Source organism: Zobellella iuensis (genome assembly GCF_016746085.1).
Classification (GTDB): domain Bacteria; phylum Pseudomonadota; class Gammaproteobacteria; order Enterobacterales; family Aeromonadaceae; genus Oceanimonas; species Oceanimonas iuensis.
This window is the reverse complement of sequence record NZ_JAERTZ010000032.1, coordinates 112,345-167,225: the sequence shown is the minus strand read 5'-3', so window position 1 is coordinate 167,225 and position 54,881 is coordinate 112,345. Positions and strand designations below refer to the sequence as shown.

Below are 54,881 nucleotides of genomic sequence, written 5' to 3'. Positions count from 1 at the left end.
CTCGGAAGCATGGCGGGCGGCCAGGAAGGCGGCGGTGCCTTCCAGCACCTCCCGCATCGCATACAGCTCGTTGATCATGGCGTGGTCCAGTTCGGTCACTATCATGCCCCGGCTGGGATCATTGGCCACCAGGCCTTCCATCAACAAGCGGTTCAGCGCCTCTCGTACCGGCGTCCGGCTCAGGCCGGTACGGGTGGCCAGATCCGCCTCCCTCACCCGGGTACCGGGCGCCAGGGTGCCCTCCTTGATGGCATCGAGAATAAAGCGATAGGCGAGTTCGCTACGGGATTCGCCCCGCTCGCTGGTGGCGTCGTCCAGGGGTTTGGGTGTTTTTTTGGCTGTGGACATAAGCGTCGGATCACAAATTGAACATGTCGGGATAATACCAAGTGATACCGCTGTTGTCATTTTGTGTACCAATGTATACATTTGCATTCATCAGTATTCAAAGAGGAACCCAAGATGATGCAAGAGACCCATCAGGCAACGGCGGACTGGCTCAAGGCCAGCCATGACGTGCTGGTTATCGGCGGCGGCAATGCCGCCCTGTGCGCCGCTCTGTCGGCCCGCGAGCAGGGGGCCCGCGTGCTGCTGCTGGAAAGCGCGCCCAAAGCCTGGCGCGGCGGCAACAGCAGCCATACCCGCAACCTGCGCTGCATGCACAAGGCCCCGACCGCGGTGTTGAACGACGCCTACCTGGAAGAGGAGTTTTTCGAGGACGTCTGGCGCGTGACCGGCGGACAGACCGACGAAGCGCTGGCCCGCTTTGTCATCCGGGCCTCGGAAAACTGCACCGACTGGATGAGCGGCTACGGGGTCCGCTTCCAGCCGTCCCTGGGCGGCACCCTGCACCTGGGCCGCACCAACGCCTTCTTCCTCGGCGGCGGCAAGGCCCTGGTCAATACCTACTACAAGGCGGCGGAGCGGATGGGGGTGACCATCGTCTATGAAGCCGAGGCGCTGGAGCTGGCCTTTCAGGGCAACCGTTTCGAGCATGCGGTCGTCCACTGGCAGGGCAACCATCACAAGGTGAGCGCCCGTTCCCTGGTGGTGGCTTCCGGCGGCTTCGAATCCAACCGGGAGTGGCTGGAACAGGCCTGGGGCCCGGTGGCCAGGAATTTCCGCATTCGCGGCACCCGCTTCAACCAGGGCAAGATGCTGCGCGCCCTGCTCGACAACGACGCCCTCACCATCGGCGATCCCACCCAGGGCCACGCGGTCGCAATCGACGCCCGCTCTCCCGAATACGACGGCGGTATCGTGACCCGGGTCGACTGTGTCTCCTTAGGCATAGTGGTCAACAACCAGGGCAAGCGCTTCTACGACGAGGGCGAGGATTTCTGGCCCAAGCGCTATGCCATCTGGGGTCGGCTGGTCGCCGGCCAGCCCGACCAGATTGCCTATTCCATCACCGACGCCAAGGCGGTGGGCCGCTTTATGCCCTCGGTCTTTCCCCCGGAGCAGGCCAATACCCTCGAGGAACTGGCGAGGAAGCTGAATATTCCGGTGCATCCCCTGCTCAATACCGTGAAGAAATACAACACGGCGGTACAGCCCGGTGACTTCGATCACAGCGTGCTCGACAACTGCCGCACCCAGGGAGCCATCCCCGAGAAAACCCACTGGGCGCAGACCATCGACAGCCCGCCTTTCTTCGGCTACCCGCTGCGCACCGGCATCACCTTCACCTACCTGGGCGTGCAGGTGGACAAGACCGCGAGGATGAAAATGAACAGCGGCGACATGGCGGACAACGTGTTCGCCGCCGGCGAGGTGATGGCCGGCAATATTCTCGGCAAGGGTTATGTCGCCGGTTTCGGCATGACCATAGGCACTGTATTTGGACGTATAGCCGGCGCGGAGGCCGCTCGACATGCAAAAAATTGATGTACTGATCCAGGAAGCGGACAAGAACCTGACCATCTGTAACGCCTGTCGCTACTGCGAAGGCTTTTGCCCGGTGTTTCCGGCCATGGAGCGGCGGCAAAGCTTCGGGGCCGCCGATATCAACTACCTGGCCAACCTCTGCCACAACTGCAGCGAGTGCTACTACGCCTGCCAGTACGCACCGCCCCACGAGTTCGGGGTCAATATCCCCCAGTCGCTGGCCAAGATAAGAAAAGCCTCGTACCAGCACTATGCCTGGCCCGGCCCCTTCGCCCGCCTGTTCAATAAAAACGGCCTGGTCGCCTCCCTTGCCCTGGGCCTGGGCGCCAGCTTTATCCTGCTGCTGTTTATCGCCCTGAACGGCGGCCTGGGGCAGCTGTTCTCCGGCCATCATGGCGGGGATTTCTACGTCTTCTTCCCCCACAACACCCTGGTGCTGGCCTTCGGCAGCGTGTTCCTGTTCGCCATGCTGGCACTGCTGATGGGCTTCCTCAACTTCTGGCGCGACAGCGGGGAAAAACTGCGGGACCTGGGCCATCTCTCCGCCTGGCGGCAGGCCTGGTCCGACGCCCTCAGCCTGCGCCACCTGCATGGCCAGGAAGACCGGGGTTGCACCTATCCGGACGACAACCATTCCCATTGGCGCCGGTATTTCCACCATTTCACCGCCTATGGCTTCATGCTGTGCTTCGCCGCCACCGCCACCGGCACCCTGTTTCACTATGTGCTGGGCTGGAGCGCCCCCTACGGCTTCTTCACCCTGCCCAAGCTGCTCGGCACCCTGGGCGGCCTCGGCCTGCTGATCGGCCCCGCCGGCCTGCTGTATCTGAAGCGCAAGCGGGATCCCAATACCGCCGATCTGGAGCAGACCGGCATGGACATCGCCTTTATCGCCCTGCTCTGGCTCACCGCCTTTACCGGCCTGCTGCTGATGGTGCTGCGGGAAACCGGCCTGCTCGGGCTGATGCTGGTGATCCACCTCGGTTTCGTGATGTCGCTGTTCCTCACCCTGCCCTACGGCAAGTTCGTGCACGGCCTCTACCGCCTCGGTGCCCTGCTGAAAAATGCCCTGGAACAACGCCGGGAAGAGCAGGGGGCGGCCCTGGTCAGCCAGCCGCGCGAGAGCGGCGTCAAGTTTTACCAGTCCATAAAAGACAATAAATAACAGGAAGTTACCAAACCAACCATGGAGGCAATAACATGACTATTTTTTCCGGCATACTGAAAAAACGGACCTCGGCCGGTCTGCTGGCGGCCCTGCTGCTGCCCGGCGCGGCCCTGGCGGCCGAGCCCGCCTGGCAACCGGGCAGGGCCATCGAATATATCGCGCCGGCCAACCCCGGCGGCGGCTGGGACACCCTGGCCAGAACCACGGCCCGGGTGATCATGCAGGAACGGCTCAGCCCCCAGAGCTTCGCCACCATCAACGTGCCCGGGGGTGGCGGTGCCGTGGCCTGGGCCCAGATAGCCCGGGATAGCAAGAATTCCCACAAGCTGTTCGTGACCAGCCCGCCCCTGATCCTGGTGCCGCTGGCGGGGATGTCCCGCTACGACCATGAGGATTTTACCCCCATCGCCCGGCTGATCACCGACTCGGCGACGGTGCTGGTGCGCAAGGACTCGCCCTACCGGACCCTGAATGACCTGCTGGATGCGCTGCGTGAAAACCCTCGGCTCAGCATCGGCGGCGGCAGCGCGCCCGGCTCATTGCACCACGTTTCCTTCGCCGGCCTGGCCATGGCCGCCGGGCTGAACGCCCGGGAGGTGAACTACGTTTCCTATTCCGGCGGCGGTGAGGCCATCATCAGCCTGCTGGGCGGGCACATAGAGGCGGTCAGCGCCGGCATCGGCGAGTCCTCGGGGCAGATTGCCGAATCCGGCCAGCTGCGCGCCCTGGGCATCGCCGCCGAGGAGCGGCTGCCGGGCACCCTGGCGGATATCCCCACCTACAAGGAGCAGGGGGTGGATTACACCTTCGATATCTGGCGCGGTGTCATGGGTCCCAAGGAGATGCCGGCCGAGGCCGTGGCCTACTACCAGGACCTCTATGTACGCATGCTCAACAGCGACAGCTGGCAACAGGCCCGGGATCAGTTGTCCTGGACCGACGCCTACCTCGACAGCCAGCAATTCGGCATCTTCCTGGACCAGCAGAAGAAACAGTTCGGCCGGGTACTGGCCGAGCTGGGGCTCCTCAAACAATAAGCGGATGCGCATGGGCGGGGCTCCGACGGGAGCTTCGCCATCCCCAAACATGGCGGAATAAGGCAATGAAACACCTTAATAGCAACAGAATCATCGGCTTCATCATGGGGCTGGTGTCCCTGGGTTACCTGTGGCTGGCCTTTCGGATCCCCGCGTTTCCGATGCCAAGACCCATCGACTCCGACTGGTTCCCCACACTGCTGGGCGCAGCCCTGCTGCTGCTGTCCATACTGTTGTGCCTGGAAAAACAGGCCACCCCAGTCAAACGAGAAAAGGCCGCGCAAAAGGACCCCAAGGCCAGGGAGCAGACCAGCCAGTTGCTGATCACCTTGCTCGCCATCGCCGGCTATGCCTTCGGCCTGGAATGGCTGGGCTTTGTCCTGGCATCCAGCCTGTTCGGCATCGGCCTGAGCCACTGCTACGGCTACCGGCGCCACCTCATCAGTGTCGTGGCGACGCTGGCGGTGGTGCTGTCGCTCTACCTCATCATGACCCGACTGCTCGAGGTGCATTTGCCTCGGGGCCTGTTACCGTTTTAACCACCACAACGAGAACTTCGCAATGGACGCACTCCATGGTGTGCTCACCGGCTTTAGTGTCGCCTTTGAGCCAATGAACCTGCTTTATGTTTTCATCGGGGTCTTCGCCGGCACAATTATCGGCATGCTGCCGGGCCTGGGGCCCATCAGCGCCCTGGCCCTGATGATCCCCATGACCTTCGGCATGGAGCCCTCCTCGGCCCTGATCCTGATGGCCGGGGTCTATTACGGCGCCATCTTCGGCGGTTCCACCTCTTCCATCCTGCTCAACGCCCCCGGCGTCGCCAGCACCGTCGCCACCTCCTTCGACGGTTATCCCCTAGCCCGCCAGGGCATGGCCGGCAAGGCCATGGCCATCGCCGCCTATTCCTCCTTTGTCGGCGGCACCCTGTCGGCCGTGGCCCTGATGCTGGTGGCGCCCCTGTTGGCGAAAGTGGCGGTCAGCTTCGGCCCGGCCGAATATTTCGCCCTGATGCTGCTCGGCCTGACCGCCGTGGTCAGCCTGTCCGGCAAGTCCCTGGTCAAGGGCCTGATGGCAGCGGTGCTCGGCATGATGATCTCCATCGTCGGTATCGATCTGCAGACCGGCACCGAGCGCTACACCTTCGGCAGCCTGCACCTACTCAGCGGCGTCGAATTCCTGGTGGTCGCGCTCGGCATCTTCGCCCTGGCGGAGGTGTTCAGCATGTTGCTGCAGCACAAGGGTAATCAGCCATCGGACAGCACCGCCAATATCGGCTCGCTCCGGCTGTCACGCCGCGAGGTCAAAGACATTGCCGTTCCCGCCGGACGCAGCTCCCTGCTGGGTTTCTTTGTCGGCATACTGCCGGGCGCCGGCGCCACAGTCGCGTCCTTCCTCGGCTACATCATGGAAAAACGCCTGGCCAAGGACGGCCACAGCTTCGGCCAGGGCAACCTCAAGGGCGTTGCCGCGCCCGAGGCGGCCAACAATGCCGCCTGCACCGGCTCCTTCGTGCCGCTGCTGACCCTGGGGGTGCCCGGCTCGGGCACCACGGCCGTGCTGCTCGGCGCCCTGCTGGTCATGGGCATCACGCCGGGCCCCACCATGATGGAGCAAAGGCCGGATGTGTTCTGGGGGGTTATCGCCAGCATGTATGTGGGCAACCTCTTCCTGCTGGTGCTGAACCTGCCGCTTATTCCCTATATCGCCCGGCTGCTCGACCTGCCCCGGCCACTGTTGCTGTCGCTCATCCTGATCTTCTGCATGGTCGGCATCTACGGCACCACCTTCGCCATCGCCGATCTGCTGCTGTTGCTGGGATTCGGCCTGCTGGGGCTCGGCATGAAACGCTTTGGCTTTCCGACGGCACCGCTCATCCTCGCCTTGATCCTGGGCAGCATGATGGAGGAATCCCTGCGCCGGGCGCTGCAGATTTCCGATGGCAGCTGGCTGACCTTCATCGACAAGCCAATCGCCCTCTGGCTGCTGGTGCTCACCGCGGTATCGCTGCTCTTCCCGTTATTGAAACACGGCTTGGACCTGCTGCGGCCCAAACCGGCAGCCGCCTGAACATATGCCTTGCAGTGGGCTCCGGTCGGACGGAGCCCACACCAGAAGCGGGCGTCCGCCCGCCCATGGGCCTTGACCAGCGTATATCTGCCCGGTAATGCCATGACTCCCGAGCGATAACCTCTTGCCGTCTACGCCTCTACAAACCAATCAATATCCAATCATTTTAAATAAACATGAAAACTTTCATCCAAAACAGCCATCTCTCATCACGCCATAAACCAAGGCAATGCAGCATAAAATGACGATTTCGTGATCAATAGCAACAAAATAAAAATTCCAAAACACAAAGTTAATGGTATGTTAACTCCAATCCCGTACGGCAGGATCATTCTCACGGACACGGATGCGTCCAAACCCTGTCGATACCGACCCCCAGGCACCGGCTCCGGCCGGTACGGCGGATACCCACTTTGTTAATGGATGAAAAAGTGATACTTAGCAGAATCAGCCTTATCGGCACGGCTCACCCCCGTCGCCTCGCACCGTTTTCGACCACACCCCGCTCACCGGAAAGGATGATGACCCGGCACAGGTCGTCAGGCCCGGAATAGCGCTTATCGATGGCGCAGGCGTCTGAACCGGATGCCCCGGCGGAAACGCCCCTGACCGTCCGGGTTTATCCCCCCATGTAATGACATAAACGGATTCAATCTAATCCGAAGCTGTTGCCGCCTGTTTTCCGGCCCCGGAAGGCCCGCTTTCGCCTACTGTCGGGCCCGAAGGCGAGGACCGGAAACCAAGCGCAGCGGCGGCGGATACCATCGCAACCTGAGAAGGAGTAAGTAATGACAAGGAAACCTCTGCTGGTAGCACTGCTGGTCGCAGGAACAGCCACCTCCGCCATGGCGGAAATCAGCTGGGAAGGCAGCAAGGGCCGCCTGAGCCTGGGCGGCGACGTGGAGTTCGACGTCAACGCCGCCAACAAGCAGGAAGACAGCAACCTCTATCGTAACGACGGTCGCAACGACCGTTGGGACCAGACCGGCCGGCTGCTGCTCGACGTCTCCGGGGAGCGGGTCGCCGACTCCGGCGCCTACGCCAGGGTCAAGGCCCAGCCCACCCTGGCCACCAACGGCGGTGTGGGCTCGGACGACGCCTGGTTCGCCTTCGGCCGCGACGATGTGGGCGAGATGAAGATCGGCCGCTTCGAGGCGCTGGATCTCTTCCCCCTGGGCCAGGACGTGTTCGTGGAGCACTCCGGTGACACCTCTTCCGGCCTCTACACCGACGGCTCCGCCTACCTGTACATGGCCAAGGAAGCCCGCGGCCGCGCCGGCGACGCGGGTCATGTGATGGTCAGCCGCCAGTTGGGCGATCTTTACCTGGAGCTGGCCACCCTGTTCGGCGATCGCAGCGACCTGTTCAATGTGGTCGACGGTGCCCGCCGCTACCACGGCCATGAGCTGACCAAGGACAAGGACTCCATAGTGGTGCGGCCGGCACTGCGCTGGCAGCTGGGCGACTTCAGCTGGGCGCTGGGTGCCGAGCACAACCTGGTGGAAGACGCCATCATCGACGCCGAAGGCCGCAAGGTGGCTCGCCGCACCGGTTACGGCACCACCTTCGGCTGGCAGTCCGGCGTCATCAAGGCCAACCTCAACGCCGCCTACCTGGATGCGCTGAACGAAGAGAACCTGACCCTGGGCGCCAACGTGCTGTTCAACCAGTTCGGCCTGGGCTATATCTACGGCCGCAACAAGATAGACGAGGCCGCCGCCGGCTACGAGTACCTGGAAGGCGTCCAGAAGAGCAACACCCTTTATACCTCCTACCGGTTCGACAACGTGCTGGATCTGGACAACTTCAATATCCTGCTCGGTGCCTACTGGTCCGATTTCGATGTGGCCGAGTCCACCACCGCCACCGATCGCTACGGCGCCCGGGTGCGCTTCAAATACCATTTCTAAGCCAAAAGCAGGGGGACAACCCCTGCTTTTTTATGCCCAATCCCGCTTTTCTGTTATCATCCCGCCATTGCAAGCCATTTTTGCCTCATCCGTCCGTCAGGACCCCTATTACCCCCGGAGTTTCATGTCTTTTGCTTCCCTGGGCCTGAACGCACAACTCGTTCAAGCCATCAATGAATGTGGTTACACCGAGCCTACCCCCATCCAGCGCCAGGCCATTCCGCTGGTGCTGAAAGGCGGCGACCTGCTCGCCGGCGCCCAGACCGGCACCGGCAAAACCGCCGGTTTCGGCCTGCCCATGCTGCAGCGCCTGAGCGAAACCAGGCCTAAGCCCCTGGCCAACGGCCGGGCGCCGGTGCGCGCCCTGGTGCTCACCCCTACCCGCGAGCTGGCCGCCCAGGTGGAAGAAAACCTGCGTGCCTACGCCAAACACACCGACCTGCGCACCCTGGCCATGTTCGGCGGCGTCAGCATCAACCCGCAGATGAAGGCCCTGGGCCGCAAAATCGACGTGGTGGTGGCCACCCCGGGCCGGCTGCTGGACCATGTGTCCCAGCGCTCCATCGATCTGTCCCGGGTCGAAATGCTGGTGCTGGATGAAGCCGACCGCATGCTGGACATGGGCTTTATCCGCGATATCCGCCGTATCCTGGCCGTGTTGCCGAAGCAGCGGCAGAACCTGCTGTTCTCCGCCACCTTCTCCGACGAGATCAAGGCGCTGGCGGAAGATCTGCTGCATCAGCCCGAGCACATCGAGGTGGCGGTGCGCAACGCCACCGCCGAGACCATAGCCCAGCGTTTCTACGGGGTGGACAAGGGCCGCAAGCGCGCCCTGCTCAGCTACCTGATAGGCCACAACAACTGGCGCCAGGTGCTGGTGTTTACCCGCACCAAGCACGGCGCCAACCGGCTGGCGATGCAGCTCGACAAGGACGGCCTGCCCGCCATGGCCATCCACGGCGACAAGAGCCAGGGTGCGCGCACCCGGGCCCTGAGCCAGTTCAAGGACGGCCAGCTGCGGGTGCTGGTGGCCACCGATATCGCCGCCCGCGGCATCGACATCAGCGAGCTGCCCCATGTGGTAAACTTCGAGCTGCCCCATGTGGCGGAAGACTATGTGCACCGCATCGGCCGCACCGGCCGGGCCGGAAGCACCGGCGAGGCCCTGTCGCTGATCTGCCACGAAGAAAAACCGCTGCTCAAGGCCATCGAGAAGCTGATCAAGCAAAGCGCCGAGCTGGAAATCCTGCCCGGTTTCGAGCCCGGCCCGGAAGAGGCCCAGCCCGCCACCAAGCCGCCGGCCAACAACCGGGGCCGGGGCAACGGCGGTGGCCGGGGTCGCGGTGCCGGCGCCGCCACCAACCGGCCGCCGCGCAGCAACAAACCCAACCGGCCCCAGCGCCACGGCCGCCACGACGGCTAACCCCCACAACCCCGGCACCCGCCGGGGTTGTTGTTATTGCCGCCGGCGGTTGAGCCAGTGCACCCCGCCGCCGATCACCAGGCCCCAGAAGGCGCTGCCGATGCCGAACAGGGCCAGGCCCGAGGCGGTGATCATAAAGGTGAGCAGGGCGGCGTCCCGCTCCTGCTCGTTGGCCAGGGCTACCGTCAGGCTGGTGCCGATGGTGCCGAGCAGCGCCAGGCCGGCGATGGCCATCACCAGCTCCCCCGGCAGGGCGGCGAACAGCCCCACCACGGTGGCGCCGAACAGCCCCATCAGCAGGTAGAAGACCCCGGCCCACACCGCCGCCTTGTAGCGCTGCTTGGGATCCGGGTCCACCTCCTTGCCCATGCACACCGCCGCGCTGATCGCCGCCAGGTTGAAGGCGAAGCCGCCGAAAGGCGCCAGCAGCAGGCCGGTGAAGCCGGTCCAGCCGACCAGCGGCGAGGCCGGGGTGTGGTAGCCGTGGGCCCGCAGCACGGCGATGCCGGGCACGTTCTGGGAGGCCATGGTCACCATAAACAGGGGGATGCCGACGCCGAGCAGGCTGGTGAGGGAAAACTCGGGCGTCATCAGCACCGGCCGGGCCAACTGCCACTCGAAACCGTCGAAACGCAGCAGGCCGTCACCGCCGGCGACCAGCAGCCCGGCCAGCAGGCTGAGCGGGATCACGTAGCGCGGCAGCCGCCGGCGCAGGGCCAGGTAAGTCGCCAGCATGGCCGCCACCAGCAGCGGCTGGGTCTGGGCCGAGGCGAACAAGTCCAGGCCGAACTTCAGCAGCACCCCGCCCAGCATGGCCGCCGCCAGCCCCGCCGGCACCAGCCGCATGATCTTGTCGAACCAGCCGGTCAGGCCGCACAGCAGGATCAGCGCCGAGCTGAACAGGAAGACGCCGATGGCCTCGCTCATGGGCACCCCGGCCAGCGCCGTCACCAGCAGCGCCGCCCCCGGGGTCGACCAGGCGGTGAGCACCGGCTCCCGGTAGCGCAGGGAAAAGCCGATGCAGGTCAGCCCCATGCCGATGCCCAAGGCCCACATCCAGGAGCCGGTCTCGGCCTGGCTGGCCCCGGCGGCGGCCGCGGCCTGGAAGATGATGGCCGCCGAGCTGGTGTAACCGACCAGCACGGCGATAAAACCGGCGGAAAGATGGGACAAGCTGAACATGGCGGGCTCCTGATTGTGCGTTATAACGCATAAGAAAGCCATGCTAGCAAATGTATGCTATAACGCACAACAGCGAGCCAAGCAGGAAAAGCGGGAAACTGTGATGAAAGAGCCGAACCAATACCTGGCGGACACCCTCAAGGCCCTGCGCCGGGAGCGGGGCTGGAGCCTGGACGCCTGTGCCCGGGAAACCGGGGTCAGCAAGGCGATGCTGGGTCAGATAGAGCGGGGCGAGTCCAGCCCCACCGTCGCCACCCTGTGGAAAATCGCCGGCGGCTTCCACACCTCCCTGTCCACCTTCCTGGAGCCGGTGCCCGAGCCGCATCCGGGCCCCCTCTACCGGCAGACGGACGCCCTGCGCCGGCAGCCGGCCGGCGACGGCATGCTGGTGGCGCCGCTGTTTCCCTTCGAGGCCCGCTTCGGCTTCGAGATGTTCGAGCTGACCCTGCTGCCGGGCCATGAGCAGTTATCGGATCCGCACGACCGCGGGGTGATCGAGCACGTGATAGTGCAGAACGGAGAGATGGAGCTGCTGCTGGACGGGGAATGGCAGCGGCTGGGGCCGGGCGCGGCGGTGCGCTTCCACGCCGACCGGCCCCACGGCTATCGCAACCCGGGCAGGGAGCCCGCCGTGTTTTACAACCTGATCCATTACCCGGCTTGAGGCTGGCAGCTGGAGGCGGAAGGACGTGAACTTCAGTTCCTGTCTTCCGGCTTCCTGTAGGGTCCACTTCAGTGGACCACCCAGCCCCGGCGCTGTGGTTTGGTCGACTGAAGTCGACCCTACTTTCAGCTTCCGGCTTCAGGCTTCTAGCTTCCCGCCCTTTCCTTCAGCAGTTCGGCGCACAGGCGCACGAAGTCGGAAGAGGTGACCATGCCCTGCAGCCGCCCTTCGTCGTCCACCACCGTCAGGCAACCGTGCTTGTTGCTGAGGAAGAAGGGCACCACCTCGGTCAGCGGCGCCTTGGCGTCCACGCTCTCGAAGTCCGAGTCGATGATGTCCATCACCCGGATCTGGCGCTCGCGCCGCTCCAGGGCGCTGACGCCGTAGTCCGCCAGCAGGCTCATGACGGTGGCGATCATCCGCTTCTGGGTCAGCACCCCGAGCAGTTGGCCGCTGTCCTTGTTCACCACCGGGATATGGCGGATGCTCTTTTCCCGCATCAGATCGTGGGCGTCCTTCAGGCTGGCATCCTGGGCCAGGGTCAGCAACTGGCGGGCCATGATGTCGCCAACAGATTCTATAGCCATGCTTTGTCCTTTTTGTCTGGGGCCGGAACCTCATCATAGTATGCACCATGTTGTGACACAGAGGCCGGGGGGGTGCAAACAAAAATGACAAAAAAGCCCGTGGAATTCAGTCACTTCCCGGGCTTTCAACGGATCAGGCGTTTTCCGCCAGCGGCTTGTGCCCCTCGCTCAGGTGCAGCAGGTCCACCAGGTCGTCACCGCTCACCGCGAAGGCCTGGCCGAAGCCCTTGACGAAGAGCCCCTGCTGCGGCACCAGCCGGAACAGGTGGAAATCCCCCAGCCCGCTCAGGCCGGTAACGGTATCGCCGAAGCGCGTCTCTAGGGCACGGATGCCGGCTTGCCATTCGGGCGAGTCCCGCGCCACCCGCTCGGGGCGGGCATCGAAGGTCAGCCGCTTGCGGGCGAACAGCTGGCGGCTGTCCTGCTCGTCCTCGATCATCATCAACGACACCTTGGGATTGGCCAGCAGGTTGCGGGTATGGCGGGCGATTTCGCTGATCAGGATATAGTAGCCGTCCTCCCGCAGGGCGAAGGGGGCATAGCTGACATTGGGATTGCCCTCCCCGTCCACCGTGGCCAGCACCAGGGTCCGGGCCCGGTCGCGGAATTCACGGATTTCGGGTTCCAGCCGACCCTGCAGCCGGGCTTGTTTCTCAGTCATTGGCCAACTCCTTCAGTGCGTTGAATGCCCGGACCTGCTCGGGGAACAGTTCACCCCGTTCATCACGGCCCAGGTAAATTTTGAAAATACAGTGCCCTTCGGCATCGTAGAACACCATGGCGTGGGCCTCCTTGCCCCGGTGGGGCTTGCTCAGCAGGGCCACATGGGCCATGGCCTCCAGCTTGAGATGGCCATGCAACTGCCCCGGCTGGCCGAACAGGTTGAAATAGCCGTGACCCAAGCGTCCCCTGGGCAGGGCGGCCTTGACCTCGAACACCGAGCCGGCCACTTCCACAATAGTGGTCACCGGCCCCCATTCGGCCACCTGCTCCAGTATGGTGCGGACATGTTCGCCCGCCAGCCCGCGGCACAGCTCGGCCGGCAGCCGGCTGACCAGCTGCCATTCGCTGATCCCGAGCAGGGCCGCCATTTCCACCGTCCTGAGTCCCGGCTGCTCTTCCAGCAGCCGGGTGATCTTCTGGGTTAATTCCGACATTTTCATACCCTGTTAGACAGATTAAAAGCGATAGAGGGCGCTGAGCTTGATATTGCGCCCGGGTTCATAGAGCTGCTCGAAAGCCCGACGATAGTAGCGGTCGGTCAGGTTGTCCGCCACCAGCCCGAGCTCCAGCCCCTCCAGGCTGCCCCGTCCGTACCAGTTGGCGCCCAGATCCAGCAGGGTATAGTTGTCGTAGTCCTGACCATGTTCCGCCGGTACCCGCCGTTGGCCGTGGGCATGGGTCAGGCGCGTGCCCAGCCTGAGCTGGCGATCGAGCAGCCAGTAGCCGGCACTGGCCACCCACTTGTCGGCGGGGATCCCTTCCAGGGCGCCGCCGTCGGACTTGTCCTTGCCCCGGGTACGGCCGTAGGACAGGCCCAGCTCCAGCTCCCGCCAATCGTAGTCGAGCGCCAGCTCACCGCCTTTCAGTTCGGCGTTCTGCACATTCCGGTAGCGGGTTTCGAACACCCGGTTGACGAAGTCCATGGTCACCTGCTGCTCGATAAAGTCCTCGACATCGTTGTCGAACAGGCTGGCACTGAGCCTCAGGCGGTCGTTCGCGGCCAGCACCCCGCCGAAGTCGGCCCGGGCGATCAGCTCCTTCTGCGCCGCCTTTTCCGGGCGCAGCTCCGGGTTGGGCACGAACAGGTTGCTGCCCATGGGCCCCAGGCTGAAGTGGGTACCTGTGGTGTACAGCTCCTCGCTGGTGGGCGCCCGGAAGGCTTCATCGTAGCGGGCGATAAGCTCCAGCCAGTCGGTGGCCTGCCAGCTCAGGGCCAGGGACTTGGACCACTCGCTCTCATCCCGCTGGGAACCCTCGATATTCCGGGCTTCGGTGTCGAAGCGGTCGTAGCGCAGGGCCGGACTCAGGGTCCAGCCTTCGGCCAGGGGCAGGTCTGCCTGCACGAAGCCGCCGATCACCTCGGTGCGGCCGTCGGCCGGCACCGGCCGGTTGGCACCGCTGCGCACCCCTTCACTCTTGTCGTTAAACCAGTCCACCCCGTAGGTCAGCCCGGCCCAGGGCAATTGCGAGCGGTTGACCAGGTTCAGGCCATGGGTGCGGTAGTCGGTACTGTCCTGCTGCTGCTGGGCAAGGCGCCATTCCTCCACCCGGGTGTCGTTGCGATACAGGGTGACATCCAGATCCACCAGGGGCGAGGCGGGGTCGAACCGATAGCCGAGCACCGTATTGTCGTCCTGCAGCGACCGCTCAATAAGGGGACTGCTGGTGCCGACCTCGGCCGACGGGTTGCTCGGCACGGCGCCGTCCAGCTCGTGGCGGCGGTGGGACAGGGTCAGCCGCTGGTGTTCATCCAACTGCCAGCCCAGCTTCAGCATACCGCCCTTGCCCCGCTCCGCCGAGTCGGCCAGCTCCCGGCCATCGCCCAGGCGGATATCGTCGTTCTCCCGATAATAACCGTTCACCAGCACATCCAGCCCTTCGCCCAGCTGGCCGTAGAGGGCCGCGCTGCTCTTGTCATTATCGGCGGCGGTGCCGTGGCTTTGCTTGACGTAGCCGCCGAACAACTGGCCGGGCTTGAGCAGATCCCGGCCATCCCGGCTGGTCTGGGCCACCACGCCGCCGATGGCGCCGCTGCCCCAGAGGCTGCTGGCCGGCCCCTTGATCACATCGATCTGCTCCAGCAGCTCGGGATCCATCTGGTAGGTCCCCCTGTGGCCAGCATTGAAGTTCTGGCGGGCACCGTCCACCAGCTGCAGCACCCGGTTGCCGGACAGGCCGCGGATCACCGGTGACTGGATATTGCCCCGGGGCCCGCCCGCGATCTCGATATTGGGCTCGTACTTCAGCGCCTGTGCCACCGTATCGGGCTGGCGTTCGTCCAGTTGCTGACGGCTCACCACGGCCACGCTGCGCTTGCTTTGTGCTACCGTGCTGTTGCTGCGGCTGGCCTGGACCAGCACCTCGTCCGCCAGGCGGACTTCATCGGCCTGGGCCGGCAAGGCCAGGCCGATGGCGACCGCCAGGACGGACAAGGAGCCCCTGGGGGCCTGTATGGTATTGCGCACTCTTCACCTCTCCCCTGAAAAACAGTGGGCGCAGGCTAATTCAATAACCAATCAAATGCAATTCCTTCTCATTATCATTCATCATAGCAATAGACATCGTTTTAAAAATGCGTATTCTATTGCCCCAGAATGTCACCACCATCTTGATCCGGGGATTTACCTTGAGTTTTCGTCGCTACGCCCTGTTTGCGCTGGCTTCCGTTATTCTGCATGGGCTGCTGGTGCAGGCCATGGAGCGCCAGGAGCTGGAAATCGCCCTGGCGCCCGACAGCAACCCGGGCCCGATCAGCGTACAGATGCTGCCCACCCTGGCCCAGCCCGAACCGACACCGCCGCCACCGGAACCCCTGCCGGAGCCCAAGCCCGAACCCAAACCCGAGCCCAAACCGGTACCCAAACCCGAGCCCAAGCCCGAGCCCAAACCCGAGCCCAAGCCGGTACCCAAGCCCGAGCCCAAACCGGTGCCCAAGCCGATGCCCAAGCCCGAGCCGGTGCCCAAACCGCAGCCGGCACCCATGCCCGAGCCACCGGCCAAGGTCGACCCCAAGCCGCAACCCCAGGTGGCCCAAAACAGCGCCCCCAAACGGATTGAAACCCCCAGTTTCAAGACCCGGCCATCCCCCATTTCCTATCCGTCCCAGGCCCGCCGCCGGGGGCTGGAAGGCACAGTGGTGGTGGAAGTCTGGCTGGATGAAGAGGGCCAGCAGATCAAGCGGCGGCTGGCCAGATCGTCCGGCGTCAATGTGCTCGACCAAACGGCACTGAAGGGCATCGCCAAGTGGCGTTTCTCCGCTCATGTGGAAAACGGCCGTGCCATGGCCCACCGTGTACAAATTCCCGTTCGTTTCAAATTGGATTAAATCATGTCGTTTCTGAACCAACTGCATCAACAACTGGGCCTGATGAGCTGGCCCCTGATCCTCTGCTCGGTGATCACCCTGGCGCTCTGGCTGGAGCGAGCCCTGTCTTTGCTGTGGACCAGCCTGCGCGGCGAGCAGGAAAAACGACACCTGCGTCTGCATGGCAATGCCTACCCGGATACCGAAATGGCAACCCCCAAGTCGCTGATCCTGCAGGGCTGCTCCCTGCTGGTCCGGCACCGGGAATGCGACAAGTCCACCCGCGAGGATCTGGCTTCGGTCTGGCTGCAGCAACAGCGCCGCCGGCTGCATGCCGGTTTGCGGGTGCTGACCCTGGTGGGCGTGATCAGCCCGCTGCTGGGTCTGCTCGGTACCGTGCTGGGGCTTATCGAAATGTTCAAGAGCATCAGCCAGAGCCAGGATCCGGTGACGCCGTCGCTGCTGGCGGACGGCCTGGGGCTGGCCATGAGCACCACCGCCGCCGGCCTGCTGATCGCCCTGCCGGCCATCGCCGGCGCCCAGTTGTTCGGGCTCTGGGCCGATCGCCTGCTCGACAAGCTCACCCATGAGCTGAACCAGTGCAACCTCTACCTGGAAGGCGTGGAGCTGGGAGGCAAGGCATGATAGGCCGCCCCGAGCCCGCCCAGTCCGGCTGGCGGGCGCTCACCCCCGACATCACCCCCCTGCTCGACATCATCTTTATCGTGCTGGTGTTTTTGATGCTCACCGCCAATATCCCGCTGATGTCGCTGGAGGTGGACTTGCCCAAGACCGACAGCGACGCCCTGAGCAGCGTGCAGGACAACAAGGCCATGACCATCAACCTGCTGGCGGGGGATCCCGCCTGGGCCCTGCAGGGGGAAAGCTACCCCGACTGGGAAAGCTTCAAGCCGGTGCTACTCGAACGCCTGCCCGCGCTCAAGGAAGCCGAGCTGGTGCTGGCTTCCGACCGGGAGGTGACGGTGGACAGCATGATGAAGCTGCTCGCCTTCCTGCAGGAGCACGAGATCCAGGCCACCCAGATCCTGATGGAGGAGGGGCAATGAAGCCCCTCTGGCTCACCTCCCTGCTGCTGGTGACCGCGGCGGCCTGGGCCGACTCGCCACGCCTGCTCAGCGCCGGCAGCGGCCTGACCGAGCTGGTACTGGCGCTGGACGCGGGCGACCACCTGGTGGCGGTGGACAGCACCAGCGAGCTGCCGGCCGGGCTGCCCCTGCCCCGCCTCGGCTACCATCGCCAGCTCAGCGCCGAGGGCATGCTGGCCCAGCAGCCGAGCCTGGTGATCGGCAGCGAGGAAATGGGGCCGGAGCAGGCGCTCGCCCTGGTGCGCCGGGCCGGCGTGCAGGTGGAGCAGTTGCCCGAGGCCCTGAGCGTCGAGCAGTTGCAGCACAATATTTATCGCCTGGGCGAGCTGCTGGGCAAGGGAGAGGCCGCCACGGCCCTGCAGTTGAGGGTGGACGAGCAGGCCCGGGCCCTGGCCGCCGGTCCCGTCGGCAAGAAGGTGGTGTTCCTGCTGCTGGGCGACGGCCGCTCGGTGCAGGTGGCCGGCCACCACACCCTGGCCGACAGCCTGATCCGCCTGGCCGGGGGCGACAACCCCGCCGCCGCGATGGAAGGCTACAAGCCGGTAGCCATGGAAGCCCTGGTGGCCATGGCACCCGACATCATCCTGGTCAGCCGCCGCCACCTTGAGCAGCAGGGCGACCCGTCCGAGCTGTTGCGCCAGTTCCCACTGCTGCGCCGCACCCCGGCCGCCGCCGCCGGCGCCATAGTACCGATCAACGGCAAGGCGCTGATCGGCGGCCTGGGGCTGTCCACCCTGGCGGAAGCCGAGCGCCTGCACCAGGACTGGCTCCGCCGGCCATGAGTCGCCACCCCACCCTGTTACCACTGCTGCTGGCCCTGCTGCTGGCCACCGGCCTGGTGTCATTGGCCACGGGTCCCATGGCGCTGGAGTGGGGCAAGTTGCTGAGCCCGTCCCGGCTCGACGCCACCGAAAGCCTGGTACTGCTGCATATCCGCCTGCCCCGCACCCTGCTCTGCCTGGCGGTAGGCGCCATTCTGGCCCTGTGTGGCGCCGTGCTGCAGGGCCTGTTCCGCAATCCCCTGGCCGATCCGGGCATTATCGGCGTGTCCAGCGGCGCCGCCCTGGGGGCGGCCCTGTCCATGGTGCTGCTGGCCCCGGTCGCCGCCGGGCTGCCGGCCTGGCTGGGCACCGGACTCACCTCCCTGATGGCCTTCGGCGGCGGCCTGCTCACCACCCTGGCGGTCTACCGCCTGGCCCGTACGCCCCAGGGCACCTCGGTCAGCGTGCTGCTGCTCGCCGGGGTGGCCATCGCCGCCCTGGCCGGCGGTGTGCTCGGCCTGCTCAACTACCTGGCCGACGATCAGACCCTGCGGGATCTCAGCCTCTGGCAGATGGGCTCCCTGGCCCAGGGCAGCCTGCCGCAACTGGTGCTGGTCTGCCTCACCGCCCTGGGCCTGACGATGCTGCTGAGCCGCCAGGCCACGGCCCTCAACGCCCTGGCCCTGGGCGAGGCGGAAGCGGGCCATCTCGGCATCGATGTGCAACGGCTCAAGCGCCGGCTGGTGCTGCTGTCGGCCCTGGCGGTGGGGGTCTGCGTGGCGGCGGTGGGCATCATCGGCTTCGTCGGCCTGGTGGTCCCCCACCTGGTGCGGCTATTGACCGGGCCCGATCACCGGGGGCTGCTGCCCCTTTCCGCCCTCACCGGCGCCTGGCTGCTGCTGCTGGCCGACATGCTGGCCCGCACCCTGGCGGCGCCCGCGGAGATGCCGGTGGGCATCGTCACCGCCCTGCTGGGCGCGCCCTTCTTCCTCTGGCTGCTGCTCAAACAGAAAAGGGGCATAGGACTGGCATGAAACCCACGGTACTCGAACTGCGTCATCTCTCCCTGCGATTGCAGGGCAAGCCGTTGCTGACCGACATTCACCTCCGGCTGCACCCGGGCCGGGTGACGGTGCTGCTGGGCCCCAACGGCGCCGGCAAGAGCACCCTGTTCAAGTGCATCGCCGGCGACCTGGCGGCGGACGGCGGCATCGAACTGTTCGGTCGCCCGCGCCCGCTCTGGCCGCGCCGGGAGCTGGCCCGCCGCCTGGCGGTGCTGCCCCAGCAATCGGGCCTACAGTTTCCCTTCCTGGCGCGGGAGGTGGTGGCCATGGGCCGCATCCCCCACGACAGCCGGCAACAGCAGAACGACCACATAGTGGAGGCGGCCATGGACCGGGCCCGGGTCTGGCACCTGCGGGATGCCCCCTACCCCCGGTTGTCCGGCGGCGAGCGGCAACGGGTGCATTTCGCCCGGGTGCTGGCCCAGTTGCAGGGGGAAGACATACCCAAACTGCTGCTGCTGGACGAGCCCACCTCGGCCCTGGATCTGGGCCAGCAGCACCTGCTGCTGCAGGAGGGCCGCCGCCTGGCCGCCGAAGGCTGCGCCGTGCTGGTGATAGTGCATGATCTGAACCTGGCCGCCCGCTATGGCGACCACCTGGTACTGATGCGGGAAGGCCGCATCAGCTGCGAGGGCGGAGCCGAGCGGGTGCTCACCCCGGACAACGTGGAACACCATTTCGGCTACCGGGCACAATGGCTGCAAAGCCCCCAGGGCCACCGGGTGCTGGTGTGAGTCAGATTTCGAAGAAACGGTACAGGCTGTCGACCCGGGTCGGGCAATCCGCCACCTGGTGCACCTTGTCTTCCGCCGCCCGGGGGCTCTCGTAACTGACCCGGCAGCCCAGGGTATCGGTCAGCTCATAGAGGTTGCCCTCGTCATCGTAAAAGGTCACCAGCCAGCCCATGCTCAGGGTGTCGTGGCACACCCGGGCCGAGCGCAGTTTCCCCGCCTGATACAGCTCGCGCAATTCGCTTGTGGTCATGATGTTTCCCTCCCCGCCGGTCACTACAAGTATAGCGGCGGGCCTTCTGACCAGCCTTCAGGCCGGGGCGCTGTAGCGCCCGGGCTTGTGGTTGAAGGCCAGCACCTGGTTGAGCAGCACGGCCCCCAGCACCGACAGCAGCAACAGCCAGGGCGGCACCACGGTGAAGGACACCAGCACGATGAGGGAATCCACCGCCATCTGCAGCTTGCCGGCACTGATGCCGAAGCGGCCCTGCAGGTAGAGCGCCAGTATGCCGATGCCGCCCAGGCTGGCCTGGTGGCGGAACAGGATCAGCATGCCCACCCCGATCAGCAGGCCGCCCATCAGGGCGGCGAAGGGCGGCGACACCGAGGCCACCGCCAGCAAGCGGGGCAGTTGCTCGCTGAACAGGGACACCAGCGACACGCTGACAAAGGTCTTGAAGGTAAAGACCGGCCCCATCCGCAGCCAGGCCAGGGCATAGAAGGGTAAATTGATCAGGAAGAACCAGACCCCGAAGCCGGTGCCGCTGAAATGGGCGAGCAGCAGGGCGATGCCGGCGGTGCCGCCGGTAAGCAGGCCGGCCTGCTTGAGCAGGAACACCCCCAGGGCCACCAGCAGGGTACCGGACAGGAGGGCGATAATATCTTCGGATAAGGGATGACGGCTGTTCATGGCGGCGACGGCTGCAACACAAGGGGGCGAGATCCTAAGGCCGATGCAGGCGGCCGCCAAGAGGGCCGCCCCCTGCCGCCGCACCCCGGCCGTCACGCTTTCATGACGGCCGTTGTCAGGATTTCATGACAGTGCCGGGGTGTACCCCGGCAAAGTCAGCCGGCTCAGAAATGCCATTCCATGTTCAGGGTGGGGGCGTCGGTGTCGACCCCCGGCTTACCGTGGTTGCCGTACTTGTTGCGCCAGTACTCGTAACCCACCCCGACCCAGAAGGTGTTCTTCTTGTTGAAGGCCAGCTGGCCTACATCCAGCATCAGCGAGGTGCGCAGCAGGTGCTCGGGCTTGGTCTCGTTGTTGAAGTAATCCTTGCCCTTGGCGCCGTTGTAATTGGTGAAGCCCTGGAACTTCAGCGGCAGGCCGGCGGCCTCGAACGGCAGGCCCCAGGCCAGATTGATCTGGTAGTAGGGATCGAAGCTCAGATCCTTGTGGGTGCAGAACGCCAGGCCGCAGTGGTTGCTCTCGTAGGCATAGAACAGGCTCAGGTCGAGAAAACCGGGCACGTCGAACTTCAGGGTCGGCCCCACCGCCAGGAAGCGCTTGCGCGGTGCAAAGGCGGAGTTCTTGGTGTTGAGATCGAAGCCGGCGGTCAACGCCACCTCCTTCACCGGGCCGAAGCCGAGATCGGTGTCGAACAGCTTGCCCAGGTGCAGCTGGTGACGATAGGCCAGGTAGAACTCGGTGGCGCCGTCGCTGCTACCGCTGGCCGGATCCTCGCTGCCGGACTTGAGCGCGTCCAGGTTGAAGTAGTTCTGGCCCAGGGCATAGCCGCTGACGTGGGTCAGCTGCACTATGTTCTTGCTCACCTTCTCGGGGTTGTTCGGCTCGGTAAAATCCGAGCCGTAGCGGTAGCCGATAAAGGTATCGGACCAGGTGGCCGCCTGCAGCGGGGCGGACAGGGCGAGAACGGTGGTGACGGCGCTGGCCAGTTTGTGCAATTTCATCTGTTACTTACTCCGTTAAATACCGGCCCGGATGGCCGGAATACTCCTGAAAAAACCGGCGGCGCCCTGTGCAGGGACAAAGGCCGCCCGCCCGGGCCGGCGGGGCCCGGGGCTGGATAGGGATGCTTGGGGTTAGGAAACCTGGGGGTCGGCCAGGGGCTTGGGCTCGCGGATAAGCCTGCGCAGCGCGCCCCAGGCCGCCCAGGACAGCAGGGCGACGCAGAGTAACAAGAGCCCGGCGCTCAGCGGCCGCTCGACGAAGGTCATGGGATCGCCGCGGGACAACAGCAGGGCCCGGCGCAGGTTTTCCTCCAGCATGGGCCCCAGCACGAAGCCAAGCAGCAGCGGCGCCGGGTTGAAGCCCAGCTTGGCCAGCAGGTAGCCGGCCGCCCCCACCAGGGCCACCACATAGATGTCGAACACATTGTTGTTGACGCTGTAGACCCCGAGGCAGATAAACACCAGTATCGCCGGGTAGAGCATGCTGAAGGGGATCCTGACCAGCGACACCCAGATGCCGATCAGCGGCAGGTTCAGCACCAGCAGCATCAGGTTGCCGATGCCGAAGCTGACGATCAGCCCCCAGAACATGGCCGGGTTTTCCGACACCATCAGCGGCCCGGGCTGGATGCCGTGGATCATCATGGCGCCCAGCATCAGCGCCATCACCACGTCGCCGGGAATGCCCAGGGTCAGGGTGGGAATAAAGGCGGTCATGGCGCCGGCGTTGTTGGCCGCCTCGGGCCCGGCCACGCCTTCCACCGCTCCCTGGCCGAAACGCTCCGGCTCCCGGGACACCTTCTTCTCCACCGCGTAGGAAATAAAGGAGGCGATGGCCGCCCCGGTGCCCGGCATGGCGCCGAAGAAGCTGCCGATGGCGGTGCCGCGCAGCATGGGGCACACCGAACGCCGGGCCTCGTCCCGCCCGGGCAGCATGGAACGCAGGCTGAAGCGGGCGTTGACGCTGCCCGCGCCCCCCGCCCTGATGCTGGTGATCACCTCGGAGATACCGAACAGCCCCATGGCCAGGGCCACCAGGTTGATGCCGTCCATCAGCTCCGGCACCCCGAAGGTGAAGCGCGGCAGGCCGGTGTTCACGTCGGTGCCCACCACCCCCAGCAACAGCCCCAGCACCACCATGGCCAGGCTCTTGGCCGGCGAGCCGGAGCCCACCGCCGAGGCGGCGATCAGCCCCAGCAGCATCAGCGCAAAGTACTCCGCCGGGCCGAAGGCCAGCCCGGCCCGGGACAGGGCGGAGCCGAAGCCGATCAGCAGCAGCAGGCCCAGCATGGAGCCCACGAAGGAGCCGGTCATGGCGGTAAAGAGCGCCACTCCCGCCTTGCCCTGTTTCGCCAGGGGGTAGCCGTCCAGGCTGGTCACCGCCGACGAGGGGGTGCCCGGCAGGTTGAGCAGTATGGAGGCGATGGAGCCACCGTACTGGGAGCCGTAGAACACCCCGGCCAGCATGGCGATGGCGGCGGTGGAAGGAATGTAGTAGGTGATGGGCAGCAGCAGCGAGATCGCCGCCATGGCGCCCACCCCGGGCAAGACCCCGACCAGGGTGCCCAGAAACACGCCGATGAAGCAATACAGCAGCATGGTCGGCTGGATAGCGGCCTGCAGCCCCAGCCATAGTCCGTCAATGATATCCATTGTCTGTTCCGATTTATCCTCAGGTTTCGAACCGGCCGGCGCAGCTGCCCAGGCAGGTGCCGGCCACGACGGTCAACGGGCGGGCTCAGCCGCTCCAGGGCCAGGTCTTGATCGCCATGCCCAGCCCCAGGGAGAAGATCGAATAGGTAATAAGGGCGATCCCCAGCGCTACCTTGCACTTGGTGCCCCAGCCCAGCTTGCGGTCGGGCACCAGGGCCAGCAGCACCGCGACCAGGGTGGCCACCACCAGGCCGGCCAGGGCCAGCAGGCCGCCGAACACCGCTATGCTGAGGATGACGAAACCGGCGCTGCCCCACTCGGTGCTCACCGGCGCGCCGGCACGGAACCAGGCCGGTATGGCGATAAGGGCGCCCAGCAGCGCCAGCACGCCGCCCAGGATCACCGGCAGGAAGCCGGGCCCCATGTTGTGAACGCCGCCGAACTCATAATTCACCTGGCCGTACCAGGCGGCGAAAAGGCCGACGACGGCAAGGCCGGCCCCCCCGAGAATGCCTTTGATGTCTCGCTTCAACATGGCAAAACCCTCCTCCTTGTTTCGCCATCCCCTGGCGGGGATTTTATCCCCGCCAGGGAACTCCTCTCTCGCCGGCGGCGGGGCCCAGGCCCCGCCGGCCAGCTTTAGCTGCCCCGGATGTCGAGCTGCTCGATCAGGGCCGACAGCCGGGCATGATCGTCCGCGTTGATGGCGCCCAGGGCTTGTGGCTCGCCGCCCACCGGCACGGCGCCGAAGCTCGCCAGCTGCTCCGCCACCTCGGGCAGTTGCAGTATCTCGTTCAGGTGCTGGTTGAGCAGGCGGATCACCTCGTCGGGAGTGCCTTTCGGCGCCATCAGCCCGTGCCAGGCGCCGAGCCGCACCTGGTCGTAGCCCTGTTCGGCCACGGTGGCCAGCTCCGGCAACACCGGCGAGCGTTCCGGATCGGTCACCGCCACCGGCACCAGCTGGCCCGACTCGATCAGCTGGGCCACGGGGCCGTAGACCACGTAACCCAGGTCCACATGGCCGGCGAGCAGATCCGGGATGATGGGCCCGATGCCCCGGTAGGGGATGTGCAGCACCTTGATGTCGGCGGCGCTGTTGAGCCACTCGGCGGCGATATGCATGGGCGAGCCGGCACCGGGGCTGGCGTAGTTGAGGCGCTTGCCGTCGCGGGACTGGCTGACCAGGTCGGCCACGCTGCTGATGCCGGACTTGGGATTGGCCACCAGCAGCACCGACTGCTTGCTGGCCAGGATCACCGGCTCGAAGCCGTTGAGTATGTCGTAGCGGGATTCCTTGGGCAGGGCCATCACCAGGGGCGCCGTGGTGAAGGTGTTGGGGGTGAACAGCAGGGTGTGGCCGTCGGCCCTGGCCCGGCTGACATAGCTGTTGCCGATGGTGCCCGCCGCCCCGGGGCGGTTCTCCACGATCACCGGCTGCCCCAGGCGGCCGGTGAGCTTGTCGGCGAACAGCCGCGCGATGGCGTCCACGTCGCCGCCGGGCGGGTAGGACACCACGATGGACACCGGCTTGCTGGGATAGCCGTCGGCCTGCACGCCCCCGGCCAGCAGGGCGGCGGCGGCCATGGCCGCACCGATAAAGCGTCTGCGAGTCAATTCCATTTTGCTCTCCTTGGCACCCTGAAAAGTGCCGTTGAATCCGAGGACACCGGGTGCCAACGGCCCCCGGCATAATGTTTTACATACAAAACAATGTTTCTTATGTGACAAGGCGAACTCTAAAACGCTTTGTTTCCCCCTGTCAAATCAAAATTGAAACAATTTTTTAACACCCATTCGACCGGATCCCGGCCCTGCGCAAGCGGTAAAAAGCAAGCCGGCCGGCAACGCCAGAACGGCGGGCACGACGGGGCCGCAGCGTGCCCAGGCACCTGTTTATGAAGGTTGCAAAGCCTGGCCGTTACGATCCGGTGAAGAGGCGGCAGTGTCGTCTGATGCGTTACCTTCAGACGGCGTCAATGCTTGGCAGGGGCAACGGGGATTACCTCCACCGACCGTCACATGCCATGGACGGCATGTGCGAGCCTACATGGATGTACTTGCAGCGTGTCGGTGGAGGTGGCCCTGTTGCCTCTTCGCCGGGTGGTAACAGCCAACACCCGCAAAGATCGTGCTCAGCTTCCAGAGACGCTTTCCACAGACTGGAGCCGACGCAATGCTTCCCCGGCTCCGTTTCCTCCCCGGTCGGCCCCGGCTCCCGCTCAGTACAGCTTCTTCTGGGGCGGGCCGGCGAAGTTGAGCGGGCCTATGCCGTTCATCTCCACTTCCACCAGGGCCGGGCCCTGCACCGCCATGGCCCCGCCGATGGCCTGCTCGAATTCGGCCAGGCTGGCCGCCTTCCAGCTGGCCAGGCCCACGGCCTCGCCCATGGCCTTGAAGTCGGGAGTGTGCAGCTGGTTGAAGTACTGGCGGCCGCCGAAGTACTGGTTCTGGATGCCGCGCATCACCCCGTAACCGCCGTCGTTCATCACCAGCAGCACCAGGTTGGTCTGCTCCTGCACCATGGTCGCCAGCTCGCCCACCCCCAGCATCAGGCCGCCGTCGCCCACCAGGCCCACCACCTTGCGCTCCGGGTTGGCCACGGCGGCGCCGATGGCCATGGCCAGGCCCATGCCGATGGCGCCGGCCAGGGAGTGGATATTGGTGTTGGGCGCCTGGATGGGGAACAGCCGGCTGCCCCAGGTGCTGCCGGACATGGTGATGTCGCGCACCAGGATGCCGTCATCGGGCAGCGCCGCCCGCAGCTGGCCGCAGAGGGTGGCATAGGGGCCGAGCTGCTCGGTGAGCGCCGCCACCGCCGCCGCTTTCGCCTCGGTGATGGCCCGGTCGAACTCGGGGTTGGCCTTGGCCTGCCCCTGCAGCGCCGCCACCAGGGCGGCCAGCACCGCCTTGGCGTCGCCGCACACGAAATGGTCCACCGGGTAGTTGCGCTGGGCCGCCGCCGGGTTGGCGTCCACCTGGTACAGGGGGCGCGGCAGGACCAGGGAATAGGTGCGGGTCTCGTTGCTGCGCAGGCGCGAGCCCACCACCAGCGCCAGGTCGCACTCGGCCATCAGCGCCTCGACCGCCGCCGAGTTGTGGAAGGCGCCCAGGCTGCGCGGGTGGGCATCGGGCAGGATGCCGCGGCCATGGGTGGAGGAGATCACCGCCACCCCCAGATCCGCCAGCGCCGCCACTTCCTCGCTGCAGTGCAGGGCGCCGCCGCCCACCCACAGCAGCGGGCGCCTGGCCGCCTGCAGCGCCGCCGCCAGGGCGGCCAGCTCCGCCTGTGCCGGCGCCGGCACGGCCAGGGGACGCACCGGACCCAGCTCGGCAGGCAGGCTGATCTCCGCCGCCTGCACGTCGATGGGCAGCTCCACACTCACCGGCCCCATGGGCACGGTGGTGGCCACGCGGATCGCCTCGCGCAGCACGCCCACCGCCTGCTCCGGGCTGGTGATGCGGAAGGCCGCCTTGCTGCTGGCCTTGAGGAAGGTCAGCTGGTCCCGGGTTTCGTGGATAAAGCTGGCGTCCCGATCCAGGTATTCCCGCTCCACCTGGCCGGTGAGGTGAATAAGCGGGCTGGCGGCGTTCAGCGCCTCCAGCAGGGCGCCCACCGCGTTGCCGGCGCCGGCGCCGGTGCTGGTGATGGCCACGCCCAGGCCGGAGAAGCGGCCGTGGGCGTCGGCCATGGTCACGGCGCCGGCTTCGCCCCGGGCGGCCACGAAACGGATCCGCTCGCGCCGGCCGATGGCGTCGGCGATGGGCAGGTTGTGGATGGAGATGACCCCGTAGACGCTGTTCACGCCGTGGGCTTCCAGTACCCGGGCGATGGCTTCGCCCACATTGACTCTGTTGCTCATGATGCTGTCCTTGTTCTGTTCAGTCGTTAGCCCGGGCTTAGCAGCACCAGGGGTTGGGTTGGTCACTCAGGCCCACGTAGATGCTCTTCTGCTGCATGTAAGCGAGCACGCCCTGGCGGCCTTTTTCCCGGCCGAGGCCGCTTTCCTTGAAACCGCCGAAGGGGGCGGAAACCGAAAATTTCTTGTAGGTATTGATCCAGACGGTGCCGGTCTCGAGCCGGCGCGCCAGGCGCCAGGCCCGGCGGAAGTCCTCGCTCCAGATGCCGGCGGCCAGGCCGAACACGCTGTCGTTGGCCTCGGCCACCAGTTGCTCTTCGTCGTCGAAACTCATCACCACCAGCACCGGGCCAAAGATTTCCTCCTGGCACACCCGGGCGCTGTTGGCCAGGCCGGCGATGATGGTGGGCGGATAGAAGCAGCCCCCGGCCAGCTCGCCCTCGGTCAGCCGTTCGCCGCCGCACAGCACCCGGCCGCCCTCGGCCCTGGCCAGGGCCACGTAGTCGGCCACCGACTGTAGGTGGGCCTCGTTGATGAGCGGCCCCATGTGAATGCCGGGCCGCTCCGGATGGCCGACCCGCAGCTCCCGGGTCAGGCTCAGCAACCGGCTGAGGAAGCGCTCGTAGAGGCTGCTGTGCACGAACAGCCGGGAGCCGGCGATGCAGGCCTGGCCGGCGGAGCTGAAGATGCCGTAGACCACGCCCCTGGCGGCCAGCTCGAGGTCCGCGTCCGCCAGCACCAGGGTGGGCGACTTGCCGCCCAGCTCCAGCGAGGTGGGGATCAGCTTGTCCGCCGCCACGTGGGCCAGGCGGCGGCCGGTGTTGGTGCCGCCGGTGAAGGAGATCTTGCGCACCAGGGGGTGGCGGGCCAGGACCTCGCCCACCACGGAGCCGCGTCCGGGCAGTATGCTCAGCAGCCCCTTGGGCAGGCCGGCCTCCTCGAACAGCTTGGCCAGCTCCAGCGCCGCCAGCGGGGTGGCATCGGCGGGCTTGAGCAGCACGGCGTTGCCGCCGGCCAGGGCCGGGGCGATTTTCTGCATCTCGCTGGCGATGGGCGAGTTCCAGGGGGTGATGGCGGCCACCACGCCGATAGGCTCATGCACGCTCAGGGTCATGAAATCCGGGGCGCGCGGGGTATTGAGCTGTTCGTCCAGGGTCTCGCAGGCGGCGGCGAAGTAGCGGGCGGTGCCGGCGGCGCTGGCCACCAGGGCCCGGGTTTCCGCCAGCGGCTTGCCGTTGTCCCGGGTCTGCAGGGCGGCCAGCTGTTCGCTGCGCTGCTCGATCAGATCCGCCACCCGGTACAGCACGGCGGCGCGCTGGTGCGGCAGGGCCTGGCGCCAGGACGGATGGCGCCAGGCGCGCTCGGCGGCCTGCACCGCCTCTTCCACGTCCTCGACGCTGGCGGTGCTGACCTCGGCGTTGACGCTGCCGTCCGCCGGGAAATGGCTGATGCTCACCGGGCCCCGGCCCTGGCGCCATTCGCCGCCGATAAAAATGGGTCTAACCATGATATGACTCCTTAAATAACCAGGGGATCCGTGCACTGCCGGCAGGCGCGCACCACGCTCAGTGCCGCCAGGGTGGAGGTTTTGGGATTGGCGGCCAGCGGCAAGCCGCTCAGGGCGATGTCCAGCTCGCCGAAGCGGCCGCTGGCCCGGATGCGGTGCTGGTTGCGCCGGCTGTCCGGATCCACCACCAGTTCGACCCGGGTCTCGTCCATGCCGAGCCCGGCCAGGGCGATGGTGGCCGCCACGTTGGCGTTGGCCGGGAACAGCCGCGCCGCCTCCCGCGCCGTGCCGCTGAAGAACACCGTCGGCTCGGTGACGCCGTCCAGATCCACCAGGGTTTCCGCCGGGCTGCCGCGCCAGCTCTGGGGACTCTTGCGGCCCTGGTAGGTGACCGACTCCAGCCCCCCTTCCCGGGCGGCGGCCAGGCCGTCGATGCCGGCGATGGCCCCGGCCAGGGCCAGGATGCGGCCCCCGCCCTGGCCGGCGGCCAGGCGCAGATCCCGGGCCAGGGCCTCGTCGGCCAGGGCGCCGACCGAGATCAGCCCCAGGGTCCAGCCCCGGGCCAGCACGGCGCTGCCGTGTTCGCGCACCGCCGCCTGGCCGGCGCACTCCACCACCAGATCCGGGGTGGCGGCGCAGTCCTCCACCCGGCTCAGCACGGTCACCGCCGGGCCCAGTTCGGCCTGCGCCTCGGCCACCCGGGCCGCCGGCACCAGCAGCCATTTCAGGCTCAGCTCCGCCGGCAGCAGCGCCAGCACTTCCCGCGCCATGGCGCCGAACCCGATCATCATCAGCTGTTTCATCGCCCCTCCTACAGGTGCTTGTTGAAGCCGCCGGACACGTCCAGGGCGGCGCCGGTGGTATAGGACGCCAGCGGCGAGGCCAGGAACACCAGGGCCCGGGCCGGCTCTTCCGGCTTGCCCAGCCGGCCCATGGGGATGCCCCGGCGCTCGGCGATGGCCCCGGTCCAGCCGTCCCAGTCCTGGTCCCGGTCGCCGCGCTCGGCGAAACGGCGGCGCCACTGATCCGACTCCACCATGCCGAGCAGGATGGAGTTGACCCGGATGCCCCGGGCGGAAAACTCGTGGGCCAGGGAGTGGGTCAGGTTGAGCAGCGCCGCCCGCGCCGCCGAGGTGGCGATCATGTGCGGCTCCGGCTGCAGCGCCAGCAGCGAGTTGACGTTGGTGATGGATGGGCAGTCCGAGCGCTCCAGCTGGGGCAGGAAGGCGCGGATCGGGTGGAGCACGCTGAAGGTCTTGAGCCGGGTCTCGGCTATCCAGTCTTCATCCTCGGTCTGCTCGAAGTTCGACACCCGGCCCTGGCCGGCGTTGTTGATCAGCAGGTCGGCACCGCCGAAGCGGGCCTCCACCGCGGCGGCGAAGGCGGCCACCTCGGCCTTGTCCAGCACGTTGCAGGGCCGGGTCAGGCACTCGGCCCCGGGAAAGGCGGCGCGCATCTCTTCCAGGGAGGCGGCCAGCCGCTCGGGGTTGCGGCCGCACCAGGCCACCCGGGCGCCTTCCGCCAGCAGCAGCCGGACCGTCTCCAGCCCGATGCCGGACGAACCGCCGGTGACCACCGCCACCTTGCCTTGCAGCTTGAAACTCATGCTTGTACTCCTCGATTCGGTAAGGCCCCGGCCAGGCGGCACAGGGCCCGGTTGAAGGCGTCGGGCTGGTCGATATAACTGGCGTGGCCCGCCCCGGCCAGGGGTTCGATGCCCACCCCGGGGTGCCCGGCGGCCAGCGCCAGGACGCCGGCGGGCGGGGTGATCACGTCTTCCTCGCCGTAGATAACGCCGATGGGCGCGGGATAGTCCGCCAGGTAATCGCGGATATCGTCATGGGCCAGCAGGTAGGAAGCGGCCTCGAAGCCGTCCAGGGTCAGCCCCATCATGCCGTGGGCCACCAGATCCAGCTGGTCCTGGCCGGCATGCTGGGACAGGAGCACAGGCCCGCGCGCCGCCGCCAGCCCCTGGTGGCCCAGTTTGCGCAGCATGTCCGGGCGCTTGCGGTACACCTGCTCGCGGGTGTCGGCATCGGCCCGGCCGTAGCCCTGGGCCGGGTTGGCCAGCACCAGGCCGCGCACCCCGTCCGGATGGCGGCTGGCGTAGGCGGCGCCGATCATCGCCCCCAGGGAGTGGCCCAGCAGCAGCGGCCGCTCCAGCTCCAGCGCCACCACCAGTTCGTGCAGCGCGGCTGCGTAGTCCAGGGCCGACGGGGTGGCGGTCGCCAGGGGCGCGCTCTGGCCATAGCCCGGGGCGTCCCAGGCAACCAGGGTGAAGTCCCGGGCCAGTGGCTCCAGCTGGCCGACCCAGGAGCCGGAGCCGGAGCTGATGCCGTGCAGCAGCACCAGGGCCGGGCCCCGGCCGGCGCAGCGGTAGGCCTGCCGGCGGCCGCCGAGGTCGAGGTGGCGCAGCGGGAAGCGGGACAGGCTGTTGACCAGGGCGCTCATGGTCAGGCCCGCTTGATCTTGGACAGGGGGTGATCTTCCGGATAGGTCGGAATGGTCGGCTTGTTGGCCCCCAGCATCACGCACATCAGGGCGTCTTCCTCGCCGTGGTTGAACAGGCCGCGGTAGATGCCGGGCGGGATGGAGATCAGATCCCGCTCGCCCAGCCGGGTTTCGAACTTCTCCCCTTCATGCTCCACGAACAGGGTGATGGCGCCGCGCAGCATGAAGAACACCTCCTCCACGTCGTGGTGCACGTGCAACGGGCCTTCGCACTGGGCCGGCAGCACCATGGTGGAGAAGGTGAAGTGCTCGGAGGGCACGGTATTGCTGTCGTTCTGCACCCCGGTGGCGCCGGTGCCCATGTAGCGCATCTGGGCGCGGCGGTACTTGGGATCGTAATCGGCCTGGAACTTCAGCGCCTCGAAGTCGTAACGACGGGTGCTGAAGCGGGCGATGCGGCTGTCCAGCCATTCTCCCAGGCTCTTGTCGGCGGGCTTGTTCCAGGTATCGAATTTCGCGTTCATCTTATTTCCTCTTTCGGTGGTGTTACGCCATCCGCGGGCAAGGGGTGACCCTTCCGCGCCGGCGGAATCAAGCAAACAGTGGGTTGAATCAGTATTTTTTGATCAGGGGCAGCAGCACCAGGGAGCCGATCACCGCCACCCAGACCAGGAACAGCAGCCCCAGGTTGAAGTCGCCGGTGCGGGTCACTATGTAGCCCATCAGTACCGGGGCGGCGGCGCCGGCGAAGTTGCCGAAGCCGTTGAAGATGCCGCCGGCGGTGGCGCTCACCTCGGCCGGGGTGATGCGCGCCAGCAGGGCGAACACCGACGACACCCCGAAGCCCCAGCTCATGGCGCTGACCGACATGGCGAGGATGGCCAGCACCGCGTCTTCCAGCTGCAGCACCAGGTAGAGGGACAGGCCGGCGATCAGCAGGCCGCCGAACACCTGGGCCGCGCGCTTGCCGGTCTTGTCCGACAGGAAGGCGCCGGCGATCTCCCCCGCCAGCATGGCGATGAAGGGCAGCGACGACAGGGCGCCGAAGGACTTGAGCTCCACCCCCTTTTCCTCGATCAGGTAGCTCGGCAGCCAGCCGTTCAGGCCCCAGAGGTAGGTGAGCAGGGCGACATTGAACAGGCACAGGGCCCAGAACGCCGGGGTGGCGAACAGCTGCCGGCTGTTGCGCAGGTGCTGCTGCCAGCTCATCCGCTTCCGGGGGCCGGACAGTTGCGCCTCGGCGCGAAGCTGCACCCCCTTGAGCCCGAAGTACACCACCGCCAGGGTCACCAGGGTCAGCGCCGCCATCACGAAGAAGGTCATCTGCCAGCCGTACAGGTTGAGGATAAAGGCGGTGATGGGGAAACCGAGCGCGGCGCCGATGGGGGTGCCGAGCAGGAACATGGTGCTGGCCCGGGCCTGCTGGCCGGCGCTGTAGCACTGCTTGACGATGCTGTAGGCCAGGGCGAACAGCGGGCCTTCGGCGATGCCGAGCAGCACCCGCAACGCCAGCAGCTGTTCGTAGCTGGTGGCCAGGCCCATCAGCGCCATCAGCACGCCCCAGGAGGCCACGCTCACCAGCAGGCAGGTGCGCGGATTGATGAGATCGCCGACAACGCTCAGAAAGATGGAGGAAAAGCCGTAGGCCAGCAGGAAGCTGGTCATCAGCCAGCCGAGCCGGGTCTTATCGGCGCCTATGCCCATGGCGTCCTGGAAGACGGGGTCCGAGAACAGCACGGCGATGCTGATCTTGTCGAAAAAGGCCAGCACCACGCACACCATCAGCACGACGGAGATGGACCATTGCTTGATCAGGCTCGACGGCACCGGCATCTTGGCAGTCCCGATGGTTTCTTTCAGCGTTTCCATACTTATAACCCTTTATTCCGTTTTACGGTTTCAGCGCCATCAGGTTGACGGCGGGATCGGCCAGTTGCTCGGCGGGCAGCAGGGTGCCGGCCCTGAGCCAGCGCTTGCCGAGCTTGACCAGCCTGGCGTCGTTGACGGCGATCATCGACTCCAGCCTCCCCTCCCCATCCAGGTAGATAAAGGCATGCTGCCGGTCGCCGACCTGCCGCCGCACCAGGCGGCTGTCGCCGTTGGCGGGAATGCCCAGGATCTGGATGTTGCAGTCGTATTGATCCGACCAGATCCAGGGCTCGTCCCGGTAGGGGCTGTCCTCGCCGAGCATGGCTTTCGCCGCCGAGATGGCCTGGTTCTGGGCATTGGCCCAGGACTGGATGCAAAAGCCCAGCCCGGGGTGGATGGCCACGTCGCCGGCGGCGTAGATGTCCGGATCCGAGGTCCGGCCCTGCTCGTCGACCACCAGCCCCTGGGCCACGTCCAGGCCGGCGTCGCGGCCCAGCTCGGTGGCGATCTCGGCGCCCGCCCCCACCACCACCGCATCGGCCTCCAGCAGTTGCTGCCCGTCCCGGAGCAGGCGCAGGGTTCCCTGGTCGGTGGCCACCAGCTCGAGGAGGCCGCAGTCCAGCTCCACCTCGACGCCCTGCTCCCGGTGCAGATCCCGCAGGAAGTCGGACACCTCGGGCCGCACGCTGCGTCCGCAGAGCCGCTCGCCCAGCTCGAACAGGCTCACCGCCACCCCCTTGGCCCGGGCGGTGGCGGCCACTTCCAGGCCGATCCAGCCGCCGCCGAGGATGGCCAGGCGCTTGCCCGGCGCCAGCCGCTCGCCCAGGCGGGCCGCATCCTCGGGGGTACGCAGGGTGAACACCTGGGGCAGGCTCAGCCATTCCCGCACCGGCACCCGGGCCCGGCTGCCGGTGGCGATCAGCAGCTTGTCGTAGGCCAGCTCGGTACCGTTGTCGAGGGTCACCACATGGCCGCGGGGGTCGATGGCGGTGGCCCGGGCCGGCTTGTGCCAGTCGATGTGCATGGCGTTGATGGCCTCGTCCGAGAACAGCTGCAGCGCCGCCGGGGCCATGTCGCCGGCCAGCACCTGCTTGGACAGGGGCGGCCGCTCGTAAAAAACCCGCTCTTCGTCGGACACCACTGACAACATGCCCCCATAACCCTGTTGCCTTAAGGTATGGGCGGCCCAGGCTCCGGCCTGGCCTGCGCCGATAATGACGATGCGGGAAATCGCTTGGTTCATGGTTCAGCCCCCCTGTTTGACCTGGCGCCGGGTGCGGCCGTCCAGGCCGCCCTCGATCGCCCACTCGGTAAAGAGTTCCAGCCGGTGCTCCATGGTGCGGGGCTGCCAGGCGGGAGTGAGGTAGTCGTCGTTGGTGTAGTACTCGAAGGCACCGCCCAGGGGGCTGTTCACGTACCAGAAATAGGCGGAAGAAATGGGGTGACGGCCCGGGCCGATAAAGGTGGACCAGCCCTTGCGGTTCATCGCCATGCCGGCGCCGATCACCTCGTGGATATCGCGCACGGTAAAGGCCACGTGGTTGAGCCCGGCGGCCTTGCCCGGCACGTGCAGCAGGAAGAGATCGTGGTGGTGGCCTTCGGCGGCACAGCGCATAAAGGCGCCCTTGCCCTCATAGCAGTCGGACAGGTGAAAGCCGAGCCGGTCCCGGTAGAAGGCCTCGGCCCTGGCCAGGTCGGGGGTGAAGAACACCACATGGCCCACGCCGATGGGCTCGCCCCGCTCGTACACCGGGCTGGCCTCGTCCACCCGGCGGATGTCGCCGTGCTGGTTGATGGCGGCCACCCGCAGCGCGACCGGCTGCACGGCGCTCGGCCGGAAACGCAGGGTCATGCCGTTGGGATCCCGGCAGCTCAGGCCCCCGGGGTCGCGGGCCAGGCCCTCGACCCCGGCCAGGCGCTCGGCCAACTGCTCCAGGCAGGCGGCGCTTTCGACGCCCCAGACCACTTCACGCAGGGTGGAGCCGGGCTCGAAGGCGGCCGGCAGGCGGGCGTCGTCGATGTCGAACAGGTAGAGCCGGCTCTGGTTCAGGGTGAGGAACAGATCCGCCCCCGGGATGTCGCTCTCGGCGCGGCTCAGGCCGAAATCGGCGAGGAAGCTGGCGGCCTTTGGCCTGTCGTCCACCCCGAATTTCAGGGCTTCAATTCCGGTAATCTTCATGGTCACAGTCTCTCTTGTTGGGCAGCCGGGTCAGTTGAAGACGAAGCCGCCGTTGACCGGCAGGTTCTGGCCGGTGACGAAGGACGACAGATCCGACAGCAGGTAGAGCACGGCGCCGTTGACGTCCTCCGGCAGTTGGGGCCGGTGGATGGCGCGGCCGTCCACATACTGGTCGTGGCGGGCCTGGGGCACGTATTGGGTGGCTTCCACCAGGGTCAGCCCCGGGCTGACGGCGTTGACGCAGATGCGGTATTCGCCGAGCTCCCGTGCCATGGAGCGGGTCATCGCCAGCAGGGCGCCCTTGCTGGCCACGTAGGCCAGCAGCCTGGGCGCACCCCACAGCGCGGTGTCGGAGGCGATGTTGACCACCTTGCCCGCGCCCGCCGCCTTGAGGTAGGGTACCGCCGCCCGGGTCATCAGCCAGCTGCCGCGCACATTGACGGTCATCACCCGATCCCACACCTCGATGTCCAGCTCGGTCATGTCGACCCCGCCGATGCCGGTGGCGATGGCGCCGCAGTTGACCAGGCCATCCAGGCCGCCGAGCAGGCCGGCGGCGTCCCGGGCGCAGGCCTCGATGGAAGCCGGGTCCGCCAGATCAAGCGCCAGGCCGTGGGCGATGTGCCCCCCGGCGGCCAGGGTCCTGGCCTCCGCCATCACCTGCCCGGCGAGGATATCGGCCATGGCCACCTCGGCGCCGGCGGCGGTGGCGGCGCGGGCGAAGTCCAGCCCCAGGCCCCGGGCGGCGCCGGTGATCAGCAGCTTCTTGCCCTGCAGCAACTTATCCATGGCTCTCGGCCTCTTGCCTGGCCGCCAGTTGGGCCAGCTGCTGTTCAGCGGTTTTCTTCATCAGCCGGCGCAGGCGCGACAGGCCCACGTCGTGCTGGTAGAGGAACTCGTGATCGCGGGCGTTGGGCGCCAACTGCTCGAGGATGACGCGGTCCTGCTCCAGCACGTCCCAGTGCAGCTTTTCCAGGTGGTTGCGGTAGAGGAAGCGCCACACGTCGCGCTGCCAGCCGCTGACCTTGCGCGCCCGCCAGAAGAACACCCGGGTGTGGTGCTCGTCCACCGGGGTGGCGAAACCGACAATCCAGAATTCGCCGCCCGGGCCGAACTGCCGGCGGTAGGGAATGGACAGGCGCAGCCAGAAGGCGCCGCTGCTGCCGAACTCGACCCAGTCGAAGTTGACCCCGCTCTGGCCGGTTTTCTCGAAGATAAAGCCGTGCTCGGTGTTGCGGGCACGCATGTCGGCGCTCTTGTCCCCTTCCGCCATGGAGTGGGAGGTGCAGTGCAGGTAGCTGCCGTGCATGGGATCCATGACGTTGTCGACGGCATAGCGGTAGTTCACCGCCCAGTCCGCCTGGCACAGGAAGCTGCTCCACTCCTCGCTGTCGAGCTGCTCGGGCAGCACCAGATCGGCGGGCTCGGCGTCCGGATCCAGGCCGAACCAGAGGAAGATGGCGCCGTGCTTTTCGATCACCGGGTAGGAGCGCAGGCACTTGCTGCCGGTCATGGGGCAGGCGCTCACCGCCGGCACCTCGGCGACCACGCCGTCCCCCTTCACTTCCACCCCGTGGTACCAGCAGGCCACCCGGTCGCCCAGGTTCCAGCCCAGGGACAGCCGCGCGCCCCGGTGCGGGCAGCGATCTTCCAGGGCCTTGACCTTGCCCTCGGCGTCGCGCCACAGCACGATGTTTTCGCCCAGGCGGGTGATGCCGACCGGGCTGTTGCCCACTTCCCAGCTGGCCACCACCGGATACCACAGATCCTTGAGGCCCAAATCCAGATGGCGTTCTACTGCAAGCTGTTGATTCATTGCGTTCTCCTAGCTTCCCTGTGAGGTGCCGCTCAGTAACCGAGGCGGGCCATTTCGTCCTGAAAATTGGCGGGGGTCCAGGCCTCGCCGGCTTCGTTGCGCAGCCCGCGCCGGTTGAGGGCAGCCACCAGTTCGTCCAGCTCGGCGATGCCCTCGGCGAAGGCGCTTTCCAGCTGGCTGACCAGCTCCTGCTCGTAGCGGGTGGGCTCGCGGTAGCGGTTCTGCCACACCAGGTTGCGGGTCTTGCCCGGGATCTGGATGTTGTTGAGGCCGGCCTCGGTGGCGGGCTCGTTCTTCAGCCAGGCGGCCAGTTTGGGATTGAAGTTGTCCATGGTGCTGTTCCTTGTCATGCCATGTTCAGCAGTACGTCGTCGCCGTCGACCCGTACCTCGTAGATGTGGAGATCACGACAGCCGGGGCCACTTTGCAGCTTGCCGGTGGGAATATCGAAGATGGCCTCGTGCAGCGGGCACTCGACGGTGCGGCCTTCGATAAAGCCCTCGGTAAGCAGGGCATAGGCATGGGGGCAGATGTCCTCGATGGCGTGCAGGCGGCCTTCCACCCTGAACACGCCGATCTCCTTGTCGCCTACCTTGACGGCCAGCGGGCTCTCATCGGAGATGTCGCCCAGCTTGCAAATGGAAACCCAGTTCATGGCTTCGTCACTCCTTTGTGTTTTATATATGAAACTATGATTTACATACGAAACAAAGATTAGATCCGTTCATTGACCTCTGTCAACACAAGGTTTCTTTGTTGTTAAATTTTTTGAGGGGGTTGGGCGGGTGTTTTATGACCAGGAGTTATTAGCGCCGGGAGCCGGCCATAAAAAACGCCATGCGGTCGGCATGGCGTTGGTGGGGGAGTCTCGGCGCCTTGAGGGCGCGGGATCAGGGATGGGCGTTGTTCAGGCTCAGGGTGCGGGACAGGCTCTGGGCGGCGGCGATGACCTCGTCCCGGATGCGGCCTTCGAATTCTTCCCGGGCAATGCCGCCCAGCGGGCAGCTGACCGACACCGAGGCGATCATGCTGCTGTCGCTCTGCCGGTAGATGGGCGCGGCACAGGCGGCCATGGCCGGGTTGAAGTAGCCCCAGCTGATCAGGGCCGGCTGCCCGCGCACCTCGCGGATACGCGCCAACAGCGCCTCCAGGCTGGTGGGCGTGCCCTCGGTGAAGGTTTCCCAACGGTAGTCCCGGTACAATTCGGTGATGGCCTCGTCGGACAGGTCGGAGAGCAGCAGCTGGCCGGTGACGGTGGCGTGGGCCGGCCAGCGGGTACCGACCCCCACCGTGCTGGTGAAGGGCCCCGTGGCCTGGTAGCGATCCACGAACACGATATCGGTGCCCTGGCGGATCACCAGGTGGCAGGCGATGGTGGTTTGATCCCGCAACCGCTGCATGATGGGGCGCGACGGCTCCAGCAAATCCAGCCCCGACAGGTAGGTGAAGCCCAGATCCAGCACCCTGGAGTTCAGGCTGTAACGGCGGGAGTTGTCTTCCTTGTGCAGAAAACCGCAGTGCTCCAGGGTATAGGCGATACGAAAGGCGCTGGAGCGGTTGACCCCGATAATCTCGGCCAGCTCGGACACGCTCAAATCCTTTTTCTCGTCGCTGAACGCCTGCAGCGCCTCCAGCCCCCGCACCAGGCCGGGGACTATGTATCTGTCATCGGTTTCCATAGGTTCCTCTGTGCCCGACATTTGTTGCTTTATAAAGGCAAAATTGGAGCATGGCCCCGCCCTTTCGTCAACGCCCGGCTGGCAAGGATAGGGACACAGCTCCTTCCTGATCGCCATTGAGACGGTTAGCCTGATTCGTTTCCGGTAACGGCAGCCGCCACAGGCCGGTTGTCACGCCAGGATGGCAGCTATCGTCAACATTCGCTTACATGGCCGGTGCCCCCCGCCGTCGGCCATCGGACCCGCCTTCTTCTTTCCCCCCGCCCTTCGTGCTATAAGGTGCCTTCCTGACTTCGGGAGTGCCCAATGAAAACAAGAAAAATCAGAAAAGGCGTGCTGGCCTGCTCGCTGATGGTCGCCCTCTGGGCGCCGCTGCTCGCCACCGCCGCCACCATGGACAAATACGCCGACAAACCGGTCTGGATGGACTGGGCCTTCTTCGGCAACACCGTCATCTCCGCCAGCCTCACCCGCTGGAGCAGCAGAGAAGACGAATAACCCGGCCGCAGGGACGCGCCCCTTTTCCTCCCTTCCATCATCCCATCCTCTGCCGTTTTATCCCCCTTTCCCGGCTCTCCGGCAACGATTTCTGTGAACCTCGCCACAGCGCACGAAACAAAATGTTAACAATTTAGCAACCAAAGACTAAGGTCTGTCTGTGAACTCATTGTTCACAATAAAACAGACAAAAAAGTACACTCGCAGATGACCCCATTGCCAAGGAGAGAATGCATGCACAAGCTTGGAAGCGCCTTACTGATCGCCGCCGGTATGACACTGGCTCCTCTCGCACAGGCCCTGGCCGCCGAGGATCAGCACAAGATCGCCGTGTTGATCCCGGGTAAGCACGACGACAACGGCTTTATGCAGGCCGCCTACCGGGGCTATGAAAAGATCAAGGCGGAGCTCGATGTCAACGCCAGTTATGTATCCAATATTTCGGCAACTTCCGATCCGGCATTGCTCACCGAAGCCATGCGCAAGCTGGCACAGGAAGGCCCCGATCTCATCATCGCCCATGGCGGCCAGTGCAACGGCCCGGCAGAGATAGTGAGCAAGGAGTTTCCCGACATCAGGTTCGTGGTGATCCAGGGCCATGTACAGGGCCCCAACCTTTCGAGCTATGTGGTTCGCCAGGAAGACTCGGCCTGGCTGGCCGGCGCCCTGGCCGGACTGACCACCCGGACCGACGTGGTCGGCCATATTTCCGGAGCCTGGCCCCAGCCCGGCCTGATCGGCCGCGCCGCCTTCTATGACGGAGTCAAGCACGTCAATCCCGACGCCAGGTTCCTGACCTGGTTTACCGGCGATCTGGACAATACCGACATCAACGCCCAGGCGGCGGCGGCCGAAATCGGCCAGGGCGCCGACGTGATCTACACCATGCTCAATGCCGGCCGCCAGGGGGTGATCGACGAGATCAAATCCCATGACGACAAGGTACGCCATATCGGCAACGTGTCCGACTGGACCCAGGCGGACGCCAGCTTCGTGGGCTCGGCGGTGGCCGACGCCAGCGTGGCCATCCTCAACGCCGCCCGTGACTTCACCACCGGCCAATGGCAGCCCGACCAAATCACCGAGATCGGCCTGGGCCAGGGTGACGTGGTCAAGCTGACCCTGGCGGAGGACGTCTCACCCGAGATAAGACAGCAACTGGACGAACTGGCCGCCAAGCTCATCAGCGGCGAGATCCGCATCAACACCAGCTACGAAGGCCCCGAGTTCAACCCGGCCACCGGCGAATTCGTGCCGCAGTCCTTCAAGGAAGAGCTGAAAGCCAAGTCCTGATCCCCGGCCCCGCCCAAGCGGGCGGGGCCTTCCTCAAAATGCCGGCTTTCCCCTCTTGGCACTGGCATTCCCCGCCAAGCCAAGTACCATATACCGCCATGGCTGTCCGGTTGGCCCCAGGCGACCGCCAGGCCCGCCAAGAAAACCTATTAACTTACTGATTTATCAGGACAAGTAACAATGGCTCAATTTGTTTACACCATGCACCGCGTGGGCAAGGTGGTTCCGCCCAAGCGTCATATTCTGAAGAATATCTCTTTGTCGTTTTTCCCCGGCGCCAAGATCGGCGTGCTGGGCCTGAACGGCGCCGGTAAATCCACCCTGCTGCGCATCATGGCCGGCATCGACACCGAGATCGAAGGCGAGGCCCGCCCCCAGCCCGGCATCAAGATAGGCTACCTGCCCCAGGAGCCCAGGCTGAACCCGGAGCAGAGCGTGCGCGACGCGGTGGAAGAAGCCGTGGCCGAAGTGGCCGGCGCCCTCAAGGAACTGGACCAGGTGTACACCGCCTACGCGGATCCGGACGCCGACTTCGACAAGCTGGCCAAGCGCCAGGGCGAGCTGGAAGCCATCATCCAGGCCCACGACGGCCACAACCTGGACAACCAGCTGGAGCGCGCCGCCGACGCCCTGCGCCTGCCGCCCTGGGACGCTCAGATAGGCAAGCTGTCCGGGGGTGAACGCCGCCGGGTGGCCATGTGCAAGCTGCTGCTGGAAAAACCCGACATGCTGCTGCTGGACGAGCCCACCAACCACCTCGACGCCGAGTCCGTGGCCTGGCTGGAGCGCTTCCTGCACGACTACGAAGGCACTGTGGTGGCCATTACCCACGACCGTTACTTCCTCGACAACGTGGCCGGCTGGATCCTGGAGCTGGACCGGGGCGAAGGCATTCCGTGGGAAGGTAACTACTCCTCCTGGCTGGAGCAAAAGGATCAGCGCCTGTCCCAGGAGCAGTCCTCCGAAGCCGCGCGCCAGAAGTCCATCCAGAAGGAACTGGAGTGGGTGCGCCAGAATCCCAAGGGCCGCCAGGCCAAGTCCAAGGCGCGTATGGCCCGGTTCGAAGAACTGCAGAACCAGGACTACCAGAAGCGCAACGAAACCAACGAGCTGTTCATCCCGCCCGGCCCGCGCCTGGGTGACAAGGTGGTGGACATCGAGCACCTGACCAAGTCCTACGGTGACCGGGTGCTGATCGACGACCTGTCGTTCAGCATTCCCAAGGGCGCCATCGTCGGCATCATCGGCCCCAACGGCGCCGGTAAATCCACCCTGTTCCGCATGCTCACCGGCGCCGAGCAGCCGGACGCCGGCAACATCACCCTGGGCGACACCGTGCAGCTGGCCTCGGTGGAGCAGTTCCGCGACGCCATGGACGACAAGAAAACGGTGTGGGAAGAAGTGTCCGGCGGCCTGGACATGATGCGCATCGGCAACCTGGAGATCCCCAGCCGCGCCTACCTGGGCCGGTTCAACTTCAAGGGCACCGACCAGCAGAAGCGGGTGGGCGAGCTGTCCGGCGGTGAACGGGGCCGCCTGCACATGGCCAAGCTGCTGCAGACCGGCGGCAACCTGCTGCTGCTGGACGAACCGACCAACGACCTGGACGTGGAAACCCTGCGCGCCCTGGAAAACGCCCTGCTGGAATTCCCCGGCTGCGCCATGGTCATCTCGCACGACCGCTGGTTCCTCGACCGTATCGCCACCCATATCCTGGATTACAAGGACGAGGGCAAGGTGGAATTCTTCGAAGGCAACTTCACCGAATACGAAGAGTGGAAGAAGAAAACCTACGGCGCCGAGGCCATCCAGCCCCACCGCATCAAGTACAAGCGCATCGCCAAGTAAGGTTTGCTCATTGTTATTCCCAAGCCCGCATCACGCGGGCTTTTTCATGCTCAAGGCAAGCCTGGCGCTCACCGGTATTTTTCACTGCCGGCAGCGGCATTGAACAAAAACAACACCGCCTTACCGTCCGGTCTTTACTACTTTCCGCCAGCTCGCTCCGCCTTCGCCATGGTGCTATGCTGTCGCCCCTGATCAGAACCACAAGCGGGATATTCCATGGAACACCACGCCGCCCTCGCCCGGCTGGACGGGCAGGACACCTGGCACGGCTTCAGGCAGCTGGTGCCGCTTTCCCTTTTCGTCGCCGTGTTCGGGCTGGCCTTCGGCCTGGCCGCCACCCAGGTGGGGCTGAACGATACCGATATCGTGCTGATGAGCGCCCTGGTGTTCGCCGGTGCCTCCCAGTTCGCCGCCCTCGATCTCTGGGGTACCCAGGTGCCGCTGGTGCCCCTGGTGATCACCACCTTCGCCATCAACGCCCGCCACCTGCTGATGGGCGCCACCCTCTACCCCTGGCTGCGCCATCTGCCGCCGGCCAGGCGCTACGGGGTGATGCTGTTCGCCTCCGACGCCAACTGGGCCATGGCCATGCAGGGCTTTCACCGGGGCGAGCGGGCGCTCGGCATTCTGTTCGGCGGCGGGCTCGCCATCTGGTCATTCTGGATCCTCGGCACCTGGCTCGGGCTGCATTTCGGCAACGCCATCGAGGATCCGGTCAGCCTGGGACTGGACATGGTGATGGGCTGTTTCCTGCTGGCCATGGTGGTGGGCGGGCGCAAGGATCTGCGCAACCTGGCCATCTGGGGGGTGGCCGCGCTCTCGGCCATGCTGGCCTACTGGTATCTGCCCGCCAACAGCCACGTGGTGGTGGGCGCCCTGTCGGGCGGCGTGCTCGGCGCCCTGTGGATGGAGAAGGAAAGCGCATGAACCTGGACACCGCAGGCCTCGGGCCCTGGCTTATCATCGGCGTGATGGCACTGGTCACCCTGGCCACCCGCTGGGGCGGGGTGTTGGTGATGTCCTTCGTGCCCATCAACCGCCGGGTGCAGCAGTTTATCGGCGCCATGTCCGGCTCGGTGCTGGTGGCCATCCTCACTCCCCTGGCCCTCAACGGCGACACCGGCGCCCGCCTGGCGCTGCTGGCCACCGGGCTGACCATGCTGGTGCTGAAAAAGCCGCTGCCGGCCATCGCCGCCGGCATCCTGGTGGCCGCGCTGGCCAGGCAGCTGGGGTAGTAGCGCCGTCATCTGTACCTGCGCTTGCTCGGCCCGGCGCCCTTGGTCCTGGATTCCCGCCTTCGCGGGAATGACGAGGGGATGACATCAATATCGGCAAATATCAGCGATTAATAGGCTAATGGCGCCGAAACGGCGCCATCGTCTGGTTATATCGGCAAGCTGAGTCGGCCGTTGTGATAGCCGACCTGGCGGTAGTCGGGAATATTGCCCAGCACCCGCTCGTGCTCGTGGCGGCAGTCGCCCACTATCACCACCCGGCAGCCGGCGGCCAGGGCCGAGGCAATGCCGGCCGGGGCATCCTCGAACACCAGGCAGTCCGGTGCCGCCAGCCCCAGCAGCCGGGCCGCCAGCAGGTAGGGCTCGGGATCCGGCTTGCCCCTGCTCACCTGTTCGGCGGTCACCCGGATCCGCGGCAGGGGCAGCTCGTTGCGATCCAGCTTGGGCATGGAAAGCGGCAGGCTGCCCGAGGTGCAGATGGCCCAGTAGTCATCCGGCAACGAGCACAGCAGCTCCCGCGCGCCGGGGATGGCGGTCACCCTGTCGTTCAGGCTCTTCTCCACCGCTTCCAGCCAGGCGGACTCGGCCGCCACGTCCAGCTGCGGCGCCAGCCGGCGGATGGTTTCTTCGCTGCGCACCCCGTGACAGATGGCCAGCACATCGCTCAGGGGTATGCCGTGCCGGTCGCACCAGCGGGCCCAGGCCAGCTCCACCGCTCGGTGGGAGTCCACCAGGGTGCCGTCCAAATCGAAGATCAGGCCCTTGGCCGCCACTGTGTTCATGGTGCTCTCCTCATGCTGTTGTCGTTACCTTGATGTTAAACCGCCGGAGACACACCGTTTATTCCTTTGGCCCGAAAAAAGATACTATTGGCTCATTACCAAGATCCAAGGTGGCCCAAAATGCTTAAACGCGAACTGCTGAGCCTGCCCCATCACAGATCCTGGGCCCTGACCCACCTCAAGGACGCCGGCGTGCCCTTTCAGTGGCACTACCACCCGGAATACGAGATCACCCTGACCCTGGGGGCGGAAGGCATGCGCTATATCGGCGAGGACGTGGCCCCCTTCGGGCATTGCGATCTGGCGCTGGTGGGACCGGACGTGCCCCACACCTGGGACGCCAAGGCCTCGGACGGTACGCCCGAGGTGTATGTGGTGTTCCTGCCCAGGCACTGGCTGCAGGCCCAGGTGGAGGCGGGACTGGTGGAGCTGGCGCCCCTGCTCGACTGGCTGGCCGGGCTCGGCAACGGCGCCGTGTTCGGCACCGCCACCGCCCACCGGGCCCGGCGACTGTTCGAGCGCATGGCGCAACCGGACCCGTTGCCGGCCCTGGCCGCCCTGCTGGAGCTGCTGCAACTGCTGCGCGCGGACCAGCATTGCCGCCCCCTGGGCGGGCGGTTGCAGCAACCGCCGGACCGACGCCTGGATCGGCTGCTCGGCCATTTGCAGCACCACTACCAAGCGCCCCTGCGCCTGGAGCAGGTGGCCCGCCACTGCAACCTGAGCCCCTCCACCCTCAAGCGGCTGCTGCAACAGCACTGCGACACCAGCTTCAGCCAGTACCTCAACCGCCTGCGCCTGGGCCACGCCTGCCACCTGCTCACCACCAGCCCCCTGCCGGTGACGCTGGTGCGCGAACAGGCGGGATTCAACAACGCCAGCCATTTCAACCGCAGCTTCCTCGCCCATACCGGGCTGAGCCCCCTAGCCTTTCGCCGCCGCTTCGGCTGGCGCCGGCTGGGCAGCTAGCCGCACCACCGGTACCCGACTGCCCGCATGCTCGCCCCTGTGCCGCTTGCTCGACTTCGGCTACATATTGGGATAATTGGGCCCACCGCCCCCTTCCGGTACTGCCCAGCGGATATTCTGGGACGGATCCTTGATATCGCAGGTTTTGCAGTGCAGGCAATTCTGGGCGTTGATCTGCAGCCCGGCTCCCGCTGCTTGCTCTACCACCTCATACACCCCCGCCGGGCAGTAACGCTGGGCCGGCTCCGCCCAGCGCGGCAGGTTCCGCGCCAACGGGATGGCCGCATCCTGCAGTTGCAGGTGGCAGGGCTGATCTTCTTCGTGGTTGGTGTTGGACAAAAACACCGAAGACGGCTTGTCGAAGCTGAGCTTGCCATCCGGCTTGGGATAGGGGATGGGCGGGCAGCCCGCCGCCGCCTTCAGTCCCTCATGATCCGGCCGGCGATCGTGCAGGGTCAGGGGCAGGCGGCCGCCGAACAGCTTCTGCTCCAGGAAGTTGAAGGCGCCCCCCAGCCAGGGGCCGAACCGGTGCAGCGCCGGGCCGAAGTTGCGGCCGCGGTACAGCTCATCGTACAGCCAGGACGCGCGGAAACGGGCGTCGAAGGAGGTCGGCGCCCGCCCGTCCTCGCCGCCGGCCAGCGCCTCGAACACCGCTTCCGCCGCCAGCAGGCCGGACTTCATGGCGGTGTGGCTGCCCTTGATGCGGGCCGGATCCAGGGTGCCGGCATCGCAGCCGAGCAGCAGGGCGCCGGGCATCGTCATCCTGGGCAGGGAATTGAAACCGCCCTTGGCGATGGCCCGGGCACCGTAGGCCACCCGCTTGCCTCCTTCCAGGTACTGGCGGAACAGCGGATGCTGTTTCATGCGCTGAAACTCGTCGAAGGGGCTCAGCCAGGGGTTGGTATAGTTGAGGTCGACCACCAGCCCCACCACCACCTGGTTGTGCTCGCCGTGGTAGAGAAAGCTGCCGCCGCCGGTGTCGCCCGCCAGCGGCCAGCCGGTGCCGTGCATCACCAGTCCCGGCCGGTGCCTGGCCGGATCGATGTCCCACAACTCCTTGATGCCGATGCCGTAATGCTGGGGATCCGCCTTGTCATCCAGCCGGAAGCGGGCGATCAGCTCCTTGCCCAGGTGGCCGCGGCAGCCTTCGGCAAAGAGGGTGTAGCGCGCATGCAATTCCATGCCCGGCACATGGCCGGGCCTGGGCTCGCCATCCCGGCCGACGCCCATGTCGCCGGTAGCGATGCCCCTGACCGCGCCGTCGTCGTGGTAGAGCACTTCGCTCGCGGCAAAGCCCGGATAAATCTCCGCCCCCAGGGCTTCGGCCTGCTCGGCCAGCCAGCGGCACAGCTTGCCCAGGCTGGCCACGTAACAGCCCTCGTTGTGCAGGCTGGGGGGCGCCAGCCAACCAGGAATACGGCGAGCCGTACCCTCATGCGCCAGCCAGTAAAGCTCGTCGGCCGCCACCGGGGTCGTCAGCGGGGCACCGCGCTCGGCCCAGTCCGGGAAGAGCTCGGCCAGGGCCCGGGGATCGATCACTGCGCCGGAGAGGATATGGGCCCCCACTTCCGAGCCCTTTTCCACCACGCAGAGACTCAGCTCCCGGCCGGCCTCCCGCGCCTGCTGCATCAGCCGGCAGGCCGCCGCCAGCCCGGCGGGGCCGGCACCGACGATGACCACGTCGAACTCCATGATTTCTCTGTTCATTGCTATTTCCCGTCAAAACGGCAGGGGCGGCGGCCCGCCCCTGCTCCAGGTTCAGAAGATCAGGTGTGCCGCCAGCGCCACCAAGGGGATGGCCAGCAGGGTCCGGATGAGAAAGATCAGCACCAGATCCGTCACCGACAGCGGGATGTCCGACTCCAGCATGGCGTTGGCGCTCTCGGTGAAGAAGATGATCTGGATGGTGGACAGGGTGCAGACGAAGAACACGCTCATCGGCGCCACCTCGCCCCCGGCGATGATGATGGCGGGCAGGGCGATTTCGGCGATGGACAGCAACACGGTGGGCGCTATCTTGTCCGCGTCGGGCAGTTGCAGCAGCCTGAGCAAGGGCTCGAACACCAGCCCCAGGTACTCGAACAGCGGCGTGTAGGTGCCTATCACCAGGGCGATGGTGGCAATCGACAGGATATAGGCCACTATCTTCTGGGCGAAGGTCGCCGCCTCCCACAGGTAACGGCCGAACACCTCGGGGCCGGTGGTGGCCGCCCGCTCGGCGGCGGCCTGGCAGGCGCGCAACAGGATGGGGCCCTGCGGTTTGCCGCCGTCCCTGTCCTGCCGGGCCGCGCGGCCGTCGAAGTAGCGGTCCGGCTTGCGGCTCAGCGGCGGCAGCCGGGTGACCACGGCGGCCAGCAGGAAGTTGATGACGAAGGACGAGACGATCATGTGCGGCAGGTATTCCATGATGCCGCCGATGGACGCCAGCAGGGCGAAGAAGCCCAGGCTGCAGATACTGAAGTTGGTGGCGATGCTGGCCGCTTCCCGCTGGGTATAGTGGCCGCTGCGGTACAGCTTGTTGGTAATGAAAATCCCCACCGCCGGGGCGGCGACGAAGGAGGCCACCGCATCCACCGCCGAGCGGCCGGGCAGGCGGTAGAGCGGGCGCATCAGCGGCTCCATCAGGGTGCCCACGAATTCGAGAAAACCGAACTCGGTGAGGAACAGCACCAGAAAGCCGGCCACCACCACCGTCAGGAAGACGCTGCCCCCGAGATAGAGCGCCAGCCCGCCCACGTCCTTGTGCAGGAACCAGTCGGGCCCAATCCGGAACACCAGCAAGGCCGCAAATACCGCGCCCAGCAGGAACAGCAGGCCGACCAGGGCATTGTCCTTGCGATGGTAGCGTGCCAGGGCGGCATTGCCGGTCAGCCGGGCAGCCCCCCAGGTCAGGCAGAGCAACAGGGTCAGCGCCAGGGTCAGGTACTGGAGGCTGTCGCCCAGCGCCCCCTTGATGGCCCCGATCAGGCTCACCAGGGGAATAGTGGCCTTGTCGCCCCCGAGCGACAAGGGAATAAAGAAAATCAACAATCCGATCAAACTGCCCAGCAGCGCCTTGACAGCGCCCCCGCGTCTTCCTTGCATTACCTCGACGTTATTCATCCTTCTTCTCCATTGACAGGCTAGTGCTGGACCCGCCCAGGCGGGTCATTCCCTCGACAGGGCGCCACCGGTAGCGGCGCCCCTTCACTCCTTCGTTGCTGCCGTTCCCGTCCCCGCGCTCAGGGCAGTTGCGCCGTGAGCCGGGGCAGCGCCTCGAACAGATCCGCCACCAGGCCGTAGTCGGCGATGCGGAAGATGGGCGCGTCTTCGTCCTTGTTGATGGCCACGATGACCCGGGACTCCTTCATGCCGGCCAGGTGCTGGATGGCGCCGGAAATGCCCACGGCGATATAGAGTTCCGGCGCCACTATCTTGCCGGTCTGGCCCACCTGGCGATCATTGGCGACAAAGCCGGCATCCACGGCGGCGCGGGAAGCGCCTATCGCCGCGCCCAGCTTGTCGGCCAGGGCCTCGATCAAGGCGAAGTGTTCGGCCTTGCCCAGGCCGCGCCCGCCGGACACCACCACCCGGGCGTCGCCCAGCTCGGGACGTTCCGACACCGACAACTGCTCGGCGACAAAACGGGACAACCCCGTGTCATGTACCGAATTCACCTCTTCTATCGATGCGCTGCCGCCCGCGCCGGCCACCGCCGCAAAGGCGCTGGTGCGCACGGTGAGCACCTTGATCGGATCGAGGGAGCGGACGGTGGCGATGGCATTGCCGGCATAGATGGGCCGGCGAAAGGTATCGGCGCCTTCCACCGAGATGATGTCGGACAGTTGGCCCACGCCGAGCAGGGCGGCCACCCGCGGCAGCAGGTTCTTGCCGCCGGTGCTGGCCGGCGCCAGCAGATGGCTGCAGTCCCGGCCCAGCTCCGCCACCAGCGGCGCCAGGTTTTCGGCCAGCTGATGGGCGTAGGCGGCATGGTCGGCCAGCCACACCCTGGCCACCCCCTCCACCCGGGCGGCGGCCTCGGCCACGGCCCGGCAGCCCTGGCCCGCCACCAGCACGATGAGTTCCCCGCCCAGTTGGCGGGCGGCGGCCACCGTGTTCAGGGTGGCGGCCTTGAGGATACGGTTGTCGTGTTCCGCAACGATCAGGATAGCCATCAGATCACCTTCGCTTCGTGTTTCAGTTTGTCGACCAGCTCTTCCACCGAGCCCACCATGACCCCGCCCTGGCGCTCCGCCGGCGGCGCCACCCCAAGCAGCTCGCTGTGGGCCCGCAGGCTCACCCCCAGCGCCTCCGGGGTGCACGGCTCCAGCGGCTTCTTCTTCGCCTTCATGATGCCGGGCAGGGCGGCATAGCGCGGCTCGTTCAGCCGCAGGTCCGTGGTCACCACCGCCGGCAGCCGCAACGCCAGGGTCTGCAGGCCGCCATCCACTTCCCGGGTAACCAGTGCCTCCTGCCCTGCTATCTTCAGCGCCGAGGCGAAGGTGCCCTGGCCCATGCCGGTGAGCGCGGCCAGCATCTGCCCGGTCTGGTTGTGGTCGGCGTCGATGCCCTGCTTGCCGAGGATCACCAGCCCCGGCTGCTCCCGCTCCACCAGCCGCGCCAGCAAGCGCGCCACCGACAGCGGCTCGGGCAGTTGTTCGGTGTGCACATGGATGCCGCGATCGGCGCCCAGGGCCAGGGCGGCGCGGATCTGCTCCTGCACCTCCTGGGGCCCGACCGACACCACCACCACCTCGGAGGCGACGCCCGCTTCCTTCAGCCGCACCGCCTCTTCCACCGCAATTTCACAGAAGGGGTTGAGCGCCATCTTGACGTTGGCCAGATCCACGTCTTTCTGATCCGCCCTCACCCTGACCCTGACGTTGTAATCGATGACCCTTTTTACCGTGACCAGTATCTTCATCGCCGTTGCTCCTCAGTGGTTCAGCAGGGTGCGCGCTATGATGTTGCGCTGCACTTCGGACGAGCCTTCGTAGATGCGCATGATGCGCAGGTCCCGCACATAGCGCTCGAGCGGCATTTCCCGGGTGTAGCCATAGCCGCCGTGGATCTGCAGCGCCCTGTCGGCAATGCGGCCGGCCGCTTCCGAGGCGTAGAGCTTGGCCATGGCCGACTCCTGGGAAAAGCGTTCCCCCTGTTCGCGCCTGGTGGCCGCCCGCAGGCCGAACATCCGCGCCGCCTCCAGCTCGGTGGCCATGTCGGCCAGCATCCACTGCAGCCCCTGGAACTCGGCGATGGGGTGATCGTTGACCTCGCGGGTCCTGGCCCAGTGCAGGGCCGCCTCGAGGGCGGCGCCGGCAATGCCGGTGCAACTGGCGGCAATTTCCACCCGGCCGTTGTCCAACACCTGCATGGCGGTGCGAAAACCCCTGCCCTCTTCGCCGCCCAGCAGGCGGTCGGCCGGCACCTCGCAGTCCAGCGCCACCTCGAACACATGCCCGCCCCTGAGGCCCATGGTGCGCTCGGGCGCGCTCACCGCCACCCCGGCCGCGTGGCGATCGACGATAAAGGCACTGATGCCCCTGTGGCCGGCGCTCTTGTCGGTTTTGGCATACACCACCAGAAAGTCCGCCTCGGCGGCGTTGGAGATAAAGTGCTTCACCCCGCGCAGCCGGTAGCCCGAGCCGGTTTTTTCCGCCAGGGTGCGCATCGCCGCCGGATTGGAGCCGGCGTTGGGCTCGGTCAGGGCGAAGGCCCCCAACAGCTCGCCGCTGGCCGCCCCCGGCAGCCAGCGCCGGCGCTGCGCCTCGGTGCCACCGTGCAGGATGGAGTCGGTCGCCAGGAAATGGGCGGTCACCATGGAGGCGGTGGAGCCGCAGGCCGCCGCCAGTTGCTCCACCGCCAGGTAGAGCGCCACCGCCGACACCCCGGTGCCGCCGCAGTGTTCCGGCAGGTTCATGCCCATGATGCCGATGTCGGACAGCGCCGCCCGGTGGCGGACCGCCGAATGGCTGCCTTCGTCTATGTCCGCCGCCGCCGGCGCTATCACCTCCCGGCAAAAGCGCTGCATGGCGTCGGCCAGCATCCGATCGTCTTCGGTAATGGTGATGTTCATGGTGATCCTCTCCTTGGGTTGTCGGTATGCCGTCGCCCCCTGACGTCAGGGTGCAACGGGGCCCACCGGCCGCGCCGGTGTGGCGTAATGAAAGTGGGAATGGGCCGGCTTAGGGTCGGAACAACTCGGCGTCGTGCTCCCCCAGGGCGGGGGCCGTTGCCGGCGCCGGGCTGGCCCAGGCGCTGGCCCGTACCGGCTGCGTCATCATGGGGATCTCGCCCAGGCGCGCGTGCCGCTGGGTACGCAGCAGCCGGCGTTCGCCCTGCTGGGCCCGCGCCAGCACCTCGCCCATGTCCAGCACCGGCGAGGCGGGAATGCCCGCCGCCGCCAGGCTGGCGATGGCCGACGCCACGCTGTGGCCGGACAGCCAGCTTTCGATCAGGTCGCGCAGCGCCGGCTCGTGGCGGGTGCGGGCCTCGTCGGATCCGAAGCGGGCGTCCTGCGCCAGCCCGGGCCGGCCCATGACGGCGCACAACGCGGCAAACTGGCGGTTGTTGAGCACCGCGATAATGACCCGGCCATCGGCGGCGTTGAAGGAGCCGAAGGGCGTGGACAAGGGATGACGGTTGCCGACCCGCCCCGGTGCCTCGCCCCCGAACATCCATTGGGCCACCGGGGTCGGCATCAGCGAGAACAGGCAGTCGAGCATGGCGATATCCAGGTGGACCCCCTCGCCGCTGCGCTGCCGGTCGAACAGGGCGGCCAGTATGGCCCAGGAGGCATAGAGCCCGGCGGCCAGATCGGCGATGGACTCGCCCACCTTGGTCGGCTCGCCGTCGGGCTCGCCGGTGATGGCCATGATGCCGGACATGGCCTGCACCACCAGATCGTAGGCCGGCAGGCCGCTCGACTCGCCCCGCTGGCCGAAGCCGGAAATGCTGGCGTAGATGATGTCGGGGTTGATGGCCTTGATGGCCGCAAAGCCCACCCCCAGCCGTTCGGCCACCCCCGGCTTGAAGTTTTCCACCAGGACGTCGGCCTCGCGCACCAGCTCCAGCAAGCGGGCCAGGTGCCCGGGATTTTTCAGATCCACCACCACCCCTTTCTTGTTGCGGTTCATCAGGGTGAACAGGGCGCTTTCTCCCTGCTCAAAGGGACCCACATGGCGATACTCATCACCGCCTGGCGGTTCTACCTTGATGACCTCGGCGCCCAGATCCGACAACAGGGCGGTGCAGAAGGGGCCGGACAGGACCCGGGTGAGATCGACGATTTTAATCCCGGCCAGGGGCTGACGCTGGTGCTGCTGTTCCATGGTATGGGCCTCAGAGTGGTGGTGAAGTCTTGGCTCTGAGTTTGTCAGCGGGTGAATATTGTGTAAAATATTAGTTACATATATTAAATATAGATTTTTCTAGTAGTGATAACCCTGCATCAACTCAAGGTGTTCGTGGCGGTGGCCGAAAGCGGCGGTACCGCCGCCGCCGCCCGCCAGCTGCACCTGTCCCAGCCGTCGGTCTCGCTGATCGTGCGCAACCTGGAAGCCGAGCTGGGGGCCGAGCTGTTTATCCGCAACCCGCCACGGGGGCTGGCCATCACCCCCTTCGGCCGCGGCAAGCTGGAAGAAGCCCGGACCCTGCTGTCCCGTGCCGAGATGTTCGCCGAGCCGCAGGATGCCGGGCAACAGTTGCGCGGCCAGATCACCATCGGTTATTTCAGCTCCCTGGGGCCGCCCTATGTGCCCGGCCTGTTGCGCCGCCTGCGGGAAACGCTGCCCGGGGTGGAGGTACAACTGCGCGAGGGGGATCTCGGCTCCATCAGCCGCATGCTGGACACCGGCCAGGTCGAGCTGGCGCTGACCTATGATCTGGGCATGACCGAACGCCCCCGGGTGCAGCTGCTCAAGGAGTGCCGGTTCTACGCCGCCCTGCCCCCGGCACATCCGCTGGCCCGGCAGCAGGCCGTGTCACTGGAGGATCTGGCCGGGGAGGCGCTGATCCAGATCGACTTGCCGCACAGCCGGGAGTTTCTGATGTCGCCCTTCTGGCAATACCAGCTGGAGCCCCGTATCGCCTACCGCACCACCTCGCTGGAAATGGTGCGCGGCATGGTGGCCCAGGGGCTCGGGGTCGCCCTGCTGATCACCCGTCCGCTGTCGGATCTGACCCAAGACGGTGCCCGCCTGGTGTGCCGCCCCATCGCCAATCCGCTGCCTTCGCAGCGGCTGGTGCTGGCCCACTCCCACCATTTTTCCCCCACCCCGGTGGCCGAGGCGGTGATGGCGGAGGTAAAACGGATGTTTACGGAGGAGCCGGCAACACCCTAGGCGAAGCGCTTCGGAAGACCGGCGCCGTTTGCCTCGCACGCATAAAAAAACCGCTGCCGGGGCAGCGGTTTTTGTTGAATGCAGAGGCTTACGCCGGCATTACTTTTTGCCTTCGGCGGCCTTGCGCTCTTTCACCTGGACAACCACTTTCTCGGCTACGTTGGCCGGGCAAGCGGTGTAGTGCGAGAACTCCATGGAGAACTGGCCACGACCGGAGGTCATGGTACGCAGGGAGCCGATGTAACCGAACATTTCGGACAGGGGCACTTCGGCCTTGATGCGCACACCGGTCACGCCGGCGTTTTGATCCTTGATCATGCCGCGACGACGGTTCAGGTCGCCGATAACGTCACCCACGTTGTCTTCCGGGCTGAACACGTCAACCTTCATCACCGGCTCCAGCAGTTGCGGCTTGGCTTTGGCGATGGACTGACGGAAGGCGCCCTTGGCGGCGATTTCGAACGCGATGGCCGAGGAGTCAACCGCGTGGTAGGCACCGTCGGTCAGCTCGAACTCAACGTCCAGCACCGGGAAGCCGGCGATGGTACCGGTGTTCATCATGCTGCCGAAGCCTTTCTCGACCGCTGGCCAGAATTCCTTGGGTACGTTACCGCCCACCACGGAAGACTTGAACACGAAGCCGGTGTTCGGCTCGCCCGGACGGATGATGTAGTCGATCTTACCGTACTGACCGGAACCACCGGACTGCTTCTTGTGGGTGTAGCTGTCTTCCACTTCGGCAGTGATGGTTTCGCGGTAGGCCACCTGCGGCTCACCCACGATCAGCTCAACGCCGTAGGTACGCTTGAGGATGTCGACCTTGATGTCCAGGTGCAGTTCGCCCATGCCTTTCAGGATGGTTTCACCGGAATCGATATCGGTTTCCACGCGGAAAGAGGGATCTTCGGCGATCATCTTGCCGATGGCGATACCCATTTTCTCGGAGCCGTTCTTGTCTTTCGGTGCAACGGCAATGGAGATAACCGGCTCGGGGAACACCATGGCTTCCAGGGTGCAGGGGTGCTTGACGTCACACAGGGTGTGACCGGTCTGCACGTTCTTCATGCCGATGATGGCGATGATGTCGCCGGCCTGGGCGGATTCCAGGTCGGTACGCTGGTCGGCGTGCATTTCCACCATGCGGCCAACCCGCTCGGTCTTGCCGGTGGCGCTGTTGAGGATGGTGTCACCCTTCTTGATGCGGCCGGAGTAGATGCGCACGAAGGTCAGGGCGCCGAAACGGTCGTCCATGATCTTGAACGCCAGGGCCTTCAGCGGGGCATCCGCGTCAACGATGGCGAATTCACCGGTTTCGGTGCCTTCTTCGTCGGTCAGCGGCTGCGGGTCGACTTCGGTCGGGCTCGGCAGGTAATCGATAACGGCGTCCAGCACCAGC

At 66.0% G+C, this 54,881-nt stretch carries 55 protein-coding genes (2 of these 55 only partly in view); 21 read left to right on the top strand and 34 right to left on the bottom strand.

What is annotated here, in order from left to right; genetic code table 11:
- Positions 1 to 348, bottom strand: partial view of a GntR family transcriptional regulator gene (locus JKV55_RS18495; RefSeq protein WP_202088482.1) — the 5' portion only. The gene continues 342 nt to the left of window position 1, outside the view; the window shows 348 of its 690 coding nt (coding positions 1–348); its start codon is at positions 346 to 348; its stop codon lies beyond the left edge, outside the window.
- 114 nt (positions 349 to 462) lie between these two features.
- Here JKV55_RS18495 and tcuA point away from each other — a divergent pair, with 114 nt between their 5' ends.
- From tcuA to JKV55_RS18460, 7 genes are all read left to right on the top strand, one after another.
- Positions 463 to 1,887: an FAD-dependent tricarballylate dehydrogenase TcuA gene (gene tcuA, locus JKV55_RS18490; RefSeq protein WP_304952629.1), complete on the top strand. Its 1,425-nt coding sequence runs from the start codon at positions 463 to 465 to the stop codon at positions 1,885 to 1,887.
- Positions 1,874 to 3,052 carry a tricarballylate utilization 4Fe-4S protein TcuB gene (gene tcuB / locus JKV55_RS18485; protein ID WP_202088481.1) on the top strand — a complete coding sequence of 393 codons (1,179 nt, stop codon included), beginning with the start codon at positions 1,874 to 1,876 and terminating at the stop codon, positions 3,050 to 3,052. The genes tcuA and tcuB overlap by 14 nt, the downstream gene beginning before the upstream one ends.
- Positions 3,053 to 3,087: 35 nt before the next feature.
- A complete protein-coding gene (locus tag JKV55_RS18480; protein ID WP_202088473.1) occupies positions 3,088 to 4,092 on the top strand; it encodes a tripartite tricarboxylate transporter substrate binding protein in 1,005 nt (334 codons plus the stop codon).
- Positions 4,093 to 4,157: 65 nt separating this feature from the next.
- Entirely contained in the window at positions 4,158 to 4,631 is a 474-nt protein-coding gene (locus JKV55_RS18475) for a tripartite tricarboxylate transporter TctB family protein (protein ID WP_202088471.1), read from the top strand.
- Between the two features lie 22 nt (positions 4,632 to 4,653).
- Positions 4,654 to 6,162, top strand: coding sequence for a tripartite tricarboxylate transporter permease (locus JKV55_RS18470; RefSeq protein WP_202088469.1), 1,509 nt, complete (start codon positions 4,654 to 4,656; stop codon positions 6,160 to 6,162).
- 788 nt (positions 6,163 to 6,950) lie between these two features.
- Entirely contained in the window at positions 6,951 to 8,072 is a 1,122-nt protein-coding gene (locus JKV55_RS18465; RefSeq protein ID WP_202088467.1) for a carbohydrate porin, read from the top strand.
- Positions 8,073 to 8,196: 124 nt separating this feature from the next.
- Positions 8,197 to 9,495, top strand: coding sequence for a DEAD/DEAH box helicase (locus JKV55_RS18460; protein ID WP_237332990.1), 1,299 nt, complete (start codon positions 8,197 to 8,199; stop codon positions 9,493 to 9,495).
- A gap of 33 nt (positions 9,496 to 9,528) precedes the next feature.
- Here the strand turns inward: JKV55_RS18460 and JKV55_RS18455 are convergent, their stop codons facing one another.
- Positions 9,529 to 10,677: a benzoate/H(+) symporter BenE family transporter gene (locus JKV55_RS18455; protein ID WP_237332989.1), complete on the bottom strand. Its 1,149-nt coding sequence runs from the start codon at positions 10,675 to 10,677 to the stop codon at positions 9,529 to 9,531.
- 103 nt (positions 10,678 to 10,780) lie between these two features.
- Between JKV55_RS18455 and JKV55_RS18450 the strand changes: the two genes are divergently transcribed.
- The gene (locus tag JKV55_RS18450; protein WP_202088463.1) at positions 10,781 to 11,341 is read left to right on the top strand and encodes a helix-turn-helix domain-containing protein; all 561 of its coding nucleotides are present in this window, start codon (positions 10,781 to 10,783) and stop codon (positions 11,339 to 11,341) included.
- Between the two features lie 146 nt (positions 11,342 to 11,487).
- Here JKV55_RS18450 and JKV55_RS18445 read toward each other — a convergent pair whose 3' ends face one another.
- The 4 genes from JKV55_RS18445 to JKV55_RS18430 all read right to left on the bottom strand — a co-directional run bounded on the left by JKV55_RS18445 (position 11,488) and on the right by JKV55_RS18430 (position 15,116).
- Positions 11,488 to 11,928 carry a CBS domain-containing protein gene (locus tag JKV55_RS18445; RefSeq protein ID WP_202088461.1) on the bottom strand — a complete coding sequence of 147 codons (441 nt, stop codon included), beginning with the start codon at positions 11,926 to 11,928 and terminating at the stop codon, positions 11,488 to 11,490.
- Positions 11,929 to 12,061: 133 nt separating this feature from the next.
- Positions 12,062 to 12,589, bottom strand: a complete 528-nt coding sequence (gene hutZ, locus JKV55_RS18440) for a heme utilization protein HutZ (RefSeq protein ID WP_202088459.1) — start codon at positions 12,587 to 12,589, stop codon at positions 12,062 to 12,064.
- Positions 12,582 to 13,085 (bottom strand): heme utilization cystosolic carrier protein HutX, encoded by a 504-nt coding sequence (hutX, locus tag JKV55_RS18435; protein WP_202088458.1) that lies wholly within the window; start codon positions 13,083 to 13,085, stop codon positions 12,582 to 12,584. Before hutX ends, hutZ begins: the two co-directional genes overlap by 8 nt.
- Before the next feature lie 21 nt (positions 13,086 to 13,106).
- On the bottom strand, positions 13,107 to 15,116 hold the full coding sequence (locus tag JKV55_RS18430; RefSeq protein ID WP_202088456.1) for a TonB-dependent hemoglobin/transferrin/lactoferrin family receptor: 2,010 nt from the start codon (positions 15,114 to 15,116) through the stop codon (positions 13,107 to 13,109).
- Between the two features lie 107 nt (positions 15,117 to 15,223).
- On the opposite strand from JKV55_RS18430, the gene JKV55_RS18425 reads away from it, so the two are divergent.
- Genes JKV55_RS18425 through JKV55_RS18400 form a run of 6 tightly spaced genes read left to right on the top strand, consistent with a single transcriptional unit; the run spans position 15,224 to position 19,620 of the window.
- The gene (locus JKV55_RS18425) at positions 15,224 to 15,976 is read left to right on the top strand and encodes an energy transducer TonB (protein ID WP_202088455.1); all 753 of its coding nucleotides are present in this window, start codon (positions 15,224 to 15,226) and stop codon (positions 15,974 to 15,976) included.
- A 3-nt stretch (positions 15,977 to 15,979) separates the two neighbouring features.
- Positions 15,980 to 16,600: a MotA/TolQ/ExbB proton channel family protein gene (locus JKV55_RS18420; protein ID WP_202088454.1), complete on the top strand. Its 621-nt coding sequence runs from the start codon at positions 15,980 to 15,982 to the stop codon at positions 16,598 to 16,600.
- Positions 16,597 to 17,022, top strand: coding sequence for an ExbD/TolR family protein (locus tag JKV55_RS18415; protein ID WP_202088453.1), 426 nt, complete (start codon positions 16,597 to 16,599; stop codon positions 17,020 to 17,022). Before JKV55_RS18420 ends, JKV55_RS18415 begins: the two co-directional genes overlap by 4 nt.
- Complete coding sequence (locus JKV55_RS18410) at positions 17,019 to 17,843, top strand: heme/hemin ABC transporter substrate-binding protein (RefSeq protein WP_202088452.1); 825 nt, start codon at positions 17,019 to 17,021, stop codon at positions 17,841 to 17,843. Before JKV55_RS18415 ends, JKV55_RS18410 begins: the two co-directional genes overlap by 4 nt.
- Positions 17,840 to 18,856 carry a FecCD family ABC transporter permease gene (locus JKV55_RS18405; protein ID WP_202088451.1) on the top strand — a complete coding sequence of 339 codons (1,017 nt, stop codon included), beginning with the start codon at positions 17,840 to 17,842 and terminating at the stop codon, positions 18,854 to 18,856. The genes JKV55_RS18410 and JKV55_RS18405 overlap by 4 nt, the downstream gene beginning before the upstream one ends.
- Entirely contained in the window at positions 18,853 to 19,620 is a 768-nt protein-coding gene (locus JKV55_RS18400) for a heme ABC transporter ATP-binding protein (protein WP_202088450.1), read from the top strand. The genes JKV55_RS18405 and JKV55_RS18400 overlap by 4 nt, the downstream gene beginning before the upstream one ends.
- A 1-nt stretch (position 19,621) precedes the next feature.
- Here the strand turns inward: JKV55_RS18400 and JKV55_RS18395 are convergent, their stop codons facing one another.
- The 20 genes from JKV55_RS18395 to JKV55_RS18300 form a co-directional block, all read right to left on the bottom strand.
- Positions 19,622 to 19,870, bottom strand: a complete 249-nt coding sequence (locus tag JKV55_RS18395; RefSeq protein WP_202088448.1) for a hypothetical protein — start codon at positions 19,868 to 19,870, stop codon at positions 19,622 to 19,624.
- Between the two features lie 57 nt (positions 19,871 to 19,927).
- The gene (locus tag JKV55_RS18390) at positions 19,928 to 20,527 is read right to left on the bottom strand and encodes a YitT family protein (RefSeq protein WP_202088446.1); all 600 of its coding nucleotides are present in this window, start codon (positions 20,525 to 20,527) and stop codon (positions 19,928 to 19,930) included.
- Between the two features lie 164 nt (positions 20,528 to 20,691).
- Positions 20,692 to 21,528 carry an outer membrane protein OmpK gene (locus JKV55_RS18385; protein WP_202088444.1) on the bottom strand — a complete coding sequence of 279 codons (837 nt, stop codon included), beginning with the start codon at positions 21,526 to 21,528 and terminating at the stop codon, positions 20,692 to 20,694.
- Between the two features lie 132 nt (positions 21,529 to 21,660).
- A complete protein-coding gene (locus tag JKV55_RS18380; RefSeq protein WP_202088443.1) occupies positions 21,661 to 23,181 on the bottom strand; it encodes a tripartite tricarboxylate transporter permease in 1,521 nt (506 codons plus the stop codon).
- A gap of 85 nt (positions 23,182 to 23,266) precedes the next feature.
- Positions 23,267 to 23,716 carry a tripartite tricarboxylate transporter TctB family protein gene (locus JKV55_RS18375; RefSeq protein ID WP_202088441.1) on the bottom strand — a complete coding sequence of 150 codons (450 nt, stop codon included), beginning with the start codon at positions 23,714 to 23,716 and terminating at the stop codon, positions 23,267 to 23,269.
- A 104-nt stretch (positions 23,717 to 23,820) separates the two neighbouring features.
- Positions 23,821 to 24,801 (bottom strand): Bug family tripartite tricarboxylate transporter substrate binding protein, encoded by a 981-nt coding sequence (locus JKV55_RS18370; RefSeq protein ID WP_202088439.1) that lies wholly within the window; start codon positions 24,799 to 24,801, stop codon positions 23,821 to 23,823.
- Between the two features lie 599 nt (positions 24,802 to 25,400).
- A complete protein-coding gene (locus JKV55_RS18365; protein ID WP_202088437.1) occupies positions 25,401 to 27,041 on the bottom strand; it encodes a thiamine pyrophosphate-binding protein in 1,641 nt (546 codons plus the stop codon).
- Between the two features lie 37 nt (positions 27,042 to 27,078).
- On the bottom strand, positions 27,079 to 28,545 hold the full coding sequence (locus tag JKV55_RS18360; protein ID WP_202088435.1) for an aldehyde dehydrogenase: 1,467 nt from the start codon (positions 28,543 to 28,545) through the stop codon (positions 27,079 to 27,081).
- 11 nt (positions 28,546 to 28,556) lie between these two features.
- Positions 28,557 to 29,348 carry an aspartate dehydrogenase gene (locus JKV55_RS18355; protein ID WP_202088433.1) on the bottom strand — a complete coding sequence of 264 codons (792 nt, stop codon included), beginning with the start codon at positions 29,346 to 29,348 and terminating at the stop codon, positions 28,557 to 28,559.
- A gap of 8 nt (positions 29,349 to 29,356) precedes the next feature.
- On the bottom strand, positions 29,357 to 30,151 hold the full coding sequence (locus JKV55_RS18350; RefSeq protein WP_106728980.1) for an SDR family oxidoreductase: 795 nt from the start codon (positions 30,149 to 30,151) through the stop codon (positions 29,357 to 29,359).
- Complete coding sequence (locus JKV55_RS18345) at positions 30,148 to 30,996, bottom strand: alpha/beta fold hydrolase (RefSeq protein ID WP_202088425.1); 849 nt, start codon at positions 30,994 to 30,996, stop codon at positions 30,148 to 30,150. Before JKV55_RS18345 ends, JKV55_RS18350 begins: the two co-directional genes overlap by 4 nt.
- Before the next feature lie 2 nt (positions 30,997 to 30,998).
- Complete coding sequence (locus tag JKV55_RS18340) at positions 30,999 to 31,520, bottom strand: cupin domain-containing protein (RefSeq protein ID WP_096779748.1); 522 nt, start codon at positions 31,518 to 31,520, stop codon at positions 30,999 to 31,001.
- 88 nt (positions 31,521 to 31,608) lie between these two features.
- The gene (locus tag JKV55_RS18335) at positions 31,609 to 32,865 is read right to left on the bottom strand and encodes an MFS transporter (RefSeq protein ID WP_202088423.1); all 1,257 of its coding nucleotides are present in this window, start codon (positions 32,863 to 32,865) and stop codon (positions 31,609 to 31,611) included.
- Between the two features lie 22 nt (positions 32,866 to 32,887).
- A complete protein-coding gene (locus JKV55_RS18330) occupies positions 32,888 to 34,108 on the bottom strand; it encodes an NAD(P)/FAD-dependent oxidoreductase (protein ID WP_202088421.1) in 1,221 nt (406 codons plus the stop codon).
- A gap of 3 nt (positions 34,109 to 34,111) precedes the next feature.
- Positions 34,112 to 35,044, bottom strand: coding sequence for a VOC family protein (locus JKV55_RS18325; RefSeq protein ID WP_202088419.1), 933 nt, complete (start codon positions 35,042 to 35,044; stop codon positions 34,112 to 34,114).
- 30 nt (positions 35,045 to 35,074) lie between these two features.
- The gene (locus JKV55_RS18320; RefSeq protein WP_202088417.1) at positions 35,075 to 35,833 is read right to left on the bottom strand and encodes an SDR family oxidoreductase; all 759 of its coding nucleotides are present in this window, start codon (positions 35,831 to 35,833) and stop codon (positions 35,075 to 35,077) included.
- Positions 35,826 to 36,860 (bottom strand): Rieske 2Fe-2S domain-containing protein, encoded by a 1,035-nt coding sequence (locus JKV55_RS18315; RefSeq protein ID WP_202088415.1) that lies wholly within the window; start codon positions 36,858 to 36,860, stop codon positions 35,826 to 35,828. Before JKV55_RS18315 ends, JKV55_RS18320 begins: the two co-directional genes overlap by 8 nt.
- Before the next feature lie 32 nt (positions 36,861 to 36,892).
- Positions 36,893 to 37,192 carry a recombinase-like helix-turn-helix domain-containing protein gene (locus tag JKV55_RS18310; RefSeq protein ID WP_202088413.1) on the bottom strand — a complete coding sequence of 100 codons (300 nt, stop codon included), beginning with the start codon at positions 37,190 to 37,192 and terminating at the stop codon, positions 36,893 to 36,895.
- A 14-nt stretch (positions 37,193 to 37,206) separates the two neighbouring features.
- On the bottom strand, positions 37,207 to 37,515 hold the full coding sequence (locus tag JKV55_RS18305; protein WP_106728989.1) for a non-heme iron oxygenase ferredoxin subunit: 309 nt from the start codon (positions 37,513 to 37,515) through the stop codon (positions 37,207 to 37,209).
- A 235-nt stretch (positions 37,516 to 37,750) separates the two neighbouring features.
- Positions 37,751 to 38,539: an IclR family transcriptional regulator gene (locus JKV55_RS18300; RefSeq protein ID WP_202088412.1), complete on the bottom strand. Its 789-nt coding sequence runs from the start codon at positions 38,537 to 38,539 to the stop codon at positions 37,751 to 37,753.
- Between the two features lie 306 nt (positions 38,540 to 38,845).
- On the opposite strand from JKV55_RS18300, the gene JKV55_RS18295 reads away from it, so the two are divergent.
- From JKV55_RS18295 to JKV55_RS18275, 5 genes are all read left to right on the top strand, one after another.
- On the top strand, positions 38,846 to 39,037 hold the full coding sequence (locus tag JKV55_RS18295; protein ID WP_142995611.1) for a hypothetical protein: 192 nt from the start codon (positions 38,846 to 38,848) through the stop codon (positions 39,035 to 39,037).
- 234 nt (positions 39,038 to 39,271) lie between these two features.
- Positions 39,272 to 40,330 (top strand): BMP family protein, encoded by a 1,059-nt coding sequence (locus JKV55_RS18290; protein WP_202088411.1) that lies wholly within the window; start codon positions 39,272 to 39,274, stop codon positions 40,328 to 40,330.
- 180 nt (positions 40,331 to 40,510) lie between these two features.
- Positions 40,511 to 42,178 carry an energy-dependent translational throttle protein EttA gene (ettA, locus tag JKV55_RS18285; protein ID WP_202088410.1) on the top strand — a complete coding sequence of 556 codons (1,668 nt, stop codon included), beginning with the start codon at positions 40,511 to 40,513 and terminating at the stop codon, positions 42,176 to 42,178.
- A 216-nt stretch (positions 42,179 to 42,394) separates the two neighbouring features.
- Positions 42,395 to 43,105, top strand: a complete 711-nt coding sequence (locus JKV55_RS18280; RefSeq protein ID WP_202088409.1) for an AzlC family ABC transporter permease — start codon at positions 42,395 to 42,397, stop codon at positions 43,103 to 43,105.
- Positions 43,102 to 43,413 carry an AzlD family protein gene (locus tag JKV55_RS18275; protein WP_094039985.1) on the top strand — a complete coding sequence of 104 codons (312 nt, stop codon included), beginning with the start codon at positions 43,102 to 43,104 and terminating at the stop codon, positions 43,411 to 43,413. Before JKV55_RS18280 ends, JKV55_RS18275 begins: the two co-directional genes overlap by 4 nt.
- 149 nt (positions 43,414 to 43,562) lie before the next feature.
- Here the strand turns inward: JKV55_RS18275 and JKV55_RS18270 are convergent, their stop codons facing one another.
- On the bottom strand, positions 43,563 to 44,195 hold the full coding sequence (locus tag JKV55_RS18270; RefSeq protein ID WP_202088408.1) for an HAD-IA family hydrolase: 633 nt from the start codon (positions 44,193 to 44,195) through the stop codon (positions 43,563 to 43,565).
- A gap of 120 nt (positions 44,196 to 44,315) precedes the next feature.
- Here JKV55_RS18270 and JKV55_RS18265 point away from each other — a divergent pair, with 120 nt between their 5' ends.
- Positions 44,316 to 45,164 (top strand): AraC family transcriptional regulator, encoded by an 849-nt coding sequence (locus JKV55_RS18265; protein WP_202088407.1) that lies wholly within the window; start codon positions 44,316 to 44,318, stop codon positions 45,162 to 45,164.
- Between the two features lie 60 nt (positions 45,165 to 45,224).
- On the opposite strand, the gene JKV55_RS18260 is transcribed toward JKV55_RS18265, so the two are convergent.
- From JKV55_RS18260 to JKV55_RS18235, 6 genes are all read right to left on the bottom strand, one after another.
- The gene (locus JKV55_RS18260) at positions 45,225 to 46,871 is read right to left on the bottom strand and encodes an electron transfer flavoprotein-ubiquinone oxidoreductase (RefSeq protein WP_202088406.1); all 1,647 of its coding nucleotides are present in this window, start codon (positions 46,869 to 46,871) and stop codon (positions 45,225 to 45,227) included.
- Positions 46,872 to 46,922: 51 nt separating this feature from the next.
- A complete protein-coding gene (locus JKV55_RS18255; RefSeq protein WP_202088405.1) occupies positions 46,923 to 48,266 on the bottom strand; it encodes a YjiH family protein in 1,344 nt (447 codons plus the stop codon).
- 119 nt (positions 48,267 to 48,385) lie between these two features.
- Complete coding sequence (locus JKV55_RS18250) at positions 48,386 to 49,318, bottom strand: electron transfer flavoprotein subunit alpha/FixB family protein (RefSeq protein ID WP_202088404.1); 933 nt, start codon at positions 49,316 to 49,318, stop codon at positions 48,386 to 48,388.
- Positions 49,318 to 50,067: an electron transfer flavoprotein subunit beta/FixA family protein gene (locus JKV55_RS18245; protein ID WP_202088402.1), complete on the bottom strand. Its 750-nt coding sequence runs from the start codon at positions 50,065 to 50,067 to the stop codon at positions 49,318 to 49,320. Before JKV55_RS18245 ends, JKV55_RS18250 begins: the two co-directional genes overlap by 1 nt.
- 12 nt (positions 50,068 to 50,079) lie before the next feature.
- Positions 50,080 to 51,219: an acyl-CoA dehydrogenase family protein gene (locus JKV55_RS18240; protein WP_094041441.1), complete on the bottom strand. Its 1,140-nt coding sequence runs from the start codon at positions 51,217 to 51,219 to the stop codon at positions 50,080 to 50,082.
- Between the two features lie 109 nt (positions 51,220 to 51,328).
- Positions 51,329 to 52,474: a CaiB/BaiF CoA transferase family protein gene (locus JKV55_RS18235; RefSeq protein ID WP_202088400.1), complete on the bottom strand. Its 1,146-nt coding sequence runs from the start codon at positions 52,472 to 52,474 to the stop codon at positions 51,329 to 51,331.
- Positions 52,475 to 52,579: 105 nt separating this feature from the next.
- Here JKV55_RS18235 and JKV55_RS18230 point away from each other — a divergent pair, with 105 nt between their 5' ends.
- The gene (locus tag JKV55_RS18230) at positions 52,580 to 53,485 is read left to right on the top strand and encodes a LysR family transcriptional regulator (protein WP_202088398.1); all 906 of its coding nucleotides are present in this window, start codon (positions 52,580 to 52,582) and stop codon (positions 53,483 to 53,485) included.
- Positions 53,486 to 53,584: 99 nt separating this feature from the next.
- Here the strand turns inward: JKV55_RS18230 and fusA are convergent, their stop codons facing one another.
- Positions 53,585 to 54,881, bottom strand: the 3' portion of a protein-coding gene (fusA, locus tag JKV55_RS18225; protein WP_202088396.1) for an elongation factor G. The gene runs 797 nt beyond the window's last position; only the last 1,297 of its 2,094 coding nucleotides appear in the window; the start codon falls outside the window, past its right edge; it ends in the stop codon at positions 53,585 to 53,587.

Excerpts from the sequence above, each read along its gene's own strand:
- JKV55_RS18410 (WP_202088452.1), top strand. The coding sequence starts at position 17,019 with ATGAAGCCCCTCTGGCTCACCTCCCTGCTGCTGGTGACCGCGGCGGCC.
- JKV55_RS18325 (WP_202088419.1), bottom strand. The coding sequence starts at position 35,044 with ATGAAGATTACCGGAATTGAAGCCCTGAAATTCGGGGTGGACGACAGG.
- JKV55_RS18450 (WP_202088463.1), top strand. The coding sequence starts at position 10,781 with ATGAAAGAGCCGAACCAATACCTGGCGGACACCCTCAAGGCCCTGCGC.
- JKV55_RS18290 (WP_202088411.1), top strand. The coding sequence starts at position 39,272 with ATGCACAAGCTTGGAAGCGCCTTACTGATCGCCGCCGGTATGACACTG.
- JKV55_RS18445 (WP_202088461.1), bottom strand. The coding sequence starts at position 11,928 with ATGGCTATAGAATCTGTTGGCGACATCATGGCCCGCCAGTTGCTGACC.
- JKV55_RS18340 (WP_096779748.1), bottom strand. The coding sequence starts at position 31,520 with ATGAACGCGAAATTCGATACCTGGAACAAGCCCGCCGACAAGAGCCTG.
- JKV55_RS18400 (WP_202088450.1), top strand. The coding sequence starts at position 18,853 with ATGAAACCCACGGTACTCGAACTGCGTCATCTCTCCCTGCGATTGCAG.
- hutX (WP_202088458.1), bottom strand. The coding sequence starts at position 13,085 with ATGTCGGAATTAACCCAGAAGATCACCCGGCTGCTGGAAGAGCAGCCG.
- JKV55_RS18315 (WP_202088415.1), bottom strand. The coding sequence starts at position 36,860 with ATGAATCAACAGCTTGCAGTAGAACGCCATCTGGATTTGGGCCTCAAG.
- JKV55_RS18425 (WP_202088455.1), top strand. The coding sequence starts at position 15,224 with ATGCGTATTCTATTGCCCCAGAATGTCACCACCATCTTGATCCGGGGA.
- JKV55_RS18240 (WP_094041441.1), bottom strand. The coding sequence starts at position 51,219 with ATGAACATCACCATTACCGAAGACGATCGGATGCTGGCCGACGCCATG.
- JKV55_RS18360 (WP_202088435.1), bottom strand. The coding sequence starts at position 28,545 with ATGGTTAGACCCATTTTTATCGGCGGCGAATGGCGCCAGGGCCGGGGC.
- JKV55_RS18390 (WP_202088446.1), bottom strand. The coding sequence starts at position 20,527 with ATGAACAGCCGTCATCCCTTATCCGAAGATATTATCGCCCTCCTGTCC.
- JKV55_RS18300 (WP_202088412.1), bottom strand. The coding sequence starts at position 38,539 with ATGGAAACCGATGACAGATACATAGTCCCCGGCCTGGTGCGGGGGCTG.
- JKV55_RS18470 (WP_202088469.1), top strand. The coding sequence starts at position 4,654 with ATGGACGCACTCCATGGTGTGCTCACCGGCTTTAGTGTCGCCTTTGAG.
- JKV55_RS18420 (WP_202088454.1), top strand. The coding sequence starts at position 15,980 with ATGTCGTTTCTGAACCAACTGCATCAACAACTGGGCCTGATGAGCTGG.
- tcuB (WP_202088481.1), top strand. The coding sequence starts at position 1,874 with ATGCAAAAAATTGATGTACTGATCCAGGAAGCGGACAAGAACCTGACC.
- tcuA (WP_304952629.1), top strand. The coding sequence starts at position 463 with ATGATGCAAGAGACCCATCAGGCAACGGCGGACTGGCTCAAGGCCAGC.
- JKV55_RS18365 (WP_202088437.1), bottom strand. The coding sequence starts at position 27,041 with ATGAGCAACAGAGTCAATGTGGGCGAAGCCATCGCCCGGGTACTGGAA.
- JKV55_RS18355 (WP_202088433.1), bottom strand. The coding sequence starts at position 29,348 with ATGAAACAGCTGATGATGATCGGGTTCGGCGCCATGGCGCGGGAAGTG.
- JKV55_RS18465 (WP_202088467.1), top strand. The coding sequence starts at position 6,951 with ATGACAAGGAAACCTCTGCTGGTAGCACTGCTGGTCGCAGGAACAGCC.
- JKV55_RS18370 (WP_202088439.1), bottom strand. The coding sequence starts at position 24,801 with ATGGAATTGACTCGCAGACGCTTTATCGGTGCGGCCATGGCCGCCGCC.
- JKV55_RS18245 (WP_202088402.1), bottom strand. The coding sequence starts at position 50,067 with ATGAAGATACTGGTCACGGTAAAAAGGGTCATCGATTACAACGTCAGG.
- JKV55_RS18280 (WP_202088409.1), top strand. The coding sequence starts at position 42,395 with ATGGAACACCACGCCGCCCTCGCCCGGCTGGACGGGCAGGACACCTGG.
- JKV55_RS18265 (WP_202088407.1), top strand. The coding sequence starts at position 44,316 with ATGCTTAAACGCGAACTGCTGAGCCTGCCCCATCACAGATCCTGGGCC.
- JKV55_RS18335 (WP_202088423.1), bottom strand. The coding sequence starts at position 32,865 with ATGGAAACGCTGAAAGAAACCATCGGGACTGCCAAGATGCCGGTGCCG.
- JKV55_RS18305 (WP_106728989.1), bottom strand. The coding sequence starts at position 37,515 with ATGAACTGGGTTTCCATTTGCAAGCTGGGCGACATCTCCGATGAGAGC.
- JKV55_RS18330 (WP_202088421.1), bottom strand. The coding sequence starts at position 34,108 with ATGAACCAAGCGATTTCCCGCATCGTCATTATCGGCGCAGGCCAGGCC.
- JKV55_RS18255 (WP_202088405.1), bottom strand. The coding sequence starts at position 48,266 with ATGAATAACGTCGAGGTAATGCAAGGAAGACGCGGGGGCGCTGTCAAG.
- JKV55_RS18295 (WP_142995611.1), top strand. The coding sequence starts at position 38,846 with ATGAAAACAAGAAAAATCAGAAAAGGCGTGCTGGCCTGCTCGCTGATG.
- JKV55_RS18235 (WP_202088400.1), bottom strand. The coding sequence starts at position 52,474 with ATGGAACAGCAGCACCAGCGTCAGCCCCTGGCCGGGATTAAAATCGTC.
- JKV55_RS18345 (WP_202088425.1), bottom strand. The coding sequence starts at position 30,996 with ATGAGCGCCCTGGTCAACAGCCTGTCCCGCTTCCCGCTGCGCCACCTC.
- JKV55_RS18270 (WP_202088408.1), bottom strand. The coding sequence starts at position 44,195 with ATGAACACAGTGGCGGCCAAGGGCCTGATCTTCGATTTGGACGGCACC.
- JKV55_RS18385 (WP_202088444.1), bottom strand. The coding sequence starts at position 21,528 with ATGAAATTGCACAAACTGGCCAGCGCCGTCACCACCGTTCTCGCCCTG.
- JKV55_RS18310 (WP_202088413.1), bottom strand. The coding sequence starts at position 37,192 with ATGGACAACTTCAATCCCAAACTGGCCGCCTGGCTGAAGAACGAGCCC.
- JKV55_RS18415 (WP_202088453.1), top strand. The coding sequence starts at position 16,597 with ATGATAGGCCGCCCCGAGCCCGCCCAGTCCGGCTGGCGGGCGCTCACC.
- JKV55_RS18460 (WP_237332990.1), top strand. The coding sequence starts at position 8,197 with ATGTCTTTTGCTTCCCTGGGCCTGAACGCACAACTCGTTCAAGCCATC.
- JKV55_RS18480 (WP_202088473.1), top strand. The coding sequence starts at position 3,088 with ATGACTATTTTTTCCGGCATACTGAAAAAACGGACCTCGGCCGGTCTG.
- JKV55_RS18250 (WP_202088404.1), bottom strand. The coding sequence starts at position 49,318 with ATGGCTATCCTGATCGTTGCGGAACACGACAACCGTATCCTCAAGGCC.
- JKV55_RS18395 (WP_202088448.1), bottom strand. The coding sequence starts at position 19,870 with ATGACCACAAGCGAATTGCGCGAGCTGTATCAGGCGGGGAAACTGCGC.
- JKV55_RS18350 (WP_106728980.1), bottom strand. The coding sequence starts at position 30,151 with ATGAGTTTCAAGCTGCAAGGCAAGGTGGCGGTGGTCACCGGCGGTTCG.
- JKV55_RS18275 (WP_094039985.1), top strand. The coding sequence starts at position 43,102 with ATGAACCTGGACACCGCAGGCCTCGGGCCCTGGCTTATCATCGGCGTG.
- JKV55_RS18380 (WP_202088443.1), bottom strand. The coding sequence starts at position 23,181 with ATGGATATCATTGACGGACTATGGCTGGGGCTGCAGGCCGCTATCCAG.
- ettA (WP_202088410.1), top strand. The coding sequence starts at position 40,511 with ATGGCTCAATTTGTTTACACCATGCACCGCGTGGGCAAGGTGGTTCCG.
- hutZ (WP_202088459.1), bottom strand. The coding sequence starts at position 12,589 with ATGACTGAGAAACAAGCCCGGCTGCAGGGTCGGCTGGAACCCGAAATC.
- JKV55_RS18455 (WP_237332989.1), bottom strand. The coding sequence starts at position 10,677 with ATGTTCAGCTTGTCCCATCTTTCCGCCGGTTTTATCGCCGTGCTGGTC.
- JKV55_RS18320 (WP_202088417.1), bottom strand. The coding sequence starts at position 35,833 with ATGGATAAGTTGCTGCAGGGCAAGAAGCTGCTGATCACCGGCGCCGCC.
- JKV55_RS18475 (WP_202088471.1), top strand. The coding sequence starts at position 4,158 with ATGAAACACCTTAATAGCAACAGAATCATCGGCTTCATCATGGGGCTG.
- JKV55_RS18405 (WP_202088451.1), top strand. The coding sequence starts at position 17,840 with ATGAGTCGCCACCCCACCCTGTTACCACTGCTGCTGGCCCTGCTGCTG.
- JKV55_RS18375 (WP_202088441.1), bottom strand. The coding sequence starts at position 23,716 with ATGTTGAAGCGAGACATCAAAGGCATTCTCGGGGGGGCCGGCCTTGCC.
- JKV55_RS18260 (WP_202088406.1), bottom strand. The coding sequence starts at position 46,871 with ATGAACAGAGAAATCATGGAGTTCGACGTGGTCATCGTCGGTGCCGGC.